The organism is Tenacibaculum sp. SDUM215027 (assembly GCF_050566205.1).
Classification (GTDB): Bacteria; Bacteroidota; Bacteroidia; order Flavobacteriales; family Flavobacteriaceae; genus Polaribacter.
In genome coordinates this window covers 57,672-115,342 of record NZ_JBNXUE010000007.1, presented here as the reverse complement: position 1 = coordinate 115,342, position 57,671 = coordinate 57,672, and the positions used below count along the sequence as shown (strand labels likewise).

At 31.6% G+C, this 57,671-nt stretch carries 50 protein-coding genes (2 of these 50 cut by a window edge); 24 read left to right on the top strand and 26 right to left on the bottom strand.

Features of this window, described 5'->3' with window-relative positions:
• Together carB and rpmH are read right to left on the bottom strand one after the other, a co-directional pair.
• Positions 1-1,479, bottom strand: partial view of a carbamoyl-phosphate synthase large subunit gene (gene carB / locus ACQYZ7_RS15240; RefSeq protein ID WP_430730574.1) — the 5' portion only. 1,374 nt of this gene lie to the left of the window's left edge; the window shows 1,479 of its 2,853 coding nt (coding positions 1-1,479); its start codon is at positions 1,477-1,479; its stop codon lies beyond the left edge, outside the window.
• A 103-nt stretch (positions 1,480-1,582) separates the two neighbouring features.
• Positions 1,583-1,744 carry a 50S ribosomal protein L34 gene (rpmH, locus tag ACQYZ7_RS15235; protein WP_028891113.1) on the bottom strand — a complete coding sequence of 54 codons (162 nt, stop codon included), beginning with the start codon at positions 1,742-1,744 and terminating at the stop codon, positions 1,583-1,585.
• 229 nt (positions 1,745-1,973) lie between these two features.
• On the opposite strand from rpmH, the gene ACQYZ7_RS15230 reads away from it, so the two are divergent.
• From ACQYZ7_RS15230 to ACQYZ7_RS15220, 3 genes are all read left to right on the top strand, one after another.
• Positions 1,974-3,593: a CTP synthase gene (locus ACQYZ7_RS15230; RefSeq protein ID WP_115901469.1), complete on the top strand. Its 1,620-nt coding sequence runs from the start codon at positions 1,974-1,976 to the stop codon at positions 3,591-3,593.
• A gap of 193 nt (positions 3,594-3,786) precedes the next feature.
• Positions 3,787-5,661: a membrane protein insertase YidC gene (gene yidC, locus ACQYZ7_RS15225; protein WP_430730573.1), complete on the top strand. Its 1,875-nt coding sequence runs from the start codon at positions 3,787-3,789 to the stop codon at positions 5,659-5,661.
• 130 nt (positions 5,662-5,791) lie between these two features.
• A complete protein-coding gene (locus ACQYZ7_RS15220; RefSeq protein WP_430730572.1) occupies positions 5,792-8,263 on the top strand; it encodes a TonB-dependent receptor domain-containing protein in 2,472 nt (823 codons plus the stop codon).
• A 179-nt stretch (positions 8,264-8,442) separates the two neighbouring features.
• Here ACQYZ7_RS15220 and guaB read toward each other — a convergent pair whose 3' ends face one another.
• Entirely contained in the window at positions 8,443-9,918 is a 1,476-nt protein-coding gene (gene guaB, locus ACQYZ7_RS15215; protein ID WP_430730571.1) for an IMP dehydrogenase, read from the bottom strand.
• A gap of 259 nt (positions 9,919-10,177) precedes the next feature.
• Between guaB and ACQYZ7_RS15210 the strand changes: the two genes are divergently transcribed.
• The 3 genes from ACQYZ7_RS15210 (at position 10,178) to ACQYZ7_RS15200 (ending at position 11,917) form a co-directional block, all read left to right on the top strand.
• Positions 10,178-10,936 carry a hypothetical protein gene (locus ACQYZ7_RS15210; protein WP_430730570.1) on the top strand — a complete coding sequence of 253 codons (759 nt, stop codon included), beginning with the start codon at positions 10,178-10,180 and terminating at the stop codon, positions 10,934-10,936.
• 118 nt (positions 10,937-11,054) lie between these two features.
• Positions 11,055-11,642 (top strand): hypothetical protein, encoded by a 588-nt coding sequence (locus tag ACQYZ7_RS15205; RefSeq protein WP_430730569.1) that lies wholly within the window; start codon positions 11,055-11,057, stop codon positions 11,640-11,642.
• A gap of 5 nt (positions 11,643-11,647) precedes the next feature.
• Positions 11,648-11,917: a hypothetical protein gene (locus ACQYZ7_RS15200; RefSeq protein ID WP_408027642.1), complete on the top strand. Its 270-nt coding sequence runs from the start codon at positions 11,648-11,650 to the stop codon at positions 11,915-11,917.
• On the opposite strand, the gene ACQYZ7_RS15195 is transcribed toward ACQYZ7_RS15200, so the two are convergent.
• The 10 genes from ACQYZ7_RS15195 to ACQYZ7_RS15150 all read right to left on the bottom strand — a co-directional run bounded on the left by ACQYZ7_RS15195 (position 11,918) and on the right by ACQYZ7_RS15150 (position 24,759).
• Positions 11,918-12,661, bottom strand: a complete 744-nt coding sequence (locus ACQYZ7_RS15195) for a LytR/AlgR family response regulator transcription factor (RefSeq protein WP_430730568.1) — start codon at positions 12,659-12,661, stop codon at positions 11,918-11,920.
• A gap of 3 nt (positions 12,662-12,664) precedes the next feature.
• Positions 12,665-14,389, bottom strand: a complete 1,725-nt coding sequence (locus tag ACQYZ7_RS15190) for a tetratricopeptide repeat-containing sensor histidine kinase (protein WP_430730567.1) — start codon at positions 14,387-14,389, stop codon at positions 12,665-12,667.
• A gap of 5 nt (positions 14,390-14,394) precedes the next feature.
• Positions 14,395-14,883 (bottom strand): hypothetical protein, encoded by a 489-nt coding sequence (locus ACQYZ7_RS15185; protein WP_430730566.1) that lies wholly within the window; start codon positions 14,881-14,883, stop codon positions 14,395-14,397.
• 238 nt (positions 14,884-15,121) lie between these two features.
• Positions 15,122-17,614, bottom strand: coding sequence for a TonB-dependent receptor domain-containing protein (locus ACQYZ7_RS15180; protein WP_430730565.1), 2,493 nt, complete (start codon positions 17,612-17,614; stop codon positions 15,122-15,124).
• Entirely contained in the window at positions 17,589-18,956 is a 1,368-nt protein-coding gene (locus ACQYZ7_RS15175) for an HTTM domain-containing protein (RefSeq protein WP_430730564.1), read from the bottom strand. Before ACQYZ7_RS15175 ends, ACQYZ7_RS15180 begins: the two co-directional genes overlap by 26 nt.
• A complete protein-coding gene (locus tag ACQYZ7_RS15170) occupies positions 18,949-20,049 on the bottom strand; it encodes an imelysin family protein (RefSeq protein WP_430730563.1) in 1,101 nt (366 codons plus the stop codon). The genes ACQYZ7_RS15175 and ACQYZ7_RS15170 overlap by 8 nt, the downstream gene beginning before the upstream one ends.
• Positions 20,050-20,153: 104 nt before the next feature.
• A complete protein-coding gene (locus ACQYZ7_RS15165; RefSeq protein ID WP_430730562.1) occupies positions 20,154-21,341 on the bottom strand; it encodes a DUF4856 domain-containing protein in 1,188 nt (395 codons plus the stop codon).
• Between the two features lie 137 nt (positions 21,342-21,478).
• The gene (locus ACQYZ7_RS15160; RefSeq protein ID WP_430730561.1) at positions 21,479-23,038 is read right to left on the bottom strand and encodes a bifunctional metallophosphatase/5'-nucleotidase; all 1,560 of its coding nucleotides are present in this window, start codon (positions 23,036-23,038) and stop codon (positions 21,479-21,481) included.
• 36 nt (positions 23,039-23,074) lie between these two features.
• Positions 23,075-23,899 (bottom strand): hypothetical protein, encoded by an 825-nt coding sequence (locus tag ACQYZ7_RS15155; RefSeq protein WP_430730560.1) that lies wholly within the window; start codon positions 23,897-23,899, stop codon positions 23,075-23,077.
• Between the two features lie 2 nt (positions 23,900-23,901).
• Positions 23,902-24,759 (bottom strand): hydroxymethylglutaryl-CoA lyase, encoded by an 858-nt coding sequence (locus ACQYZ7_RS15150; RefSeq protein ID WP_430730559.1) that lies wholly within the window; start codon positions 24,757-24,759, stop codon positions 23,902-23,904.
• A gap of 201 nt (positions 24,760-24,960) precedes the next feature.
• On the opposite strand from ACQYZ7_RS15150, the gene ACQYZ7_RS15145 reads away from it, so the two are divergent.
• From ACQYZ7_RS15145 to ACQYZ7_RS15130, 4 genes are read left to right on the top strand one after another with little or no spacing between them, the layout of a single operon-like run.
• A complete protein-coding gene (locus tag ACQYZ7_RS15145; protein WP_430730558.1) occupies positions 24,961-25,536 on the top strand; it encodes an RNA polymerase sigma factor in 576 nt (191 codons plus the stop codon).
• Positions 25,526-26,056 (top strand): hypothetical protein, encoded by a 531-nt coding sequence (locus tag ACQYZ7_RS15140; RefSeq protein ID WP_430730557.1) that lies wholly within the window; start codon positions 25,526-25,528, stop codon positions 26,054-26,056. Before ACQYZ7_RS15145 ends, ACQYZ7_RS15140 begins: the two co-directional genes overlap by 11 nt.
• A complete protein-coding gene (locus ACQYZ7_RS15135; protein ID WP_430730556.1) occupies positions 26,043-27,113 on the top strand; it encodes a hypothetical protein in 1,071 nt (356 codons plus the stop codon). Before ACQYZ7_RS15140 ends, ACQYZ7_RS15135 begins: the two co-directional genes overlap by 14 nt.
• A 26-nt stretch (positions 27,114-27,139) precedes the next feature.
• Positions 27,140-27,868, top strand: a complete 729-nt coding sequence (locus ACQYZ7_RS15130; RefSeq protein ID WP_430730555.1) for a head GIN domain-containing protein — start codon at positions 27,140-27,142, stop codon at positions 27,866-27,868.
• A gap of 73 nt (positions 27,869-27,941) precedes the next feature.
• On the opposite strand, the gene ACQYZ7_RS15125 is transcribed toward ACQYZ7_RS15130, so the two are convergent.
• Positions 27,942-30,581, bottom strand: a complete 2,640-nt coding sequence (locus ACQYZ7_RS15125) for a valine--tRNA ligase (protein ID WP_430730554.1) — start codon at positions 30,579-30,581, stop codon at positions 27,942-27,944.
• Between the two features lie 188 nt (positions 30,582-30,769).
• Between ACQYZ7_RS15125 and ACQYZ7_RS15120 the strand changes: the two genes are divergently transcribed.
• Positions 30,770-31,174, top strand: a complete 405-nt coding sequence (locus tag ACQYZ7_RS15120; RefSeq protein WP_430730553.1) for a DUF1573 domain-containing protein — start codon at positions 30,770-30,772, stop codon at positions 31,172-31,174.
• 48 nt (positions 31,175-31,222) lie between these two features.
• Here the strand turns inward: ACQYZ7_RS15120 and ACQYZ7_RS15115 are convergent, their stop codons facing one another.
• Positions 31,223-32,563 (bottom strand): aspartyl protease family protein, encoded by a 1,341-nt coding sequence (locus tag ACQYZ7_RS15115; RefSeq protein ID WP_430730552.1) that lies wholly within the window; start codon positions 32,561-32,563, stop codon positions 31,223-31,225.
• Between the two features lie 157 nt (positions 32,564-32,720).
• Here ACQYZ7_RS15115 and ACQYZ7_RS15110 point away from each other — a divergent pair, with 157 nt between their 5' ends.
• Positions 32,721-33,911 carry a pyridoxal phosphate-dependent aminotransferase gene (locus ACQYZ7_RS15110; RefSeq protein WP_430730551.1) on the top strand — a complete coding sequence of 397 codons (1,191 nt, stop codon included), beginning with the start codon at positions 32,721-32,723 and terminating at the stop codon, positions 33,909-33,911.
• Positions 33,912-34,922, top strand: coding sequence for a UDP-N-acetylmuramate dehydrogenase (gene murB, locus ACQYZ7_RS15105; RefSeq protein ID WP_430730550.1), 1,011 nt, complete (start codon positions 33,912-33,914; stop codon positions 34,920-34,922).
• A 35-nt stretch (positions 34,923-34,957) separates the two neighbouring features.
• Here the strand turns inward: murB and aqpZ are convergent, their stop codons facing one another.
• Positions 34,958-35,644: an aquaporin Z gene (gene aqpZ / locus ACQYZ7_RS15100; protein ID WP_430730549.1), complete on the bottom strand. Its 687-nt coding sequence runs from the start codon at positions 35,642-35,644 to the stop codon at positions 34,958-34,960.
• A 135-nt stretch (positions 35,645-35,779) separates the two neighbouring features.
• Here aqpZ and ACQYZ7_RS15095 point away from each other — a divergent pair, with 135 nt between their 5' ends.
• From ACQYZ7_RS15095 to lipA, 4 genes are all read left to right on the top strand, one after another.
• Positions 35,780-35,983 (top strand): membrane or secreted protein, encoded by a 204-nt coding sequence (locus tag ACQYZ7_RS15095; protein ID WP_115901089.1) that lies wholly within the window; start codon positions 35,780-35,782, stop codon positions 35,981-35,983.
• A 228-nt stretch (positions 35,984-36,211) separates the two neighbouring features.
• The gene (locus ACQYZ7_RS15090) at positions 36,212-36,775 is read left to right on the top strand and encodes an RNA polymerase sigma factor (RefSeq protein ID WP_430730548.1); all 564 of its coding nucleotides are present in this window, start codon (positions 36,212-36,214) and stop codon (positions 36,773-36,775) included.
• Positions 36,776-36,957: 182 nt separating this feature from the next.
• Positions 36,958-38,178 carry an Nramp family divalent metal transporter gene (locus ACQYZ7_RS15085; RefSeq protein WP_430730547.1) on the top strand — a complete coding sequence of 407 codons (1,221 nt, stop codon included), beginning with the start codon at positions 36,958-36,960 and terminating at the stop codon, positions 38,176-38,178.
• Between the two features lie 38 nt (positions 38,179-38,216).
• On the top strand, positions 38,217-39,086 hold the full coding sequence (gene lipA, locus ACQYZ7_RS15080) for a lipoyl synthase (protein ID WP_430730546.1): 870 nt from the start codon (positions 38,217-38,219) through the stop codon (positions 39,084-39,086).
• 241 nt (positions 39,087-39,327) lie between these two features.
• Here the strand turns inward: lipA and ACQYZ7_RS15075 are convergent, their stop codons facing one another.
• Together ACQYZ7_RS15075 and ACQYZ7_RS15070 are read right to left on the bottom strand one after the other, a co-directional pair.
• Positions 39,328-40,686, bottom strand: a complete 1,359-nt coding sequence (locus ACQYZ7_RS15075; protein ID WP_430730545.1) for a pyridoxal-phosphate dependent enzyme — start codon at positions 40,684-40,686, stop codon at positions 39,328-39,330.
• Between the two features lie 22 nt (positions 40,687-40,708).
• Entirely contained in the window at positions 40,709-41,944 is a 1,236-nt protein-coding gene (locus tag ACQYZ7_RS15070) for an ABC transporter permease (protein ID WP_430730544.1), read from the bottom strand.
• Positions 41,945-42,081: 137 nt separating this feature from the next.
• On the opposite strand from ACQYZ7_RS15070, the gene ACQYZ7_RS15065 reads away from it, so the two are divergent.
• A complete protein-coding gene (locus ACQYZ7_RS15065; protein ID WP_430730543.1) occupies positions 42,082-43,335 on the top strand; it encodes an exo-beta-N-acetylmuramidase NamZ family protein in 1,254 nt (417 codons plus the stop codon).
• A gap of 95 nt (positions 43,336-43,430) precedes the next feature.
• Entirely contained in the window at positions 43,431-44,579 is a 1,149-nt protein-coding gene (locus ACQYZ7_RS15060; protein ID WP_430730542.1) for an erythromycin esterase family protein, read from the top strand.
• A gap of 125 nt (positions 44,580-44,704) precedes the next feature.
• Here the strand turns inward: ACQYZ7_RS15060 and ACQYZ7_RS15055 are convergent, their stop codons facing one another.
• Both ACQYZ7_RS15055 and ACQYZ7_RS15050 read right to left on the bottom strand, forming a co-directional pair.
• Positions 44,705-45,703, bottom strand: a complete 999-nt coding sequence (locus ACQYZ7_RS15055; RefSeq protein ID WP_430730541.1) for a PLP-dependent cysteine synthase family protein — start codon at positions 45,701-45,703, stop codon at positions 44,705-44,707.
• A 114-nt stretch (positions 45,704-45,817) separates the two neighbouring features.
• A complete protein-coding gene (locus tag ACQYZ7_RS15050; RefSeq protein ID WP_430730540.1) occupies positions 45,818-47,914 on the bottom strand; it encodes a S9 family peptidase in 2,097 nt (698 codons plus the stop codon).
• Between the two features lie 140 nt (positions 47,915-48,054).
• Between ACQYZ7_RS15050 and ACQYZ7_RS15045 the strand changes: the two genes are divergently transcribed.
• Genes ACQYZ7_RS15045 through ACQYZ7_RS15035 form a run of 3 tightly spaced genes read left to right on the top strand, consistent with a single transcriptional unit; the run spans position 48,055 to position 49,020 of the window.
• Positions 48,055-48,378, top strand: a complete 324-nt coding sequence (locus ACQYZ7_RS15045) for a YbaB/EbfC family nucleoid-associated protein (protein ID WP_430730539.1) — start codon at positions 48,055-48,057, stop codon at positions 48,376-48,378.
• A gap of 6 nt (positions 48,379-48,384) precedes the next feature.
• Positions 48,385-48,678: a DUF2752 domain-containing protein gene (locus ACQYZ7_RS15040; protein ID WP_430730538.1), complete on the top strand. Its 294-nt coding sequence runs from the start codon at positions 48,385-48,387 to the stop codon at positions 48,676-48,678.
• A 15-nt stretch (positions 48,679-48,693) separates the two neighbouring features.
• On the top strand, positions 48,694-49,020 hold the full coding sequence (locus tag ACQYZ7_RS15035; protein ID WP_430730537.1) for a CCC motif membrane protein: 327 nt from the start codon (positions 48,694-48,696) through the stop codon (positions 49,018-49,020).
• A gap of 47 nt (positions 49,021-49,067) precedes the next feature.
• On the opposite strand, the gene ACQYZ7_RS15030 is transcribed toward ACQYZ7_RS15035, so the two are convergent.
• The 6 genes from ACQYZ7_RS15030 to ACQYZ7_RS15005 form a co-directional block, all read right to left on the bottom strand.
• Positions 49,068-50,399 (bottom strand): DUF58 domain-containing protein, encoded by a 1,332-nt coding sequence (locus ACQYZ7_RS15030; RefSeq protein ID WP_430730618.1) that lies wholly within the window; start codon positions 50,397-50,399, stop codon positions 49,068-49,070.
• 2 nt (positions 50,400-50,401) lie between these two features.
• Complete coding sequence (locus tag ACQYZ7_RS15025; protein WP_430730536.1) at positions 50,402-51,406, bottom strand: AAA family ATPase; 1,005 nt, start codon at positions 51,404-51,406, stop codon at positions 50,402-50,404.
• Position 51,407: 1 nt separating this feature from the next.
• On the bottom strand, positions 51,408-52,643 hold the full coding sequence (locus ACQYZ7_RS15020) for a DUF4350 domain-containing protein (protein ID WP_430730535.1): 1,236 nt from the start codon (positions 52,641-52,643) through the stop codon (positions 51,408-51,410).
• Position 52,644: 1 nt separating this feature from the next.
• The gene (locus ACQYZ7_RS15015; protein WP_430730534.1) at positions 52,645-53,304 is read right to left on the bottom strand and encodes a DUF4129 domain-containing protein; all 660 of its coding nucleotides are present in this window, start codon (positions 53,302-53,304) and stop codon (positions 52,645-52,647) included.
• 79 nt (positions 53,305-53,383) lie between these two features.
• Positions 53,384-54,235: a hypothetical protein gene (locus tag ACQYZ7_RS15010; protein WP_430730533.1), complete on the bottom strand. Its 852-nt coding sequence runs from the start codon at positions 54,233-54,235 to the stop codon at positions 53,384-53,386.
• The gene (locus tag ACQYZ7_RS15005; protein ID WP_430730532.1) at positions 54,228-55,193 is read right to left on the bottom strand and encodes a stage II sporulation protein M; all 966 of its coding nucleotides are present in this window, start codon (positions 55,191-55,193) and stop codon (positions 54,228-54,230) included. Before ACQYZ7_RS15005 ends, ACQYZ7_RS15010 begins: the two co-directional genes overlap by 8 nt.
• Before the next feature lie 120 nt (positions 55,194-55,313).
• Here ACQYZ7_RS15005 and ACQYZ7_RS15000 point away from each other — a divergent pair, with 120 nt between their 5' ends.
• Positions 55,314-56,030: an RDD family protein gene (locus ACQYZ7_RS15000; RefSeq protein WP_430730531.1), complete on the top strand. Its 717-nt coding sequence runs from the start codon at positions 55,314-55,316 to the stop codon at positions 56,028-56,030.
• Positions 56,031-56,191: 161 nt separating this feature from the next.
• Positions 56,192-57,671: the beginning of an AAA domain-containing protein gene (locus ACQYZ7_RS14995; protein WP_430730530.1), read on the top strand. It continues 1,496 nt past the right edge of the window; only the first 1,480 of its 2,976 coding nucleotides appear in the window; the start codon lies at positions 56,192-56,194; its stop codon lies off the right edge, out of view.

The window sequence follows — 57,671 nt, the reverse complement described above, 5'->3', positions numbered from 1 at the left end:
CTGTTTAGCCTCCAATAAAAGTTCTCTATCAAGTGTATCAACAGTATATTTAGAAATTTCTTTCTCTAACTCATGTAGCTCTTCATATTGACGTAAGTACCACATATCAATCTTAGTTATTGAATGTATTTTACTTAACGGAATTCCCATTTGAATTGCGTCGTAAATAGCAAATACTCTATCCCAAGAAGCATATGTTAATTTCTCAATAACTTGGTTATAGTCCTTATATCCTTTACCGTCAGCTCCAATTCCATTACGTTTAATCTCTAACGATTGCGTTGCTTTATGTAACGCCTCTTGGAACGAACGTCCAATCCCCATTACTTCTCCAACCGCTTTCATTTGTAAACCTAACGTTCTATCAGAACCTTCAAACTTATCAAAGTTCCAACGAGGAATTTTTACAATTACATAATCTAATGTTGGTTCAAATAATGCTGAAGTTGACTTAGTAATTTGGTTATCTAACTCATCTAAAGTATAACCAGTAGCTAATTTAGCTGCAATTTTTGCAATTGGATATCCAGTTGCTTTTGATGCTAATGCTGATGAACGAGATACACGTGGGTTAATTTCAATCGCAATAATATCTTCTTTCTCGTCTGGTGAAACCGCAAATTGTACGTTACATCCTCCAGCAAACTCACCAATAGAACGCATCATTTTGATTGCCATATCACGCATTTTTTGGAACGTTTTGTCCGATAATGTCATGGCTGGAGCTACTGTAATAGAATCTCCTGTATGGATTCCCATTGGATCCATATTTTCAATAGAACAGATAATTACAACGTTATCGTTATCATCACGTAATAACTCTAACTCATATTCTTTCCATCCCATCATTGCTTTATCAATCATTACCTCATGAATTGGAGAAATCTCTAATCCTCTTGATAACGATTCTTCAAATTCTTTCTCATCATATACGATAGATGCTCCTGCTCCTCCTAATGTGAAAGAAGCTCTAATACATAATGGAAACCCGAACTCCTGCGCTATTTCTTTTCCTTTTAAAAATGACGTTGCAGTAGCTTGAGGTGCCATTGGCACGCCAATTTTTTCCATTAATAAGCGGAACTTATCTCTATCCTCTGTAATATTAATAGCATCAATATCTACTCCTATGATTTCAACATCAAAGTCTTTCCAAATTCCTTTTTCGTCAGCTTCAATACAAAGATTTAATGCAGTTTGCCCTCCCATAGTAGGTAAAACAGCATCAATTTGTGGGTGCTCTTTTAAGATTTGAACAATAGACTTCGTATTAAGCGGCAACAAGTATACATGATCAGCCATCGAAGGGTCTGTCATAATTGTTGCAGGATTCGAATTAATTAAGATAGTTTCAATACCATCTTCTCTCAAAGATCTTAACGCTTGAGATCCTGAATAATCAAATTCACATGCTTGACCAATAACAATTGGCCCAGATCCAATAATTAAAATCGATTTAAGGTCTTGTCTTTTAGGCATTTTAATTTGTGTTGTGTTGTGATGTAAAAATAAAAATTGTTTGGTTATAAAAAAAGGCGATACTTAACAGTAACGCCTTTAAAAAATTAACAATAGTTAATCATTATTTCTTTGGTCTAGATTCAGATGAAACAGACAATTTCTTTCTTCCTTTTGCTCTTCTTCTAGCTAATACTTTACGTCCATTAGCAGAAGCCATTCTTTCGCGGAAACCGTGTTTGTTTCTTCTTTTTCTCTTCGATGGTTGGTACGTTCTTTTACTCATTACAGTATATCTTAAATATCTTCTTTAAAAATGTTTTGCTTTTGTGAAATTCCGTCTGCTAAAAGCGTTGGCAAATATACAACAGTTTTTCAGTCTGACAAACCCTTGTTTTATTTTTTTTAAAAAAAAGTTTGTTTGGCAAACATACATAATTTTTCTGTACGTTTTTTATCTTTTTTATTTGTTCTAATTGCCAGACTTCTTACTTTTGCCCAAACCTAACAGCACCATGAATAACACAAAATACGTTTTTGTAACCGGAGGCGTAACTTCATCACTAGGGAAGGGAATTATAGCCGCTTCTTTAGCCAAATTATTACAAGAAAGAGGATACTCAGTAACCATTCAAAAATTAGATCCATATATTAATATAGATCCAGGAACATTAAACCCATACGAACATGGAGAATGTTATGTTACCGATGATGGGGCTGAAACCGATTTAGATTTAGGACACTACGAACGTTATTTAAACATTCCTACTTCACAAGCTAATAATGTTACTACAGGTAGAATTTATCAATCTGTAATAAATAAAGAGCGTAAAGGAGAGTTTTTAGGAAAAACTGTTCAAGTAATTCCTCATATTACCGATGAAATTAAGAACAGAATCCAAATCTTAGGAAATACAGGTGATTACGATATTGTAATTACTGAAATTGGAGGAACCGTTGGTGATATTGAATCATTACCATATATAGAAGCAGTTCGTCAATTACAGTGGGATTTAGGAGAGGATAATGCAATTGTTATCCACCTAACCTTAGTTCCTTACTTAGCAGCCGCTGGTGAATTAAAAACCAAGCCTACACAACACTCTGTGAAAACATTAATGCAAAGTGGTGTTAAACCTGATATTTTAGTATGTCGTTCAGAGCACGAAATTTCTGATGATATTAAACGTAAACTAGCGTTATTTTGCAATGTTAAAAAGCAAAATGTAATACAATCGTTAGATGCTGAGACTATTTATGATGTTCCTAACCTTATGTTTAAAGAAGGGTTGGATTATGTTGTATTAGATAAATTAAACTTATCTACACGTAAACAACCTAATTTAAAAACATGGAATAAGTTTTTAGAACGTCACAAAAACCCTACCTCTAGTATTGAAATTGGTTTAGTTGGAAAATATGTTGAATTGCACGACTCGTATAAATCAATTACAGAAGCCTTTATCCATGCAGGAGCAGCAGCTAGTAATAAAACAAAGGTTAACGTTCGTTGGATTCATTCTGAAGAATTAACACCTGAAAACGCTGCTAAGCAATTAGAAGGTTTAAACGGTGTATTAGTTGCACCTGGATTTGGTGACAGAGGAATTGAAGGTAAAATTGCAGCAGTACAATATGTACGTGAAAACAATATACCTTTCTTAGGTATTTGTTTAGGAATGCAAATGGCAGTTATTGAGTTTGCTAGAAATGTGTTAGGTCTTAAAGATGCAAACTCTACCGAAATGACCCCTAAAGTAGCACACCCAGTTATTAACTTAATGGAAGAGCAAAAAGATGTTACTGAAAAAGGTGGTACCATGCGTTTAGGAGCTTGGGACTGTCAATTAACACAAGATTCTAAAGTTTTTCAAGCTTATAAAGAAGAATTAATAAGTGAGCGTCACCGTCATAGATTTGAATATAACAACGATTATAAAGAACAATTAGAAAGTGCTGGTATGAAAACAGCAGGTGTTAACCCTAAAACTGGGTTAGTAGAAATTGTTGAAATCGATTCACACCCTTGGTTTGTTGGAGTTCAATATCATCCAGAATATAAGAGTACGGTGTTAAATCCACACCCTTTGTTTGTAGGTTTCATTAAAGCTGCTTTAAAACAATCAAAAAAATAAATTAAAAATCCTGTAACTAAAAATTGCAGGATTTTTTATTGACAAAAAAGTGGAACGCTGTTTGAACTACCATTACTAACGAAATTATTCATCGTAAAACCTCAAAAAAACTAGAGGGTTTTACTACCTTTGTCCGGTTTTTCAGCTTTCAAGAAAAACTTTAAATGACAAGTTGACATTTTAATATATATCAATGGAAAAAAAAAAATTTGATTTAAATTCCTTTATAGGAATGCTTTTATTAGGAGGAATTATGCTTTGGTGGATGAACACACAAAAGCCAGAAGAAACTCCTGAAGCTACTACCCAAACAGAGCAAACTACTGATGCTACAACCAACATTCAAAACAATTTAACAGATAACGTAGTTGTAAATGACTCGTTACAACAAATTGCTTTACAAAATAAGTTTGGTGCTTTTGCATATGGAGCTTCAAAAAGCCAAGAAGGAAACACAACACTAGAAAATGACGTTGTAAAGTTAACTATCGATAACAAAGGTGGTCAAATCATCGAAGCTTTAGTTAAGAACTACAAAACATACGATTCGTTACCGCTTTACTTAGTTAAAGACAATAACGCTTCCTTTAATATCAATTTCGGAACTACTGATAACCGAATTTTAAATACTAAAGATTTATTATTTACTCCTACTCTTACCAAAAATGGAGATACCCAAGTACTTTCTTTAAAATTAAAGGTTTCTGAAGCTAAATTTTTAGAGTACCGTTACGAAATGAAAAAAGGTGATTACCGAGTAGGTTTTGCTGTTCGTTCACAAGGGTTAAGTAATACCATTAATAGTTCTCAAGAAATTAATTTAGATTGGAGTTTAAAAGGTTTTAGACACGAAAAGAGTTTAAAAACCGAAAATATGTACTCTTACTATTATTATAAAGCTGACGATGAAGTAGATTACTTACAAATGAATGATGATGATGTTGTTAGTGATATTGACTGGATTGCTTATAAACAACACTTCTTCTCTACTATTTTATCATCTGATACACCATTTAGCAACGCAACTTTAAAATCTGTTGATTTTGCAGGTGAAGATAAAGATAGCGTATACACTAAAACTTATGGATTAAAAACTCCTTTGGCCTTAACTAATGGGGAATTAAATTATAATATGCAATGGTTCTATGGACCTACTGATTATAATTTATTAAAATCTTATGAAGGAACTAGTTTAGATGAAATTGCTGACTTAGGTTGGGGTATTTTTGGTTTCTTAAACCGTACTGTATTCTACCCTGTATTTAATATGTTAAAAGGGTTTATTGGTAACTTCGGATTAATCATCATTTTAATGACGATCGTAGTGCGTATTATAATGTCTCCAGTATTATATAAATCGTACTTATCAAGTGCTAAAATGAAGGTGATTCGTCCAGAAATGGAAGAAATAAACAAAAAGTATCCAGGTAAAGAAAACGCGATGAAGCGTCAACAAGAAATCATGGCAGTACAGCGAAAAGCTGGCGTAAGCATGATGTCTGGTTGTATACCAGCATTAATGCAAATGCCTGTATTCTTTGCTCTATTTAAGTTTTTTCCTACCAATATCGATTTCCGTCAAAAGAGTTTCTTATGGGCAAATGACTTATCTTCATACGATACTATTTTTAAATTACCTTTTAAAATTCCTTTCTATGGAGACCATGTAAGTTTATTCCCAATTTTAGCATCTATAGCTATTTTCTTCTACATGAAAATGAATCAGAGTCAACAAGCTAACATGCAAGCTCCTACTCAAGAAGGAATGCCTGACATGAGTAAAATGATGAAGTGGATGATTTACTTCTCTCCTATTATGATGTTGTTCTTCTTTAACAATTATGCTAGTGGTTTGAGTTTATACTACTTTATCTCTAACTTGTTAACTATTATAATTATGTTCGTTATTAAGAACTATGTTATTGATGAAGCTAAGATTCATGCTAAGATTGAAGAAAACAAAAAGAAGCCTGTTAAAAAGAGTAAGTTCCGTGAGCGTTTAGATTCTGCTATGAAACAAGCTCAAGAACAACAAGCTGCACAACAAAAAGCTAAAGGTAAAAAATAGTTTTTCAGTATATAATTTGATAGAAAAAGGATGCTAATATGCATCCTTTTTTTATTTAACATTCTTTTAACTAAAGCCCGTTAAACCTTTAGGGAAATTTGCGGTCAAACAAGCTTTATAAATCAACATAATGAAGAAAATTACATTACTTATTTTACTAATTAGTTTTACAGCTGTTGCACAGCGTACTACAAAAGGTATCGATTCTAAAATTACTCTAACTGGTAAAGTTTTAGAAACAAACTCTAAACAACCTTTAGAGTACGCAACTTTAGTATTAAAAAATGCTAACACACAACAAGTTATTGGAGGAGTTACCGATGCTAATGGAGGTTTCTCTATAGATGCTTCATCTGGTACATATGATATAAAAGTTGAATTTATAGGCTTTAAAACTAAAAGTTTAGGAAATCATACTCTAACAGAAAATAAAAGCTTAGGAACTATTCTACTTTCTGAAGATGCAGAAACGTTAGAAGAAGTTGAAATTATTGCTGAAAAGTCTACCGTTGAAATTCGTTTAGATAAAAAGATTTACAATGTTGGAAAAGATATGACCGTTAAAGGTGGTAATGCTTCTGATGTTTTAGACAATGTACCATCAGTAAATGTAGACGCTGAAGGGGCTGTAAGCTTACGTGGTAATGAAAACGTACGTATTTTAATTGACGGAAAACCTTCTGCTTTGGTAGGATTAACTGGTACGGATGCCTTAAGAAACCTTCCTGCTGATGCTATTGAAAAGGTAGAGGTTATTACTTCTCCATCTGCGCGTTACGATGCAGAAGGTACTGCGGGAATTTTAAATATTATTCTTCGAAAAGGTAAAATTACTGGTTTCAATGGTTCAGTAAACTTAACTGTTGGTAACCCTGATATGTTGAGAATTTCTCCCAACCTAAATTATAGAACAAAAAAACTTAATATTTTTTCAAACTTAGCATACTCTTACAGAAAAGGCCCTGGAAATTCAAATAGTTTTTTTACTAACTTTGATAAGGATGGTAATATTACTGATTATAGAGATGAAAATAGGGTTTTTGACAGAAAGAGTAATAACTACAACGGTTCGTTAGGTGTAGAATACTACATTAACAAAAAAAGCTCTGTTACAGGTAGTCTCTTCTATAGAAACTCAAAAGACAAAGATATTGCTACAAACAACACTACATTTTTTGATGTTAATAAAAATATAGATGATAGAGAAATTAGAATTGAAGATGAAAGGGAAAACGGCACCGACATACAATACTCTTTAAACTACACAAATAACATTGATGATAAAGGGCAAAAGTTAATTATTGACTTACAATATGGAGAAAGTGACGAATCTGAACCTGCAGATATTTTTGTAGATGGAGCCCTTTCTGAAATTAATTCACAAATTACAACTTCTAAAGATCGTCTTTTTCAAATGGATTATGTATTACCTATTGGAGAAAATAGTCAATTTGAGGCAGGACATAAGGTAACCTTACAAGATTTAAACTCAGATTTTAAAGTACGCGATGCTTTTGGAAACCCTTTTCCAAGAGACCTATCAAACGCTATTGAATTCAAGCAAAATATTTATGCTTTTTACTCTCAATATGGAAGTAAAATTGATAAATTCTCATACTTATTAGGATTAAGAGCTGAAATAACCGATATCGATTTAACAGTATTTACAACAGATCAATTTAAAGAGAAAAACTACACCGAGTGGTTTCCTACTGTTAACTTAGGGTATGAAATTAATGATGGAGAAAACATTTCTTTAGGGTATAGTAGAAGATTACGTAGACCACGTCACTGGTTTTTAAACCCTTTTGAAAGTCGTAGTTCTGCTACTAATGTATTTAGAGGAAACCCAGACTTAGATCCTACATTCACAAATTCATTAGATTTAGGGTATAACACTAGAATTAGTAAACTTAATCTAGGAGCTTCTTTATACTATCAATATTCTACAAATATTATTCAAGGGGTTTCAATCTTAGAGGAAAGAATTATTGGAGATGACACTACCCCCACCAATGTAACTGTAAGACAGCCTGTAAACTTAAATGATGAAAATCGTTATGGATTTGAGTTTACAACAAACTATAATCCAACAAAAAAAGTTAGATTATCAGCTTCTTTTAACTATTTCAAATTCAATACAGATGCTTTTACTTATGTATATACTGCCGCAAACGGAGATCAAGTTATCACTCCTTTAAAAGAAGTTAACAATAGTAGTTGGTTTGCTCGTTTTAATTCTCGTGTTACTCTTCCTTGGAAACTACAATGGCAAACACGCTTAATGTACCGTGGACCACAATCTAGCGCTCAGAGTGATAGGGAAGGTATGTTTATGGCTAATATTGCCTTAAGTAAAGACTTATTTAAAGAAAAAGCATCTTTAGTATTAAATGTTAGTGACTTATTCAACTCTCGTAAACGAGAAAGTACTACTTACTTATATGATGACAACGGACTTCTTAAAACAATAAATGATGGTTCTTTTCAATGGAGAGAACGTCAAATAACGCTAAGTTTTACCTACCGATTCAATCAAAATAAAAAACGTGAACGTCCTGAACGAAACGGTGAATTTGATGGAGGTGGCGAAGGATTTTAATTCTTAATTATATATAACAACTTAATAAAAAAGAGAACTGTATAATACAGTTCTCTTTTTTTGTTTGCGTTTAGAAGTTTAAAAAGTTACCATCCACATTACCTAAGAAAGAATAATATCCAAAAAACGCCGTTAATAATTAAATTAACGGCGTTTCTATTTTGAAATAACTTTATATTTTATCTTCTACTATAGTTAGGTGATTCTTTGGTAATAGCTACATCGTGTGGGTGACTTTCGTTAATTCCACTTGCAGTAATACGGATAAATCTCCCTGTATTTTTTAATGTTTCAATATCTTTTGCTCCACAGTATCCCATTCCTGCACGTAATCCACCTACAAACTGATGAATACTTTCTTGCAATTCTCCTTTGTAAGCAACACGACCTACAATTCCTTCTGGAACTAATTTTTTAATATCATCTTCTACATCTTGGAAATAACGATCTTTTGAACCTTGTTTCATCGCTTCAACTGATCCCATTCCTCTATACGATTTGAATTTTCTTCCTTCGTAAATAATAGTTTCTCCTGGTGATTCTTTTGTTCCTGCTAATAACGATCCTAACATTACACAATCTGCTCCTGCTGCAACAGCTTTAGGAATATCTCCTGTATAACGAATACCTCCATCAGCAATTACTGGAACTCCACTTCCTTTAATAGCAGCTGCTACTTCTAACACTGCCGAGAATTGTGGAAATCCTACACCAGCTACTACACGTGTTGTACAAATAGACCCTGGTCCTATTCCTACTTTTACCGCATCTGCTCCTGCTTCTACTAAATATTTAGCAGCTTCTGGTGTTGCTATATTTCCTACAACCACATCTAATTGTGGAAATTTTGCTTTTACTTCTTTTAACACTGAAACTACTCCTTGGGTATGTCCGTGAGCCGTATCAATAATCACAGCATCTACTCCTGCATTAACCAATGCTTCTGCTCTATCAACAGCATCGTGTGTTACTCCTAATGCAGCAGCTACACGTAAACGTCCAAAAGTATCTTTATTTGCTGTTGGCTTCTGTGTAAGTTTTGTGATATCTCTAAAGGTAATTAACCCTACTAGTTTATCATTATCATTAACAACTGGTAACTTTTCAATCTTATTTTCTTGTAAAATAACTTCAGCATCTTTTAACGAAGTTCCTTCTGCTACTGTTACTAAGTTTTCTGAAGTCATAACTTCAACAATAGGACGTTCGTTATTTTTTTCGAAACGTAAATCACGATTGGTTACAATTCCTACTAACTTTCCTCCTTCATCAACGATTGGAATTCCTCCTATTTTATGCTCACGCATTGCTTGTTTTGCATCTAAAACAATTGCGCTTAACGATAAAGTAATCGGATCGATTATCATTCCGCTTTCTGCACGTTTTACCTTACGAACTTCTTGAGCTTGCTGCTCAATTGTCATATTTTTATGTAACACTCCAATCCCTCCTTCTCTAGCAATAGCAATAGCTAAAGCTGATTCGGTTACAGTATCCATAGCGGCAGATACTATAGGAACATTGATTGTTATATTTCTAGTAAATTTTGTTTGGATTGAAACTTCTCTTGGAAGTACTTCTGAATAAGCAGGAACTAATAAAACGTCGTCATACGTTAATCCTTCACCTAATATTTTAGCTTGATGAGCTTGCATATGCAATCAATTTAGTGTGTTGTTAATTAATTGCATGCAAATATACTACAAATAATATAAAAACAACCTTTAAATTTAAGTTAAGTAATTCATTTTTCTTATACTTTTTACTTTGACTTTTGTTTCTTTTTTAACCTTCTATCAATAACGCTAATAATCAACTTTTATACGCTTAAGGTTTCTCTTCTGGTTGTCTTTTGAATCATTCTTAATTTTAGTATGTGTTTATCCCCATTCCAAATTCATAAAACTAAAATTAATGGAAACCAATACCCTTCTAAAAGACAGCAAGAAAGTTAGTAGTACGAATGGAGTTTATCCTAAGGTATCAAATGAATTAATTACTGAAATTAACAACATGCTATCATATGCTATTTACAACGGTATTGTTATAAACACTGAAGTGAACTCTTTGATTGAAAGCAAGAGTTTGAACGATTTAATTAACGCACATAATATTCTTGTTAAAAATATTGCTCCTGCTACACCTAAATCTATAGAGTATACGAAAGCACTTCGTGATGAGGGGCAAAATAAATCTATTTTCAGCAAGCTTCCTTTAGTAAGAAATCTTATTTTTTTAGCTCTTTTCTTCTTAGTCTTATTTATTGTTACTGCACTTTCTCCTCATGTTAATAACAACTCATTAGATAAAGGTTTAATGAATAATTCAGGATTGCCATTACTTTTAAACCTTTCTTATTTAGCATCCGTTGCTGGTTTAGGAGTTATTTTTTACTTATTGAAAAGAGTTAGCGACTCCATTAGAGAATCAACCATGGTTTCAGAAGAGTCTATTTCTTATTTAGCACAAATAGTACTTGGTATTATTGCTGGGCTTATTATGTCGGAAATTATTTCATTTTACACTAAAAGCCCTGAAGATATTAACCTTTTTAACAAAGGAGTTTTAGCTCTGATTGGAGGTTTTTCTTCAGAAGCTATTTTTAGCATACTACAGGGTATTATAGATAGAGTTAAATCCATTTTTATCATGCCTAAACTCAATAAAAAATAATTAAAGAAAATAAAGAGGTTGCGACGTTAAGTGATTATTAATAGAGCTTACAACGTACTAACCAAACTTAGCTCAATATCATAGCAACCTCTTTTTAACTTTAAAACTACCTACACTTATGAAGTACTTTTACGTATCTATTTTTTCTTTTTCTCTTTTTTCTTGTGCCAGTATTCCTAGTTCTACGGTTACACTAACCAAAGAAGTTATTAAAGAAGCTGATAATATGCATGCTTTAAATGTGTCTTTAATCAACAGACTTTTTGATGAGCGAAAGGAAAAAATAAACTTATTTATTGAAAATAAGTATACTCCTACACTACTAAAAAAGTATGAAGGTTTATTACCAGATTCTTTAGATTATAAAAAGGAATTACCAAACATTCTTAACAGTATTGTTCCTGTTATTAATCATAAAAAAGACTCGCTTCAAAGTGTATTAGATTCACAAAGACAAGATATTTTAAACCAGCTAAACTCTAATTATAGTGAGTATAATAAAGCTACTACTTCACTTCAAAACTTAGTTAACTCTGCAGTAAAAATAAAAACCACAGAAAGTGAGGCTTTGTCGGCAATAGATCAACTTACAGGTGATAAGGTTGATATAAAAAAGGTTGAGAATACTATAAACAATACTATTGATAAAACTGGTGATACTCTAAATAAATTGATAACCATTGAAAAAGTAATTACTGAAAAATAACAATTATGAATTCTATAGATTGGAACAATATAGCTAAAGAAGCTGCTTCACAAACTGATACTGAGTTTAACAAACAATTGGCTAGTTTAACTAATTTAAAACTTAGTGAAGTAGATGCTTTTATTAAGGAAAGTAAAATTACCAATGCTAACGCCATAAAAACACTTAAACTTATTGATGATGCTACTATTAGTAATAACGAAAAAGCCAAAGCTATTTCTAACATCGAAAATGGCTTTGGCTTTGTAATAAGTTTAGTTTCTAAAGTTGTATAACTATCTAAAAATTGTATTGTCTTTTATAAAGGCTGTTTTATAACGCTCACTAAAGAGAATTTTCTCTTCATTATCTAAAACAATAAGGTTATCTTCAAAGTAAATTTCTTTGATTTTCTTAACGTTTACCAAGTAATTTCTGTGTACCTGTCTAAAATCTGGATTAGACAGCATGTCTTTTAACTTGGTTAGCGATAACTTTATTAGGTAATTTCCTGAGTCGCAAATTATACTACAGTACTTTTCTTTTACTTCTACATAATTAATAGCAGCTACATCAACTTTTACTACGCTTCTTTTTTTCTTTATGAATAAAAAAGCTGGACTTAATACACCATTGTCTGATGCTAAACTAATACTGTTATTTTGCTGATAACACGACTCAATTGCCAATTCTAAAGAGAATAACAATTCTAGTTTGTTATATGGCTTTAAAAGATACACTAACGGATTGGTTAGTTTTGCTTCATCAAAAATTTCTCTTCCTTGCATACTTGTTAAGAATAAAAACGGTACGTTAATTCCTTCTTTATTCAAACGATGTGCTAACGAAATTCCGTCTGGTCTTCCGTTTATCATGATGTCTAAAATAATAACATCAAAAAAGCGGTTTCTAATCAGTTTTTCTGCTTCTACCGCATTTTTTGCTAATGATACTTCGTAATCATTATCTTCTAAAAAAGAAGAAAGTTCTAAAGCTTCCTCTCCTGAATCTTCTAACAATAATAATTGTAGTTTTTTCATAATTTATGCGCTTGCGTTGGGTAACAAAATTCGTATAGTTGTCCCCACTTCCAACTCACTATCTATGAGTAATTTTCCATTATTCTTTTTAATAAGTGTTTGACACAATAACATACCTAGCCCTACACCCTCAGATCTGTTAATTTTATCAATACTTAAATCTTCTAAACCTTTTATTTTTGCTAGTTTTTCTTTTGAAATTCCAAAACCTGTGTCTTTAATTTCAATCGTACTAAATTCTTCAGAATCGGTATAGGTTTTTATTGCTATTTTACCGTTTTCTCCTGTGTATTTTAGTGCATTATCTAACAAATTTCTCAATACTATTTTTAAGGACTCTTTATCTGCTTTTACCAAAATAGTGGCTTCTAACTTTGTAGTTAGTGCAATATTTTTAGCTTCTGCAATCTCTTCAAAGTTATAAACAGCCTGTTCCACCAACGGTTTTAAAGGATATTCTTCTGCTTTAAACGATAACTGATTGTTTTGCTCTAACGACCAATGCAATACATTGTTTAATAAGTGACTTGTGCTTTCTGTTAATGCAATAGCATTGTTGGTAGTTTCACTTACCGCATCGTATTCTTTGTTTTTTAACTGACGTTTTAGCTTTACGTGTTGTCGCTTAATTGTATTTATTGGCGAACGTAAATCATGAGACACTACAGAAAATAAATAGTCTTTCGTTTTGTTTGCAACGTTTAATTCCTCCTTTTGTTGGGTAATAAACCTATTTTTACTTCTTAACTCTCTATAAAAATAACCTAAAAATCCGAGAAAAACTAATAAACCCGAAGCTCCTATTACCAAACTCTTTTGCACTACTGCTTGACGCTTTAACTGCTCTTCTTGTAAAACGATTTCTTGTTGCTTTTGGGCTACGGCTAATTGTTTGTCTTTTTCTGTAAGCTCCCAAATTTTATCACGGTTCCAAATAGAATCTTTCCAATTACCATATTCCATATAATACTCTATACTTTTTTGGTAGTTTTTTCTATTCTTCTCAACAACCGCCATATTTCTCGTAGAATTTTGCTTCAATTCTAAATCAGAAAATAATTTTGCTAAATCATACGCCTCTATAAATAATGGAATCGCTTCATCATCTAAATACTGATTGTAATAGACATTTGCTAAATCCATTTTAGTCCTAATGATAACAGCGGTATCTTTCTCTTCTATCAAAGAAAGTTCTTTTGAAAAGTATTCTTTTGCTTTATTATAGTTTTTTTTATGAACATAACTTAAACCTAGGTTATGAAACGCTACTTTTCTAAATCTTGGCGTAGAAATTTTTATTATTTCTTCCCACTTTTTATAATGAAAAATAGCGCTATCGTACTTTTTCATTCCAAGATAAACCCTTCCTAAGGCAGCATATTTTAACTCTCTATATTGATGATTTTCTTCTGAAATTGAAAAAGCGTTTCTCAATGCTTTATTTAATAATTTCTTTCTAATCGCACTAACGCCTTGTATATAATTCAATATATTCTTTTCCTCTCTTCGTATCCCTTCACTTAAAGCCAAAGCCTTCGAACTATATACATAACAAGAATCATACTCCTTTTCTTTGTAAAAAGTAAAAGCTTTACAAAACAAACTTTTTCCTTTACTTATTTCACATAATTTATCTCCTCTTATAATTATATAAGACTTATTTTCAGGCTCACTTTTTAAAAAAAAAACAGAACCTAAAACTATAAAAAAAAATGTTATTCTATTCAAAATAATTATTCTGGATCAGCAGGCGTAGTTACAGTTCCTCTATCTGTTACTGGGTCATCATTTTCACTACGTACTAAAATCATATCTACAGATGGAGTTCCTTCATCTAATTGATAGGCAAACTGTACATAATATAAATCGTATTGGCTAGCTACTTCATCGCAATTAAATTCTACTCTAAAGTCTCTACAACTTACCGTATCGTATCCACCATCTTTGTTTAAGATTCTAGTTGGCGTAACTCCATAGTAATTTAAGTATACTTTATCTCCTTCTAATTGTAGCCCACTTATATTGTCTACTGGGTTTAATGTGTTGTCTGGTAAGTAAGCTAAAACCGTTACGATATTAGGAGTTTCACTGTTTCCAGATTCATCTCTAGACATGTTTACTAAAGGACCTGTAGGTACATTATCTGCACTAATATTTGTGTCAAACTTACTAAAGCTTTTTAATGTTAATGTAACTCCGTTAACGTTTACTGGGTTTCCCATGTTTTATAATTTAAATTTGGTTATTGGCTAAATTTACAATTATAAAAAGAAAAGAAAAAATAGTTTGTTACTATTTTATAGAGGTTATAGAGAAATTTGTCTTTTGTGAAATTTCTCATATTCCTATTGGGAAAGTAAATATTATTTACAGTAAGAGAAAACCGTTATAAACACGATGAAACTATGTGCTAATACCATGTAACTAAAAAAGGGAGAAAACTAAGTATCTCCCTTTATTTTAAATTTTGAACTGTAATGTTACATACCAATTTCTTGGAGATGATGGTATAATACCTGGTCCCGGATATCCTGTTGCCCTACGTGTAAAGTATTTTTCGTCTAACAGGTTGTTAACCCCTGTTTCTAGCTTCCATTTTTTATACGAATATGAAAAAGAAGCATCTACAATTGTATATGCTGGTATAGGACCTATTGTTCCGTAACTAGGATGTGTGCTATCTACTGTTGCATGTGTAGCATCGGTTTGTTGTTCTGACAAATGCGTTAACTGTAAACTACTTAAAAAGTTTTTATATCCAAACTTCACTCCTGTTTTTAAGTTTAGGTTCGGTATAAACTCTACTTGATTTCCTATTACTGATTTTTCTAATGAATCTGTATATTCTGATTGTGTTAACGCTAGGTTTACATAGGTATTTAGTACATAGTTTTGTGACAACTTAAATGCATTTGCCAAACTAACATCTGTAAAACCTTCAAAACCATAAATAAAAGCGTCTCCTACATTAGTTCTTAACCTATCTCCTGCATCGGGTCCGCTGCTTACCCAAAAAATTCCGATTCTTTTGTTGTAAAACAGTCCAAATCCGCTTAGATCATAGGTTACAATGTTCTTAATCTTTCCTCTTATTCCAATATCTGCTGTTCCTCCTTCTTCATCATCTATGTTTTCATCTACTTTAAAAGTAGGACTTACCGTACGGATGTCATTAAAGGTTACTGAGCGATAGTTTTGAGAGGCATTTGCATAAATCTCTAACTTTGTTGATGGTTTATAACTTGCACCAATACCAAATAAAGCAAAGCTTCTTTCTTTTGTTCTATCGTCTCTAAACGTATTAATTCCATTAGGTAACGGCTCTCCGTTTTGTAGGTCTTCATTATTCCATAATACTGTTTTATAATCACCATTACTTCCTGTTTTTATGTATTCTAATCTAAATCCAGGAGTTATTGAGAATTTATCTGATAGTTTAAAAATATGTTCTCCAAATAATGCTACGTTCGTATTTGGGAATTTAAAATTAGATGAGGCATAGGCATCTACATCTGCAAATGTAAAGTTTGCATCTACACCATTAGATCCTGCTCCTTGCTGTTCTGAATTATTTGCTTTGTAATATTTTACACCTAGTAAGTAAGTATTCTTTTGCCCCCTAAAATTATAGTTTGATAAAAAACGTATTTCTGTTCCCCAGTTTTTATATTGTCCGTTAATTAAATCTCTTGTAGCATAATTTCCATCTGCAAAAGGTTCATCTACATAGGTTATAGGACTTACATTACTTGATTTATAATTCCCTCTAAACCCTATGGCTTTTCTCGAAGCATTTAATCCAAATAAGTTAACACTTAGGCGTGTGTCTTCTGTAAAATTATGGTCTAGTTTTACCGCCCATAAATTCCAATTCACACGAAACCAATTTCTTGATCTGTTACTCTGAAAAGGATCTTCATTAAACATTCTATCATTTAACCCTCCTGCTTGTTTTGCTAAATAATTTAAATATGTTGCCTCTACTGTTAAAGTTGTTTTTTCTGATAGTTTATGATCTACATGACCATAAATATTTATTGAGTTAAATTCTGAATTTGGTCTAAAACCATCTCCTCGTTTATAATTTATGTAACCGTAATAACCTGTTTTATCAACTGTGCCTCCAACACTATTAAAAGAATTGAAAAGACCGAAAGATCCTGTAGATTGTCTTGTTATGAACTCAAATTCTTTACTCTTATTGGGTTCGTTAAATTTAAAATTTAACAACCCTCCAAATTGTGTTCCGTATTGTAATGATGCAGCTCCTCTTACAATTTGGATTTCTTGTAAGGCCTCTGCTGGTGGTGTGTAATAACTTTCTGGATACCCTAATACATCTGCACTAATGTCATAACCGTTTTGTCGTGTATTAAAGTTTGATGTTCTGTTAGGATCCAAGCCTCTACCTCCAATGTTTAACTGTAATCCAGCATCGTCATTTTCGTAAATATTGAGTCCAACTACTTGACTGTATATTTGGCGTGCGTTATTCGCCGCTTTATTTCCTACTGTTTGATCTAATAAAACTACTTCTGTTTTTTTTCCTTCATAAATAGCAGTTCCTTCCACTGCTTTTAATCTTTTTAAACTAAATACTTTTCTTAGCCTTTGATTGATGATTACTTCTGATAGTTCTTCGTCTAACTTTAAAAGAGTTATGTTTACTACTATATTTTTATTTCCAATAGTTAATACATCTTCTTTCATCTCGAAATTATAAGAAAAGAATACCAATGAATAGTTTCCTGATTGTAATGGTTTGGTTTTATAATTTCCTTGAGCGTCTGATGTTGCCAACTTTCCGCCTGAAGCGTCAAAAACTTCAACATTATTAATAGGGTTCCCTTTTTCATCAACTATTTTTCCTGAAATGGTATATTGTGCTACCGCTGTTTGCACAGCTAAAAATAAGATAAAAATAATACTACAGACCTTTAATTTTGATTTCATGGTTAAATGGTATAATCCAATTTTTGTGTTTAAAACTTTCTTTTTGTTGGTATAAATCTACTTTTGGATTTATAAATTGTGTGCTAAGTCGACCGTTTAATGTTACATAACTATCTACGTATACTTTAGGATTTTTCATTCCTTTCTTTTTGTAGGTATCTCCTAAAAAATGAGCAAATTCAAGTATAAAATCTGATTGAAAACTCATTTGTTTTTCTTGTAATGTTGTTAAATAGTCGCTATTGTCAATATATACTTGCTTTTTTGTTTCTTCATCAATTATTTTAAACTCTGCATAGCCCGCTTTTTCTGTTAACATAACACGCCAAGAAAAACGGTATCCTTCTTCTGTCCAAAATAATTCTCCAGGGTACAACAAATACCTAAAAGGAATAATGATTTGTAGTATAAAGAACAGTATTAAAAACTTTCTTGTTAATGTTAGTTTTTGGGTAGTTACCAAGGTTTTTCCTTGATCGAAATAATCCTTAGAAATTCTAAATATAGCTGCTATGATATTTAGTATTTTATGGTGCACTTTTGGATTGAAAAATATAATGGTTGAGACAATCATTATATAAGGAAACATTCCTATTGAAAATAGTATTCGTGTAAATACATGAAAAACAACTACTGTAACAAATGCTATGGTACGTGTTCGTTTATTTAATAATAAAAAAGGTACTGTTAAATCGTATATGGCTCCTGCCCAACTCATAGCAAAGTGAAACCATGTTTTAGACATTAAAAAACCTACTAATGGTAGATTATTTTGTACAGGTAACCATATGCATAATGGAGAGGCTCTAAACAACCAATCGGAATTTAGTTTTGCTAATCCTGCATAAAAATATACAATACCTAATAATAATTTTATAGCATCTATAGTCCAATTAGGTATTTTTTGATAAGCTATTTTTTCATTTTGTTTTGCATCTACAGAAAAATAAGCATTTGCTGGTAGAAAAATTAAAATGAATGCTACTAAACTTACAAAGTAATAATGGTTTAAGTAATAGCTTTTATCCATTAACTCTATGTAGGTAAAGCTTAAAAAAAACGTAATTGTCGCTGCTTTATATTTATAACCTAACATTATAAGTAAGGCAGCTATTGCACAAATAAAAAATAATAAATAGGTATAGTTACCTAATGGTTTTATATACTCAAATCCGTAGTAAGAAAAGAAAAACTTTGGGTTTATATATTGTTCTTCTATCCATCCGTTTAACCAAAAACGTAGTATGCTACAAAACATCATAAACCCAAAAAAAATACGAAATACTGCAAGTGGAGCAGCTTCCGTATTTTTTTTAAAATATTTTTGTACTGTATTAATCATTATCAGCGTCGCTCGAAGTATTTTTAATACTCATAGCACTCATCATATCTGGTTTAAAGTTTTTTAATACTGTTTGCATAGCTTCGTAAGTATTTAAAAACACATTTTTGTCATTTTGAATTTGATCTGTAAAGTCATTTTTTAATAAACTTGCTTTATCTTCTATTTTTGTAAAGTTTGTGTTTATTAAATCTGCTAAATCTTTTCTTTTTAGAAACTCAAGATACTGCTGTAAGCTTTTTCCTTTATTTCCATTATAACCTATTCCTTTATAAAAGTTTTTTGTTGCTGTTAACGCGGTTATAAATAATTCTTTAGAGATGTCTTTTTTATAAAAGCCTTCAACCAATGTAACATCTGGTATACCTGTTCTTGCTCCTGATGGATTTGCTATTTTAGGGTCTCTTAATTGTTTTTCAAAAAAAGCTATAACATAAAAGTTTACTAATTTATCTACACTACTTGATATAGAATATCCATCGTTTTCAATAAAAGTTTGCCTGTAACCTCCGTTCCAATCATCTTTAACTTGTTTAGATAAATTGTAAACTCTGTTACTTACATCTTTTAAATATTGTGTATACTTAGCTGCATTTTCTGCTGTTGTATAAAAAGTTACTGTTTCTTCATCAGTACCTTTCCCATTAAGTAAATAGTCTAAAGCAGGAAAACCTTGTACACTTATTAAATTAGGTGATTCTAAGTTATAAGTCCCCGACTTAGCATAATCATCTAATTGAGTAGCATTCGTTGGTATTGTATTCATATAACCAACCATGTTTATTTCTTGGGCTTTACCTACTTGGAATAACGAAATCTTTTGCCAAGTTATATAAGCATTTTTCCATGCAGTTCTTGCCTCAACTAAATTAGCTGTGTTTGCTGTTGTTGTAAATTTATTTATTGTTTCATTTAATAATTCTGTTTTCTCTACAAAATCATTATATCCAGGAATAATCATTTGATCAGCCCAAAAAGTCAACATTTCTTTTCTATTAAAATCATCTGGTGTTGATGTACTGGAATCATCATTACTACTTGGACTACAAGCAACAATTAAAGAGAGTACACATATGTATACGATTTTTTTCATCTTGTTTTAATTAATTTTTTATTAATCTAAATAAACACGCAAAAATAAAAAAAAATAGCCACGTAACTGTACATGGCTATTTTTAATTTATCTCATTTAATAGTTTAGTCATTTAAACTAACTACATCTTCTGTTGTAAAACCAAAGTAGGTTCCTAACCTAGATGCAATTTGATCTAATTGGTCATCTGTAATAGACCATAAACCATTATCAGCCTCTAACATTGTTATAGTACCTGCGATTTGATTTTTTTCAACTTGCTGTCCGTTAATTTCAACAAATCGTAGTGATTGTAAAAAACCATATGCTTCAGATAATGCATGTAAACTATTTGCATCTTTAGCTCCTTTTCCTTTTAATAGGTAATGTGCAGCCATCACCCCTATTACTTTAGATACTGATACTCTAATAGTTTCAGCTTGCTTTCTTGCTAGTTCATAATCATTAGCATCTACTGCTGCTCTTCCTAATTTGAATGCATTGTACACATCATCAAAAGTTCCTTTAAACTTACTATCGTTATCAACACTTTTAATATAAGAGTTCAAAAAACCTTTTCTGTCGTCTAAAGAATTAACTGGTTTTGCAGGATCTTCTTCTAAACCAAATAAATACCCATAAGCTTCATCCCAACCATGTTGTAAAGCTGTATAATTTTTGGTGGCATCTCCTTTATATGGTTTTCCAGCTTCATGATCTGCTTTATTAGCATCAATAAATTTTTGAGAAACATATTTGTTTATCATTTGATCTGCAATCACAGAACCTATTAATGTTTTAGCTACTGCTTGATTGTACTCAACTCCTTTAGCACTTACATAAACTGTTCTACTACCTGTAATTAGTTTTCCTGCTGTACCTGCGGCTGCATCTGTATTCCAATTAGCATATACTTCTGTGGCATGGTCTTCAATCCATCCATCCATTTTTAACCTTAACTCATCTGTTTCTACAGCATCTACGTTAGAGTTTGTAGCAGAAGCCACAGTACCTCTAAGTTTTTTCCCTGAAGTGTTTAATGATGCATCTTCAAAACCTGTACCCTCTTTAAACATTTCTTCTAACTGAGCCAGAGTTTTGGTATTAATTCCAAGCGCATCCTTTAACTCTTTAGCCATTTTTAAACGTGCTACTTGTCCTGAAAAACTAACGTTAGATTTATTATCTTTTCCATTAAAAGCATAGGTAGCTGGAGCTTCTACTGGTTGTTTTACATCATTGTCATTATCATCTGAACAAGATGTAAATACTAAAGCTGACACAGCTATCATAGAAAGGATTACTCTTTTCATTTTTATTTAGATTAAGTTTTAATTAATTTTATTCGGCAAATTTATATAAGAAATCTAACCTCACAAATCTTATTAAGACTTATTTTAAATAAATTTCAGCAATTTTAGTTATTTACATAACTAACAATACTTTAAAACTACTTTTGTTTAAGAAAATTAACAACAGCCTTACGTATATCGTGTGCTATTTCTTCCTTTTTTGGTGTATAAATATTTAAAACTCCTTCACTTTTATCTGAAAGTATTGGAATGTCAAGTCCTCTTAATAAGTAATCAGAGAAAGCAACAGTATAGGTTTCGTTTTCTTGAAGTTTACCATTTTTAAGTATCCATTCTCCGTTCGTTTTATTAGCATTAAATCGTTGTAAATAAGCTCCTGTCCCTGAAGATTCTACTCCAAAATCTAATACCTTTTTTAATAAACTTCCCTTAATTTTAACTTTTAAAATCTCACCTCCATATGGTAACACTCTAAAGATATCTACAGCATTTACGTCTCCAGCCAACACATCATCTATTCTTACAGATCCACCATTTACTAAAGCACAGTCTACTTCATTATTATAAGCTAAGCTCATTGATTCTGCAATAATTTCACCCATATTGGTTTGTACAACTCTAATTGTACTTTCTCTTGCATCTAAAGGTTCAGCTGCCTTGTATATTACTTCATAAGGATTCGATACTACTTCTTGAATTTTATCTTCTAAGACTGCTTGCCATTTATCTACAACTTCTTTTACATTCGCATCAAAAGGGATTGATTTATTAATTTCTTTTAATTCTGATTTAAAGTTAACTTTTTTTGTTTTAGGGTTGTATTCAAATCTATGAATATATGCTGTTTTTGCGTTAGCGTCTGCTTTTGCAACTGTAACCTCTCCTACTCTTGTGTAACTATTGGTGTGTTCATGCCCTCCCATTATTAGTGGCACATTTGGTAAAAGTTTTGCTATTTTTTTGTCTTGTGTAAGTGATGCATGAGTTAACCCTAATACAATGTCAACTTTATCTTTTATTTCGTTATATGAACGTTGTATCTCTTTGTACATATCTCCATAATGCACATAATTTCTTGGATTAGAAGGAATGCAAACACTTATAAACCCTACTTTTAAATTCGTTCCATCAGAATTCTTAAATTCTTTAATGAAAGAATCTTTTAAAGTTTCTTTTTTGCCATCAATGATTTTATAAAAATAAGAGTGTTTACCATCAGCGTTATGCAGCACATTGGCAGATATCCAATCAAACTTACTCTCATTCAAACGATTTTGTAAATGTGTATAACTTAAATCGAATTCATGATTTCCAAATGCTACAAGGTCAAAATTCATGGCATTCATGACTTCTACCATCTGTTTTCCTCTTACTCTATCTCCATTATACTTCATTGTTCCTAATAAAGAAGGTGATAAAAAATCTCCTGCCAATACTAACATTGTATTTTTATTTTCTTTTAGAAGTTGTTTATGTACCGTTTCAACTCTAGCCATTCCACCATACATTCCTCCCTGAATTGGAGCTATTTCATACACATCGTTTAGTTGTAGTAATGTAAAATAGGTTTTATCAGTATCTTTTTTAAACTGATACGTTGTTTCTGATGTAGTTGTATTGATTTTCTTTTTTGGAGAACCACAACTAACTAAAGTGCAAGTTATTAAAAGTAGTAATAGGGTTTTAAATTGCTTCATTTGGTTTTTTTTATAAGAAAACCAAATTTACAAATTCTAGTGAAGATATTGACGTGTGTTTTGTCTTATCATTTTTCGATATTCTACCAATTCTGGAAATTGGTAAAAGAAGTTTATTTTTTTATGCGCTATAGTTCTAGGCTTCTTTATTTTAGGTCTTAACACAAAAGCTGTCCAGCTTTCAACAATATCTTCTTCTGGACTTTCAGCAGCGTAATCTGTAAGGAACTCTGTTCGATTATTTAAGTATAAATCATACAGCTTTTCTACACAGTTTGCTTCGGTATAGTAATTTGCTTCAGTGTAACAATATTTTCGTTGAATAACATCCCAACGGTTTAATAGCCCTCCTTTCCAAAATATATTAACAAACCTATTGATATAACTATTTTTGTAGGCTTCTCCTTCAAGAGTTAAATACAACTCTCCTTCTTCTTGCTTCCTTTTTTCTGTAGGTCTTATTTGAGTCCTATTTAATGTTAGTAAGTGTCCGAACTCATGCACTAAAGTATACACAGACTCATGAAGCCTTCTTTTATCTTTAGTTTCAAAATTAACATCTCTAATATCAATTTCTAATTGCCATTTGTCATTTTTTGAACTCAATGCAACTAAAGCTCCTGTTTTTTCATCTACGCCATCCGTCATTAAAACAATACGTTTTATATATTTCTGAGTGAGTTCTTTTGGAAAAATCCTATTAAATTCACCCCAGTAATAGGCCGCTAACTCATCGCTTACTAACTCATTTTTAACCACTTTACTACCTTTCACATTCCATACTCCTATTCTCTCACTATCTGTAGATTGAGAAAAGGCTGAAATAAAGAAAAATAGAAAAATAATATTTAATTTCGTCATCTTTAAAAAACTTCTAGTGCCTTATTATAAGCACTTTCAAAACTCATTGGTTTAATATTGGTTGTTACTTTATTTGCTGTAAAATAAGACAATAACTTTTCTGTTGGCATATTACCTGTTAACTCATCTTTCGCCATTGGACAACCTCCATACCCTTTTATAGCTCCATCAAAACGTCGGCAACCTGCTTTAAAAGCACTGTCAACTTTTTCATGCCATTTAGCTGGTGTTGTATGTAAATGAGCTCCGAATTCTATTTGAGGATAACTAGGTATTAAGTTTGAAAATAAGTAGTCTATATCTTCAGGTGTTGAGCTTCCAATTGTGTCTGACAAAGATAAGATTTTAACACCAAACGCCGAAAGTTTTTCTGTCCATTCTCCAACTATTTCCACACTCCATGGATCTCCATAAGGATTTCCAAATCCCATTGACAAGTAAGCTACTACTTCTTTGTTTGTTCGGTTAGCAATAGCCAACACTTCTTTCAAAGTATCAATAGATTGTTCAATCGTTTTGTGCGTATTACGCATTTGAAAATTTTCTGATATTGAAAAAGGATACCCTAAATAATCAATCTCTTCAAACTGAGATGCATCATTTGCTCCACGTACATTTGCTACAATTGCTAAAAGTTTACTTTTAGTTGTTGATAAATCTAATTTCGATAAAACTTCAGCTGTATCTTTCATTTGTGGAATTGCCTTTGGCGATACAAAGCTTCCAAAATCAATCGTATCAAATCCCACTTTTAACAGTGAATTGATATATGTTGCCTTCGCCTCTGTGGGAATAAAATGGCTTTTAATTCCTTGCATTGCGTCCCTTGGACATTCAATAATTTTAACACTGTTAACCATTGTGCCAAATATACGTATTTTGATTCATTTTTTTACCTTGCGTTACTTGCTCTAATTCAACCAAAAAAAGAATACACAATTAATTAATTATCAACAAAATACCAAATAAAAAAGTTTAAATTCTGAAATTTTACTTTAAAAAATTTATTTTTATTAAAATAAACTGTCACAATTTAAAAGTTAATTTGTCTCTAGTATAGAATGATTTCATTGGAGTCGCAACAAACACATATCAACCAACTAATCGAACGCTGTAAGAAAAACGATAACTCTGCACAAATGCAGGTGTATGAAAGCTATTACAAAGCCATGTATAATACATCATATCGTATTTTAAAAGACGAATTCGAAGCAGAAGATTTAATTCAAGAAGCATTTTTAACTGCTTTTACGAAATTAGATACTTTTAAAGGTGAAGTTGCTTTTGGAGCTTGGTTAAAAAGAATTGTAATTAATAAGAGTTTAACCCAATTAAAGAAAGTTACTCGATATGATGAAGTAAGAATGGACGTGATTCCTAGCTATGAAGTTGAAGATATAGAGATAGATTATAGTTCACTAGAAGTTAAAAGAGTTATAAACTGTTTACAAAGCTTAAAGGATAATTACAGAATTGTATTGACTTTAAACCTAATTGAAGGCTATGATTATGAAGAAATCGCTCAAATACTAAATTATACTAATGAAAATGTACGAACAACAGTATCAAGAGCAAAAAAGAAGTTAAAACAAGTATTAACTACTAATACTAATAAAACACAAATATATGGAGGATAAACTGCATCAATTTTTTAAAGAGAATGATTTTGATGTTTTTGAGCCTCATCAAGGACATTTAAATCGATTTCAGCGCAAGCTAGAAGCTCCGAAAAAACCTAAAAAACCATCGTTTTTTTGGATGAGTATTGCAGCATCTGTAGTATTGGTTTTAGGTTTTTACCTTGGTAGCTACCAACAAAAAAACACATACGACTTAGCCGATATTTCACCTAAAATGGCAGAAGCTCAAAACTTTTTTGTTACAACCATAAATCAAGAACTAAAAGAGGTTGAACAATATAGAAATTTAGAAACTGAAACGGTTATTGAAGATTCTTTAAACGAAATTGAAGAACTAGAGGACCAATACAAAACCCTTGTAAAAGAATTATCTAAAAGAGAAAACAAACATCAAATTATCAGAGAAATGATACAAAATTATCAACAACGATTAGATGTCTTAGAAAAACTTCTTTTACGATTAGAATTACAACAAAACCCTACAAAATTAGAAATATTAGAAGATGAAATTATATAAACTACTTTTCCTACTCTTATTCATTCCTACACTTTTAGTAGCTAATGATAAAAAACACGAAAAAAGCAAAAATATACGTAAAACTTTTTCTGTTAACAAAAATGCTACCTTATACATTAACAATAAATACGGTAATGTAAACGTAACTACTTGGAATGAAAACAGAATAGAAATCAACGTAAAAATTACCGTAAAAGGGAGTGATTTATCTAACGTTGAACGTAAACTAAAAGCTATTGATGTTCGATTTGAGTCTACTCCTAGTTTAGTAGAAGCAAGAACTATTATTGAAAAAACAAAATCTAGCTGGTCATGGTGGGGCAGCAATAACACAAACTATAAGATTAATTACTTTGTTAAAATGCCAGTTACCAATAATGCCGATTTAAACAATAAGTACGGAAATATTGAATTAGACAAACTAGAAGGTAAGTCCAATATTAATTGTGATTATGGTAAAATACAAATTGACCAATTACTAAATGAAACTAATAACATTAATTTAGATTACTGTGGTACTTCTGAAATTAATTTTATGAAATCAGGAAACCTAAGTGTTGATTACTCTAAGTTAGCTATTATAAAGTCAGAAAACTTAAAAGTAAATGCCGACTATTCTACCATGAAAATAGGTACAGCAAACAATGTTGACTTTAATAGTGATTATGGAAGTATTTCTATAGATGACGCCTCAAATATTAATGGTAATTCTGATTATGCTAGTATAAAAATTGGAACTCTTAGAAAAAACTTAAAAATTGATACTGATTATGGTGGTGTCAGAGTTAGAAATATTGAAAAAGGTTTTGAAAGCATTGTTATTGATGGAAGTTATGCCGGTATTAAACTTGGTACCAGTAGTAATAACAACTTTAATTTTACTATTGATCTAGGTTATGCCGGGTTTGGATATCCTGATAACCATGTAAAAATGTTTAAAAGCATTAGTAAATCTTCTAAAAAATATTACGAAGGAACTTTTGGTAAAGACAACTCTAACTCTTCTATTACTATAAAATCTAGATACGGAGGCGTTTCTTTAAAATTAAATGATTAACCCAACAACTTACAAATTATACTACAATGAAAAAATTAGCAATCTTATTATTAACTCTTTTTTTTAGTTTCCAAACACAGGCACAAAGCTGGTGGAATTCAAAAAAAATTGAAGGTAACGGAAAAGTTATTACAGAAACTAGAAAGATTAGTTCTTTTGACAAAGTAAACGTTGGAGGTTCCTTTGATGTTTATTTAATTGATGGAACTGAAGGTAAAATAACCTTAGAAGGAGAAGAGAATATTTTAAAGTACATTGAAACTGAAGTTAAAAACGGAAAATTAAATGTGCACTTTAAACAAAATACCAATATTAAAGCTACAAAAAAACTAACAGTAACCATTCCTTTTGAAAAGATTGAAGCTGTTGCTTTGGGAGGATCTGGAAATGTAATTGCAAAAAAGCGCATAAAAGCTGATGAAGTTTCTTTTAGCTTAGGAGGCTCAGGAAACATTATAGCTAGTGTAGACGCTAATACAGTAAAAGCTTCTATAGGTGGTTCGGGGAACATTAAACTAAAAGGAAAAGGTGACAACTTAAAATGTTCTATTGGTGGTTCGGGAAATGTAAAAGCATATGACTTAAAAACAAGCTCTTTAAAAGCTAGCATTGCTGGCTCTGGCGATGTATCAGCCACTGTTAATAATAGAATTAAAGCTACAATAGTAGGCTCTGGGAGTATATATTATAAAGGAAAACCATCAGACATAGACAAGACAGCTCTAGGCTCAGGAAGTGTTATTGATAGAAATTAAAACACCTTAACTAACTACAAAAAAAATCCGCTGTAAATTTACAGCGGATTTTTTATTATCTAAATTTACTTTCTTATTGTAACGAAGCCAAACTAGCTTTAATCGTTTCAATTTTAGCTAAGGTATCTGATTCTTTTTTACGCTCTAAAGTGATTACTTGCTCTGGCGCATTGCTTACAAATCGTTCGTTAGACAACTTCTTTTGAATTCCTGTTAAGAAGCCTTCAGCACGTTTTAATTCTCCATTTAACTTCGTTATTTCAGCTTCTACATCAATGGTATCTAACGAAATTGGAACAAAGTATTCGTTTGATTTCACACGGAATGATGCTGCTCCTTCTACTTTATTAGTAACATAGTTAATTTCTGAAGCATTTGTTAACTTTTGAATTACTACATCAAACTCTTTAGTGAAGTTTTCGTTATTTACAATAGATAACTCTATCGCATCTTTAAACGAAATATTTTTATTTTTTCTAATTGTTCTAATTCCTGAAACCACACCTGTAGCAAACTCAAAATTTGTGATTAATTCTTCGTTTGTTTCTCCTACAGTTGGGTATTTTGCTATAATTAAAGCATCTTCTGGAGTTCTTTCTGTAATATGCTGCCAAATTTCCTCTGTTAAGAAAGGCATAAATGGATGCAATACTTTTAAATTATTCTCTAATACTTCTATTACAGCCTTGTATGTTTTTGCATCAATTGGTTGTTGGTATCCTGGTTTAACGATTTCTAATAACCATGAAGAAAAATCATCAGTAATTAACTTGTAAATAGCCATTAATGCATCCGATAAACGATACTTACTAAAGTGATCTTCTATTTCTAGTAATACTTTACTAAACTTCGCTTCGTACCAAGCTAGTCCTATTTTAGCAGTTTCTGGTTGGGCTAAACTTTCATCTACTTCCCATCCTTTAATTAAACGGAAAGTGTTCCAGATTTTGTTAGCGAAGCCTTTTCCTTGTTGACATAAATCTTCATCAAATAATAAATCGTTTCCAGCAGCAGCACTTAATAACAATCCAACACGAACTCCATCAGCACCAAAATCTTCTATTAATTTTAAGGCATTTGGTGAGTTTCCTAAGGATTTACTCATTTTTCTACGCTGCTTGTCTCGTACCAACCCTGTTAAATATACGTTTTCAAACGGACGTTGATCTTTGTATTCGTATCCAGCAATTATCATACGTGCTACCCAGAAAAATAAAATATCTGGTCCCGTTACTAAATCGTTTGTTGGATAGTAGTACTTGATTTCTTCATTCTCAGGATTACGGATTCCGTCGAAAACCGACATTGGCCATAACCAAGAAGAAAACCATGTATCTAAGGCATCTGGATCTTGTTTTAAGTCAGAAGCAGTTAACGATGCATTTCCTGTTTTTTCTTGAGCTAGTTTTACTGCATCTTCAATATTCTCAGCAACAACAAAGTCTTCTTTACCATCTCCAAAATAGAACGCAGGAATTTGTTGTCCCCACCATAATTGACGAGAAATATTCCAATCACGAATGTTTTCCATCCAGTGACGATAGGTATTTTCAAACTTTTTTGGAAATAACTTTACCTCTCTACCTTCTCCTAAAACAGCATCGATAGCTGGTTTTACTAAGTCTTCCATTTTTAAGAACCACTGATCAGATAATCTTGGTTCAATTACGGCTTTAGTTCTTTCAGAGGTTCCTACTTTATTGGTATGAACTTCCGTTTTTACTAAAAAACCTTTTTCTTCTAATTCTTTGGTAATTTCTTTTCGAACTACAAAACGATCTTTTCCTTCATAATGTAATCCGAATGAATTTAAACTAGCATCCTCATTAAAAATATCTATTACTTCTAATTTGTGCTTATCACCTAAAGCTTTATCATTTTCATCATGTGCAGGAGTTACTTTTAAACACCCAGTACCAAATTCAACATCTACATATTCGTCTTCAATAATTGGTATTTCTCTATTACATAAAGGTACAATTGCTTTTTTACCTTTTAAATGTGTAAAACGCTCATCATTTGGATTTATACAGATTGCAGTATCTCCTAAAATAGTTTCAGGGCGCGTTGTTGCAATGACAACTTTTTCGTCAGAACCAACAATATTGTACTGTAAATAGTATAAATTTCCTTGACGCTCTTCGTAAATCACTTCTTCATCAGAAAGCGTTGTTTTTGCTTCAGGATCCCAATTTACCATACGGTAACCACGATAAATCAATCCTTTGTTATACAAATCAACAAATACTTTAATCACTGATTCTGACAACGCAGGATCCATAGTAAATGCTGTACGTTCCCAATCGCACGAAGCTCCTAACTTTTTTAATTGGTCTAAAATGATTCCTCCATACTCGTTCTTCCATTCCCAAGCATGTGCTAAGAACTCTTCACGAGTTAAATCATTCTTATCAATTCCTTGTTCTTTTAACTTCGCTACCACTTTTGCTTCTGTAGCAATTGAGGCATGATCAGTACCTGGAACCCAACATGCATTTTTTCCTTGTAAACGGGCACGACGAATTAACACATCTTGAATCGTATTATTTAACATATGCCCCATATGTAATACCCCTGTGACGTTAGGTGGTGGTATAACAATTGTATAGGGTTCGCGTTCATCTACTTCTGAATGAAAGTAATTGTGCTTCATCCAGTAATCGTACCATTTTCCTTCTACTTCTTTAGAATTATATTTTGATGGAATATTCATATGTTATGTGTATCTTTATGGTTAATAATTTAACATTTTTTAACCTTTGGCATTGTTTTTGAAATTCGATTAGCAAAAATACAACTATCTATGAGGTACAGAAAATTAGAGGTTGTTTTTTTAGAACTTAAAGAAATAATACTAAATTTGTAGCGGCTAATATCCCTAAAAAATTAATTTTTAACATTATGAAAACAATTTTATCATTTATCGCTGTTTGCTTTATTACCTTAACAGTAAGCGCACAAGAATTTAAATTTGAATCTGAAACTATTGACTATGGAAAGATAGCTTATGGGTCTGAAGGAAAACGCGTATTTGAATTCACGAACGTAGGAGAATCTCCAATTATCATAAAAGATATTGTATCTCCTTGTGGATGTACAGTACCTACTAAACCTGAAGAACCAATTATGCCTGGTAAAAAAGGACAAATTGAGGTTTCTTATGACACGAAAAGACTAGGAGGTTTCTCTAAAACTTTAACTGTTATTTCAAATGCTAAAAACAAAAGAAAAAGAGTTAAAATTAAAGGATTCATTGTAAAAGATGCTACTCCTTCAAAAGAGAAAAGTACAGTAAGTGATAGTTAAGGACTTATCTTAATATAAAAAAAAGCTCAACTTAAGTTGAGCTTTTTTTTATATTCTTTGTTCTAACCTAAACATAAATTTTAATCGAACTCCTCCCCTCTCTATTTCCATCCTCATTTTCTTACCTGGCTTTGTATGAAATATTTCTATAATTTCATTTAAATGATATTCATGTGACGGTCTTCCATTAACCCTCTTAATAACATCACCTACTTGAAGCCCCGCTTTAAATGCAGGTGAGTTTTCTACTACTTTATCTATTTTATACTTAGGTTTGAAACGATAAAAGAAAGTGCTAACTAAAGAAATTACATTGTTTTTAGGAGTTTGATTATTCAAACTATAACTATCTTCAAACTTAGTTGCTCCTTTTTCTTTTATTAACTCTTGTCCATCATATACTATATGAAGACCACTCATATTGTAATAAAACCCTTTATTTAATGAAGCATTTTTTTTGAGTATTACTCTTTTATTGGGGTAATCAATCCAAATCTTAAAACGTTTCAAAATTCCTCCACCAATACTACCATTTCTTTCTTTAAATTGTCTTGCATTAAAAGTTGATGAAGAATCTAAGAAAGATACAGTCGGTTCCACTATTTTAAACTTACCCATAGAAATTTTTGGAACCCTACTTCGATTACCATAAATAGTACCACTGAAACCTTCACCAATTATATCTTTAAAAAACTTTTTAGGTGTTTTTAACTCTTCTTTTGTTCCTTCAAACAGCCAAACAGCGTCACTACCCCCAGTATCTATTAAAAGTTTTACAGGTAACATTCTGTTCGCTACTGTATCAACCTGTACTTTAACATTTATATATGGTTTGTTTCTATAAAATTGTAATGGAAAACTTTCACATTTATTACATACATTCAAATCATATGTTTTAGGATTGTAAAAATCAATCCGTTTACTTACATAGTTAATCTTAACTATAACGTCTTTTAATAAATCATACCCTATAATCCCATGAATGGTTGTCCCCATTTTAGCGGAAATATCAAATGCATCTTTCAAAATAACATATAGCCCTTGATTAGAACTAGTAATGTTTTTAATTCTAAAATTATTACCTCTAGAAAATAAAGCTTCTACTGGTTCCCCACTACCTAAACCTCTTATAAATACCTTTTTTACATTATTTAGGCCAATACTATCTTTAGAAGTCAAATTAAATAAGATTGTTCTATTTACACCTGTATCTAATATAAATGATAACTGATGCCCGTTAATTTCCAACGGAATGACTACTAAATTATTGATTAACTGAAATCTTATCGATTGCTTATCAGTTTCTTCCCCTAAAAACTGAAAATTTTGTTGAGTAAAAGCAGACACGCTAAAAAAAAGCGCAAAAAAATATAGTAATAATCTATTCAAAAGAACTTGTTTTATAGTTATATACTTAAAGATACAATCTTCATTTTAGAATTTCTTGTTTTTATGATTTTTTTAACCGTTTTTTTTCCAATAAACATTCTGATACTCTCAAATATATTTCGCAATTTTGCTTTTCAAACAACTAATTTATATTAAAATGCCATCAATTTCTAGTAAAGGAAATGCTATGCCTCAATCACCAATTCGTAAATTGGTTCCTTTTGCTGAGGCCGCTAAAAAAAATGGAACAAAAGTTTACCATTTAAACATTGGTCAACCTGATATTAAAACACCACAAGTTGCTTTAGATGCTGTAAAAAATAATACTATTGAAGTGTTATCATATGCTAGATCTGAAGGTTCAGAAGAATATAGAACCAAGTTAGCTAATTATTATGCTAAAAACGACATTCATGTAAATGCTAACAATATTATTGCTACTACTGGAGGATCTGAAGCTTTACTTTTTAGTATTGGTAGTATAACTGACCCAGGAGACGAGATAATCATCCCTGAGCCTTTTTATGCTAACTATAATGGTTTTTCTACTGCTTCAGGTGTAAAAGTAGTTCCTGTTATTTCTAAAATTGAAGATAATTTTGCCTTACCTGCAATTGAAGATTTTGAGAAATTAATCACTCCAAAAACCAAAGCAATTTTAATCTGTAACCCAGGAAATCCAACCGGATACCTATATAGTAAGGAGGAAATTGAAAAACTAAAACAAATTGTATTAAAACATGATTTGTTTTTAATCGCTGATGAAGTGTATCGTGAATTTACGTACGGTGGAGAAAAACACAATTCAGTAATGACTTTAGAAGGCTTAGGGCAAAATGCTATTATGATTGATTCTGTTTCTAAACGCTACAGCATGTGTGGCGCAAGAATTGGTTGCATTGTTTCTAGAAACGAAGAATTCATTAATACTGCTCTTAAATTTGCACAAGCACGTTTAAGTCCGCCAACATATGCTCTAATTGCTAGTGAAGCAGCTTTAGATACTCCTCAAAGTTATTTTGATGAAGTTATTGAAGAGTATGAGGATCGTAGAAATACATTAATTACTGAATTACAGAAAATCGATGGAGTAAAAGTTGCGAACCCTAAAGGAGCTTTTTACTGTGTAGCTGAATTACCGGTTAAAGATACTGACGATTTTGCACAATGGATTTTAGAAGAATTCAATGATAATAACGAAACGGTAATGGTAGCCCCTGCAAGTGGATTCTACTCTACCGAAGGTGAAGGAAAGAATCAAGTTCGTATTGCCTATGTTTTAAACAAAGCTGATTTAAAACGTTCGGTTGAAATATTAAAAAGTGCCTTAGAAAAATATAATAGTTAATTGAATATTCAAGAAAACATATCTTTAAAAGAGTACAACACGTTTGGCATTAATGTAAATGCCAAACGTTTTGTTTCTATTACTTCTGTATACCAACTACAACAACTTTTAAAAGAAGAAAAAGACATTTTTTTAATTTCTGGTGGTAGTAACATGTTACTTACTAAAGATATTGAAACCCTAGTTGTACATATTGATATTAAAGGAATTTCTATCGATAGAGAAAATCATAACGATATCCGCATAACTGTAAATGCTGGTGAAAACTGGCATGAGTTCGTCTTATGGTGTGTTTCTCAAAACTACGGTGGATTGGAAAACTTATCTTTAATTCCTGGGAATGTAGGTACCTGCCCAATCCAGAACATTGGAGCTTATGGTGTTGAAGTAAAAGACACTATAACAAAAGTAGAAGCGATTGAAATTGAAACAGGAAAGCTAATTTCTTTTGCTGCGGAAGAATGTAAATTTGGATATAGAAATTCTATTTTTAAGAATGAAGCTAAAGGAAAGTACATACTAACTTCTGTTAGTTTTCAGTTGACAAAAAACAATCATAAACTTAATACTTCTTACGGAGCTATAGAATCTGAGTTGTCTTCAAAAGGAATTACAAATCCGACGATTAAAGATATTTCTGATGCTGTTATTGTCATTCGTCAGTCAAAATTACCTGATCCAAAAGAAATTGGTAATAGCGGAAGTTTCTTTAAAAATCCAGTGATTCCTAAAAAACACTTTGAAAAGCTTAAAGAAAAACACGCTAATATTCCTTCGTATGTAATTTCAGACACTGAAGTTAAAGTGCCAGCTGGTTGGTTAATTGAACAAAGTGGATTTAAAGGAAAGAATTTTGGTAATTACGGGGTTCATGAAAAACAAGCCTTAGTTTTAGTTAACTATGGTAATGCTACAGGGAAAGAAATTTACGAATTAGCACAAAAAATTCAGCAGACTATTAAAGATAAATTTGATATAAAACTTGAGATAGAAGTCAATATTATTAAATAAAAAAGGAGCACGTATTGTGCTCCTTTTTTATTTCTCTATTCTTTATCAAACAAAACTTTATAAATAAAACCTCCTACAACTGCTCCTGCAATCGGTGCTACCCAAAATAGCCATACTTGTGACAAATAACCTCCACCAGCAAATAATGCTTGACTCATAGAGCGAGCTGGATTCACAGAAGTATTGGTAATCGGAATACTTATTAAATGAATTAGAGTTAACCCTAAACCAATTGCAATTGGAGCAAAACCTTTAGGTGCATTTTTATGAATACTTCCTAAAATTATTAACAAGAAAAACATAGTTAATAAAAACTCCGCTATAAAAGCTGCTGTTAAGTTATATCCTCCAGGAGACAACTCTCCATAACCGTTTGCTGCAAAACCTCCTAGCGATTCAAATCCTCTATTATTTGTTACTATTACATACAAACAAGTAGCTGCCAAAACAGCACCAACTAATTGAGAAATGATATAAGGAAGTACCTCCTTTGCTGTATGATTTCCTCCTACCCATAAACCTATAGTAACGGCAGGATTAAAATGCCCCCCAGAAATATGTCCAACAGCATACGCCATTGTTAACACTGTTAAACCAAAAGCCAGTGCAACGCCTGCAAAACCAATTCCTAACTCTGGAAAACCCGCTGCAAAAATAGCACTACCACAACCTCCAAAAACTAACCAAAATGTCCCGAAAAATTCGGCAAAATATTTTTTCATATTCATAATTTTAAATTAATTGATTATTATCTATGACACTTAAACAAATAAAAGTCACACTGTTATAAATCTACAATAATTTAATTCTAAAAGAAAACGTGAAGTTTGTATCTTTGCAATACAAAACAATACATCATGAAATTAATTTTTGTTACCATAGGATTATTAGCGTTAGCATTTGCTGGAATTGCCATTAAAATTTGGGCAAAAAAAGACGGAGAGTTTGCTGGTACTTGTGCTAGCCAAAACCCGATGTTAAACGAAAGTGGTGAAGCTTGTGGATTTTGTGGTAAAACCCCAGATCAGTTCGATACATGTAGTGAGCCTGAGCATAATTAAGCATAACACTTCTCAACTAACCTTTTACTTTCTTTACAATACATACTCCTACTCTACGCTCCTTATGTAGCTATGGCTGTACAGATAGTGTATTAACTTATTTTAACATATCTCTCTTGGAAAATCAACATAAGAAAGTTTTGTTTTATTGCTACCATTCCTTGATATTTGTTTAGTATTGCTGCAAATTAGTATCTTTATATCAAATCAAATTTCGAAACCTAAGCATTGGAAATAAATCAAGAAAAAGTACTTCACCACATTCAACAGGCAAAAAACGGAAATCAAATATCTTTTAATTATTTATTAGATACTTTTTGGGGAACAGTATACGCTTTTCAGTTAAAAAAAACCAAGAATGATAATGATGCTGAAGATATTACCATTCAAACTTTTTCTAAAGCTTTTGATAGAATTGAAACTTTTGATGAAAACTATCAGTTTAAAACTTGGTTGATTACAATTTCTAAAAATGTATATATCGATTCTCTTCGAAAGAAAAAATCTACCATATACACACAAACAACCGAAGAACAAGAAAAAGAAGTCTATGCTGTTGTTGATGATGCTCCTTCACCTGAAGACAAAATTATTACCGAACAAAACTTAGCAAAACTTCTAAAAGACATCAAAAAATTGAAACCTAAGTATCAAGAAATCATAAATCTTCGTTACTTTCAAGAGTTAAGCTATAAGGAAATCTCTGAGCAGATAGAAGAACCTATGAATAATGTAAAGGTGAAGTTACTTCGTGCAAAAAAATTATTAGCTGAAATAATAAAGAAATCATAAATTGCAAAACCATAAAAATCAAAACCTTATGATTTTACAGTTTCATGAAAGAGGAAAAAACTTACACAAAAAGGAGCTTTATAAAGAATTTCAACAAAAAAGAGTAAGGAAAAAGTATCTAATAACTTTGTTTGAAAAGTTAAAAAATAGTAACTACTTAAACTTTTAAGCTCTCTTTTTTTATGAAAAAATCTCTCTTAAACCTATTAGGTCCTGGAATATTATTTGCTGGTGCTGCTATAGGTGTTTCTCATTTAGTACAATCAACCAGAGCTGGCGCCGACTTTGGATTTGGCTTACTTTGGGCACTACTGCTAGTACATATTATTAAATACCCATTTTTTCAGTTTGGTCCTCGGTATGCTACTGCAACTGGCGAAACGCTGTTAGATGGATATAAAAAACTAGGAAAAGGAGTTTTAATAAGTTATTTTATCTTAAATATCGCTACCATGTTTACCATTCAAGCAGCTGTTACCATTGTTACAGCTAGTTTGGCTTCTAATCTTTTTGGTATTTCCTTTGATTTAGTTACTTGGTCAGTACTAATTATGTTCGTTAGTATTGTATTCTTAGGTATAGGAAAATACAAGTTTTTAGACAACCTAATGAAGTACATTATTGCTATTTTAACCATTAGTACCATAGTAGCAGTAAACATTGCTTTATTTAAAACTAATAAAGGCTTTAGCTTTCAACAAATAGTGCCTAGTGGAACTGCTCAGGTAACATTTTTAATTGCTTTTTTAGGATGGATGCCTGCTCCTTTAGATATTTCTATTTGGCATTCTTTGTGGTCGGTAGAAAAAAACAAAACTACTTTTGAAAAAATAAAACCCAAACAAGCTATTTTTGATTTTAACGTTGGATATATCGGAGCTTTATTTTTAGGAGTTTGTTTTGTTATGTTAGGGGCATTGGTTATGTATCAATCAGGAGAATCTTTCTCTAGTAAAGGAACTATTTTTGCCTCTCAACTCATCAACTTATATACTAAAAACTTAGGAGAATTTTCTTCAGTTTTTATTGGAGTAGCAGCTTTTACAACTATGTTTAGTACTACAATTACAACTTTAGATGCTTCTCCTAGAGCCATGGAAAAATCTTCTAACTTACTTTTCCCTAAAAAAAGAAAGTTAAACTATTGGTTTTGGTTAGTGTTACTAATGTTTGGAACCTCTGTTATTTTATACTATTTTTTAAGTGATATGGTTTTCCTTGTACGAATAGCCACTGTATTATCTTTTTTAACAGCTCCTTTTTATGCAATCCTAAACTATATCTTAATCACTGGTAAGCATACACCAAAAAAACACAGACCAGGTATCGGCTTACGTATTTTAAGCCTTGTTGGTATCGTTTTTTTATTCGGATTTAGTATTTGGTTTTTACTTAGTTTATAAATCTTTTCTTTGTAAATTTGCAGTTCAATTTTTATGGAATGGCAAACGAAACTGTAGCAACACCAGAAAGAACGAAAAAACCAAAATGGTTACGTGTAAAATTACCTGTAGGAAAAAAATACACTGAACTAAGAGGGCTTGTTGATAAATATAAACTGAACACCATTTGTACCAGTGGAAGCTGCCCTAACATGGGAGAATGCTGGGGAGAAGGTACAGCTACCTTTATGATTTTAGGTAATACTTGTACACGTTCTTGTGGATTTTGTGGTGTTAAGACTGGACGTCCTGATACTGTAGAATGGGATGAACCTGAAAAAGTAGCTCGCTCAATAAAAATAATGGATATTAAGCATGCGGTAATTACTTCGGTTGACCGTGATGACTTGAAAGATGGAGGTTCTATTATTTGGTCTGAAACAGTACAAGCTATCCGTAGAGCTAATCCAAATACGACTTTAGAAACTCTAATTCCAGATTTTCAAGGAAACGAAAAGTTAATAGACCGTATCATTGAAGTGGCTCCTGAAGTAGTTTCTCATAATATGGAAACTGTACGTCGTTTAACTCGTGAGGTTCGTATTCAAGCGAAATACGATCGTAGTTTAGGTGTTTTAAAATACTTAAAAGATAACGGAATGCGTACCAAATCGGGAATTATGCTTGGTTTAGGAGAAACAGAAGACGAAGTAATACAAACCATGAAAGATTTACGTGGTGTTGGATTAGATGTTATAACTATTGGTCAATATTTACAGCCTAGTAAAAAGCATTTACCTGTTAAGGAATTCATAACACCTGACCAGTTCAAGAAATACGAAACATTGGGGTTAGAAATGGGCTTTATGTACGTGGAAAGTGGAGCTTTAGTACGTTCTTCATATAAAGCACATAAACACGCTAGCTAACCTTAAATTAAAATATTCTTAACTTTTTAACGGTTTAACGTTAAAAAAATGTCAAATAATTAAATTTTAAATAAAGTACGCCTTTTTATTTATAATTTTGGCACAGATATTGGAAACAACAATACCGTAAGCAAGTAACATTGTTTTCATTGTGTAAATTATTTGAATTAGTTGATTAACAAAGAAGCCCGCTCAATTGAGCGGGCTTCTTGTTTTATAATTGTATTATAAATAAACTTACTTAAATAGCTCTAATTATATCATATTTAGTTATAATATGATGTTTCCCATTTTCTAAATCAACTAAAACTGCTTGATTTTCTTTATTAATTAACTTCGAAACCTCGTCAATAGAAGCTGATTTTTTAACTATTGGGTATCCTTTACCCATTATATCTTTAATAGGCTTTTCTGCTATATTTTTATCTTCTAAGTAACTATGTAATAATGCTGATTCATCTACAGAACCTACAAAACCATTTACATCTCTTACTGGAATTTGTGATATTTTAAATGTACGCATTCTTTCGATAGCATGCGATACTAATTCTTCTGTTTGAACAGTTACTAATGGTTTATCTATATGATCTTTAATTAAGTCTTCTGCTGTAGTAATTTCTTCATCTAAGAAACCTCTATCACGCATCCAATCGTCATTAAACATTTTTCCTACATAACGACTTCCATGATCATGGAATAATACTACCACTACATCATCTGGTTTGAACTCATCTTTTAACTGTAACAATCCTTTGATTGCTGATCCTGCTGAGTTCCCAACAAAAATACCTTCTTCTTTCGCTATTTTACGTGTATAAATAGCAGCATCTTTATCGGTTACTTTCGTAAATCCATCAATTAAAGAGAAATCAACATTCTTTGGTAAAATATCTTCTCCAATTCCTTCAGTAATATATGGGTAGATTTCATTCTCATCAAAAATACCTGTTTCGTGATACTTTTTAAAAACCGAACCATACGTATCAACTCCCCAAATTTTAATATTTGGATTCTTTTCTTTTAAAAACTTCGCGGTACCAGATACAGTTCCTCCTGTTCCTACTCCAACTACAAAATGTGTAATCTTACCATCGGTTTGTTCCCAAATTTCTGGTCCTGTTTGCTCATAATGTGCTTGTGCATTTGACGGATTGTCATATTGGTTTACATACCAAGAATTTGGTGTTTCTTCACCTAAACGCTTAGAAACCGAATAGTATGAACGAGCATCATCTGGCTCTACATTTGTAGGACAAACAACTACCTCTGCTCCTACTGCACGTAGGATATCCATTTTCTCTTTAGATTGTTTATCTGAAATTACAAAAATACACTTGTACCCTTTTACAATAGCCGCTAATGCTAATCCCATTCCTGTATTTCCTGAGGTTCCTTCAATAATAGTACCTCCTGGTTTTAAACGACCATCTGCTTCGGCATCTTCAATCATTTTAAGTGCCATACGGTCTTTTACAGAGTTTCCTGGATTAAACGTTTCTACTTTAGCTAACACCAAAGCATCTACTTCTTTTGTTACTGAGTTTAACTGAACTAAAGGTGTGTTACCAATAGTTTCTAATATATTTTTTGCGTACTTCATATCTTATTAATGTTATGCAAAACTAAGCAAATCGAATGGATTTTGAAGGGCGGATTTTTGTGATGATGTATGAAGGTATAATCAACATTAAAAAACACAGTGCTAGCGTACCTATATTTAACAATAAAATTGCCAATAAATTAATATCAACAGGCATTGTTGACACATAATAGGTTTCAGGATCTAAACTTATTAACTTCATATATTTCTGAATTAAAAGAATACTAAGCCCTATAAGATTTCCCCAGAACAGTCCTTTCAAAATTAAGTAAGAAGCATTGTATAAAAATATTTTTCGAATACTCCAATTTACACTTCCCAGTGCTTTGAGTATCCCTACCATTTGTACACGTTCTAAAATAAGCACTAACAACGCTGTTACCATGTTTATTCCTGCAACCAATACCATAATTCCGATAATAAACCATACGTTATTGTCGAGTAATTTTAACCACTCAAAAATAGCAGGGTAATTATTTACAATCGTAATACTATTTAAAGTCGCTCCTATACTTGTATAAACTTCATCTCCTTTTTCTTTGAGTTTATCATAATCATCAATCAATACTTCAAAACCTCCTACCTCGTTATCTTGCCAACGATTAATTTTTTGTACTTCTCTTAAATCCCCCAACAACATAATCTTATCAAACTGTTCAAAACCTGTGTTGTATATACCTACAATAATTGGTTTTCTAGATTTGAACTTCAAACTACTATTTTCTGCTCCAAACCACGTTTGAATCGTGTCGTTGAGTTTAAAATTTAATCGATTTGCTATAGATTCAGAAATTAGAATTTCTCGGTTTCTCTCTTGAGTAAAATCTGGTAAGCGACCTTCTACTAAACACTCGTTAAAAAAAGTAAAATCGTAATCGGCTGAAACGCCTTTAAAAATAATCCCTTCAAAATCTGTTGGAGTTCTTATAATTCCCCCCACATTGGCAAAAGGTTGCACTTTTTTTATGCCATCAATATTTTTAAACTCAGGATAAAATTCTTGATTAATATCAACTGGAACTGTAGAAACATCCGAATTGTTATTATCGTAATTTACAATTTGAATATGTCCTTTAAAGCCCGTCATTTTATCACGTACCTTCTTCTGAAACCCTGAGGTAATTGACACTGCTATTAACATAATAGCTACACCCAAAGCAATAGCAATAGTGGCAATGGTAATAATTGGTGATGAAATACTGCTTTTATACTGTTTTCCAGCAATAATTCGTTTTGCTATGAATAGTTCGAAATTCAAATGGTTGTATTTTTTACAAAACCAAAAGTAACTAATTCTTGTGTAAAGAAAGAGAAGATTATCTAGGTTTTAATTCTTGAACTTTTTTTATTCTTAAAAAATAGAAATCTGTACCTTTATCTTTTAATTTTTTATAGATGAAGCTTTCTTTTAATTCCGTTTTTTTACTTTTTTTAGTATTCAGTTTTCAATTTTCTTCTTGTGCACAACAACAAAAAAAATCTACCACTAAAGAAGCTATAAAACAAGAAGAACCAAAAACTATTAAAACAGGAGCTGATAGAACCGACCAATATCTTCCTCTTTTAAAAAATAAAAACATAGCCATTGTTGCAAATCAGACTTCGGCTTTACAAGTATTACAACGATCGGAAGTTGCACCAAATGTAATGGGATCTAAACAGGTAACGCATCATTTAGTTGATTACTTACATAACTATGAAGGTATTAACATACAAAAAGTCTTTGCTCCTGAGCATGGTTTTCGAGGAAAAGCGGATGCTGGTGAAGCCATAGCAGATGGAAAAGATGTAAAAACTGGAATTCCAATTATTTCTTTATACGGAAAAAACAAAAAACCTTCTCCTGAGCAACTCAAAGGAATTGATGTGGTAGTTTTTGACATTCAAGATGTAGGCGCTCGTTTTTACACCTATATTTCAACCTTACATTATGTAATGGAGGCTTGTGCAGAGGCAAACATCCCTGTGATTTTACTTGACAGACCAAACCCTAACGGACATTATATTGACGGACCAATGTTGGAACCTGAACATAAAAGTTTTGTAGGAATGCACCCTGTACCTGTCGTATATGGAATGACAATTGGAGAATACGGACAAATGATAAACGGAGAAAAATGGTTAGCTAATGGTGTTCAGTGTGACTTAACCTTAATTCCATTAGAAAATTATACGCATCAATCAACATATAGTTTACCAATAAAACCATCGCCTAATTTACCGAATGATATTTCAATAAACTTATATCCTAGTTTGTGTTTTTTTGAAGGAACAAACGTATCTGCTGGAAGAGGAACCAACAAACAGTTTCAGGTGTATGGTTCACCATTTTTAGAAAAAAGTAGTTTTAATTTTACTCCAAAATCCAATGAAGGAGCTAAACACCCTAAACACAAAGAAAAAATGTGCTTTGGAGAAGATTTAAGCGCTTCCAAACGTTTAGTTAACCTAGACCTTAGTTGGTTATTAAAAGCGTATCAACAATCTCCTAAAACTGAATTTTTCAATGCTTTTTTCACTAAACTAGCAGGAACTCAAAAACTACAACAACAAATCGAACAAGGACTTTCGGAAGAGGAAATTAAAACAAGCTGGCAACAAGATTTAGAAAGTTTTAAAATTACTAGAGCTAAATATTTGATGTACTAGTAATTCAACCCAACCACTAACCTATTCTTAATAAGTTAGTTACCAAACGATACCCATCATTAAAATAAAGAATATTATAACTATTGGCAACAATAATGAGAAAAGCTCTTTTATTATTAATAGTATTTTTTCTAAATCAAATTGTCTTTTCTCAAGTCGAAAAAGAGATTTACGAATTAAATTCAATAAGTAACTTGCTAACTAATGAAGTTAAAATTGTCATTAACCATAATGTTAGTAAAAAACAAACAGTATTTCTAGGAGAAGCCGTTCATTATAGTGGTTCTGATTTTCTTGCTAAAACTGAATTTGTAAAATTTTTGGTGACTGAACATGGTTACAAAGACATCGCTTTTGAGAGTGATTTTTTTGCTCTATTATTTGACCACGACAAACAAAACTTATATACAATGTGGAGTAAATCTAATCAATGTAAGGAGCTTTTCGATTTCCTTGAAAAGAATAAAGTGACTATTTGGGGGTTTGATAACAAATTACATTCAACATATTCATATCAAAATTTAACAAAAAAACTACTTGAAATTCTTAAAGAAGGAGGAATAGAATTAAACACAGAATTTATTAGGCTTATTAAGTTAATTATAAAGAATCAATATAACAGTAGAAAGAAATTATCTCAAAAACAAGTTGAATATTTAAAAAAATACGTTTCTAAACTTCAAGTAAATGAATTAATTAAAACAAACAAACTTTGGAATCAAATTTTAAAAAGTGTTGAAAGTGCTATTGAACTTTATACTGTAAAGGACAATTCCTCAGATAAGAATAGAGTTCCAATAAGGGATAAACAAATGGCTGAAAACCTTGACTTTTTAGTTAAAACTAACCCTAATAAAAAGTTTATTGTCTGGCTTGCTAATGGACATATGTCAAAATTTAATAGCAAATTAATGAGTAAACAAACTATGGGTTTTAAATTTAGAGAATTAAATCCAAATAATTCTTATCATATTGCTTTTGGTTCAATAAAACTACCTGAAAGAAAGGAAAAAGACATCCTAAAAGCTAGAAAAAAAAGTAATAATATATTATCTCTTTTACCTTCCTTAAAAAACAACTATTTTCTTGACTCAAAAAAAATAACATCAAAAAACATAGAGTTAAAAAATAAAATTTTTAATGATATGTATATTTTTAATTTACCAAGTAACAAGACAAAGTTACTAAATCACTTTGACGCTCTTATTTTTATAGCTAAAGGGGAAGAAGTAACATACGAATAATAATTACAACTCCAAATATACGTGTAAAATCAATTGATGATTATGCAATCTTACCTATGAAGATCTACGAGGATTCTCTATTCAATTTGTATCCACTAAGTGAAGATAATAAATATCGAAAAAAATTAACTTAAAAACCCCTGCTCTTTCATCCAGTTATTAGAATAAATCTTATTCATATAACGAGAACCGTGGTCTGGTAAAATTACCACCACCACACTATTATCATCAAAAAATCCGTTATCTGCATATTGTTGTGTAGCTTGTAGGGCTGCTCCTGAAGTGTATCCTGCGAAAATCCCTTCTGTTTTCACCAATTCCCTCGCTTTTAAAGCTGCCTCTTTGTCGGATACTTTTTCGTAAACGTCTACCACATCAAAATCGGTAGAGGTTGGGATTAAGTTTTTACCTAATCCTTCAATTTTATACGGACTGATTTCGTTCGCATCAAACTCACCAGTTTCGTGATATTTTTTAATTACAGACCCCATTGCATCTACCCCAAGGATCTGAATATCTGGATTTTGCTCTTTTAAATATCTAGCTGTTCCGGAAATCGTTCCTCCTGTTCCGCTTGCTGCAACTACGTGGGTTACTTTTCCGTCGGTTTGTTTCCAAATTTCTGGTCCTGTACTCTTGTAATGTGCTTCAATATTTAATTCATTAAAATACTGATTGATATAAATAGATCCTGGATTTTCTCTGTGCAATCGTTTGGCTACTTCGTAATACGAACGAGGATCGTCAGGAGTAACATTTGCAGGACATACATGCACCTCTGCTCCCATCGATTTTAGCATGTCTATTTTATCTTGAGAAGACTTATCGCTTACTGCTAAAATACATTTGTATCCTTTTACAATACTTATCATTGCTAATGAAAAACCTGTATTACCAGAAGTTGTTTCAACAATAATATCTCCTTCTTTTACTATCCCTTTTTGTTCTGCTGTTTCTATGATATGCAATGCAATTCTATCTTTAGCAGAGTGCCCTGGGTTAAATGCTTCAACTTTTGCATAGTATGTACCCGGTAAGTCTTGGGTAATTCGGTGCAATTGAATCATGGGGGTTTGACCTACTAAATCTATTATTGAATTGGTTATACCTTGATGTCTCTCCATTATAGTTTTTAAATAAGAAAAAGTGTCATTACGAAAAACAGACACGAAAAATCTGTTGAGATTGTTCGTTACTTTCGCAATGACACTTACACTCAATCGAGCGCAAAAATATAATTATTTTTTTAACTTACCTTCTAACATCAAAAAGAACGTATATTCTTCTGCAGTTTCTTTTAATGCATTGAATCTTCCAGAAGCTCCTCCGTGTCCAGCTTCCATATTCGTATGTAAGAATAACATATTGTTATCAGTCTTTAATTCACGTAGTTTCGCAACCCATTTTGCAGGTTCCCAATACTGTACTTGACTATCATGTAAACCAGTAGTAACTAACATATTTGGGTATGATTTTGCTTCTACTTGATCGTATGGAGAGTACGATTTAATATAATCGTAATATTCTTTATCATTCGGATTACCCCATTCATCATATTCTCCTGTTGTTAACGGAATACTATCATCTAACATGGTAGAAATCACATCAACAAAAGGTACTGAAGCTATTATCCCGTTATATAACTCAGGATTCATATTAATTATAGCTCCCATTAATAAACCTCCTGCAGAACCTCCCATAGCATATAAATGTTCTGGTGAAGTGTAACCCTTATCAATTAAATATTTAGAACAATCAATAAAATCGGTAAATGTATTTTTCTTATTCAGCATTTTACCATCTTCATACCACTCACGCCCTAAATATTGACTTCCTCTAATGTGAGCTAATGCATATACAAATCCGCGATCTAACAAACTTAAACGCGTTGTTGAGAACCCGTCACTGATTGTATATCCGTAAGAACCATATGCGTATTGTAATATCGGTGTGTTTTTATCAAGCTTTGTATCTTTATGATGTACGATTGATAACGCTACTTTTTTACCATCACGCGCTGGTACCCAAATACGTTTGCTTACATAATTGTTCTTATCAAACTTTCCTCCTAATACTTCTTGTTCTTTTTTGATTTCTTTTGATCTATCTTTCATATTGAAATCAATAACTGAGCTTGGGGTAGTCATTGAATTATATGAATAACGGATTACTTCAGTATCAAATTCAGGATTTCCATATACACCTGCTGAATAGGTTTCTTCATCAAAAGGTAAATAGTAATCTTCAGTTCCGTCCCATTTCTTGATACGAATTTTATTCAATCCTTCATTTCTTTCTTCTAAAACTAAATAATCCTTAAAAATTGAGAAGTCTTCAAATAAGGTATCTTCTCTATGTGGAATTACATCTACCCAATTTTCTTTTCCTGGTTTGTTTTCAGGAGTTTTCATTAACTTAAAGTTGGTTGCTCCGTCTTTATTGGTTTTAATATAAAAATGATCTCCGTAGTGTGCTACTTCATATTCCAAATCACGCTCACGAGGTTGAATTACATGTAATTCTCCATCAGGGTTATTTGCCTCTAACACATGGTATTCCGTAGAAACTGTGCTATAAGAACCTATTATAATATATTTTTTTGATTTTGATTTAGTAACAAAAGCTCCAAACGTATCATCTTTTTCTTCATACACTAATTCATCTAAAGAAGCATCAGAACCTAAGGTATGTTTATAAATCTTTGATGAACGTAAGGTTACAGGATCTTTTTTAGCATAAAACAATGTTTTATTATCATTTGCCCAAACCGAACCTCCAGTGGTATTCTCAATAATATCTTTATAAATTTTACCTGTTTCTAAATTTTTAATTCTGATAAAATATTGACGACGACTCACAGTATCTGTAGCAAAAGCAACTAACTTATTATCAGTTGAAACCGTTAAACCTCCTAACTGAAAATAATCATATCCTTTTGCTTCTTTATTCACATTGAACATGATTTCCTCCTCAGCCTCTAGGTTTTCCTTCTTACGACTATAAATTGGGTATTGTTGTCCTTTTTCATAACGAGTTATATAAAAATATCCGTCCTTTTTATACGGTACTGACTCATCATCCTCTTTTATACGCCCCTTCATTTCTTGAAATAATTCTTCTTGAAACTCTTTTGTTTCTTTCGTTATTTCATCATAATAAGCATTTTCTGCGTTTAGGTAATCGTGTACTTTCTGGGTTTGTTCATCTTTAATTTTAGCATTTTTTTGAGCATCGGTTAAACGCATCCAAAAGTAATCATCGGTACGAACATCTCCATGTTTCTCTAACTTAGTCGGTTGCTTTTCAGCAACTGGGGCTTTGATATCTTTATTCATTTCTTGTTTTTTGCAAGAACCAAAAATAAGACTAAAAAACAAAGCCGGTAGCATTATTTTTTTCATTTTTTAAGTTGGTTTATATTTCTTGTGAAAATACTATTTTTGTTGTTAAGTAAATCATAAAAAACTGTACAACAATGTTCGGAGATATTTCTGGAATGATGGGTAAATTACAAGAAGCCCAACAAAAAGTAGAAGAAACAAAAAAGCGATTGGACACCGTTTTAATAGATGAAGCAATTGCTGATGGAAAAGTAAAAATTACTGTGACTGCTAATCGTGAAGTAAAAGCTATTACTGTTGATGAATCTTTATTAGAAGATAAGGAAGAGTTAGAAGATTACTTAATCTTAACCCTAAATAAAGCATTGAAACGTGCTGGTGAAATTAATGAGCAAGAATTAGCTATTGCTGCCAAAAGCGGAATGCCTAATATTCCTGGAATGGACATGTTTAAATAATATCTTATGTTTTTACAACTAGAAGATTATATGTTACCTTGCTTAAACAAACAACTCTTTGGAGTCGATTGTTTAGGTTGTGGTATACAGCGCGCTTTAAGTCTAATTTTTCAAGGAGAACTTGTAGCTGCCTTTAAAATGTATCCAGCTATATATACCTTACTAATCTTGGCTATTCTTGTTGGTTTTAACTTCTTCTACAAAGTAAAATATGCACAAAAAATAATCAGTATATTAGCTGTAGTTAACATAATTATTATTGTTACTAGTTATGTTATAAAAATGAATCATTTAATTTAAATTTTAGTAAATACTATGGAAAAACAAAAACTACCAAATTCTACTACAGCTTTAGTATTAGGCATTTGTTCTATTGTAACGTGCTGTTGCTATGGAGTTATTGGATTACCTCTTGGAATTATTGCTTTAGTTTTAGGTAACAAAGCTATTAAATTGGATAATGAAAATCCTGATATGTATGAGGGAGTAAAAAATGCCAATACAGGTAAAATACTAGGTATCGTTGGTATCATATTAAACGTTATTTTTATTGCTTACATTGTTTGGATCATCTCAATGATTGGAATGGAAGCGTTAGGAAATCCAGAGTTATTACAAGAAAGACTACAAGAACTACAATAGTTCAATCGATGATATAAATAAAAAAGCGGCCAAATGGTCGCTTTTTTTTATATCATTCCTTTAGCTTTAAACTCTAAGTATTTATTAATAACATTTACGGATAAGTGCTGTGGCTTGGTTAAAATAGCATGCACTGCATTTTTCTCTAGTTCTTTTATCATCAAACGTTTTTCGTAAGCATATTTCTCTGCAATGGTTTTGTGATATACACTTTGCAAGTCTTCTGCATTTTCAGTGATTAAAGTATCTAATTCAGTGTTTTCAAAGAAAACAGTTACTAATAAATGCTTTTTAGCTATCGCTTTTAAATATGGTAATTGCCTTTTTAACGCCGATATATGCTCAAAATTGGTATATAAAATCAACAAACTACGTTGATTTATTTTTCTTTTGATATTCGCATACAATAGCGCAAAATTAGCATCTAAAAAGTCGGTTGTAATATTATACAACTCTTCGTTAATGACCGATAAGTTTGTTTTTTTGTTACTGGCAGCTACTATCTTTTCAACCTTTTTGGAAAAGGTAAGCATCCCTGCTTTATCGTTTTTTAATAAGGCTATGTTTGAAAAAGCTAAGGTTGAATTAATTGCATAGTCTAATAACTTCAACCCTTCAAAAGGCATTTTCATAACACGACCTAAATCAATAATAGAATAAATAGGTTGGGATTTTTCATCTTGGTATTGATTCACCATTAACTCTGCTCTTTTAGCAGTTGCTTTCCAGTTTATAGTACGTACATCGTCACCAGGAATGTAGTTTTTAATCTGTTCAAACTCCATAGTATGCCCAATACGTCGAATTTTCTTCATACCAAATTCCGTTAGGTTATTATGCATTGCCAAAAACTCGTACTTTTTCATCTGTATGTACGACGGATATACTTTCACACTTTCTTCTGCAGAAAACGAATAACGTTTAGAAAATATCTGTAAAAAAGAAGATACAAACACATTTACTCTTCCAAATTTGTACTCTCCTCTTTCAACAGGCCTTACATTATATGTATAAGTAGACTTCTCTCCTGACTGTAATGACGTTGCATGCTCAAAATCTCTTTTTTGAAATTGCGGTGGTAATTCATCAATCAATGAAATAAAAACTTGGAATGGATAGTTATTTTCAAGTGTAATAGCTATTTCATTGTCATCTGAATTTGATAATTTTTCTGATACAATTCTTCTGGCTGAAAATCCGTTTTTAAATCGATATAAAATGAGCACATCAATACACATCGCTATCACAAATAGCCATACTAACATCCATGTTGCAGAATAGAGCGCAGGAATCCAAAACGACAGTAAAAATAAAGCCGAAATTACGCTTATGTAGATAAAAAAGCGATTGTGTACGTATAACGATTTAAAGAATTGAATCACTATCTTGGAACTTCTACAGATTGTACAATCATTTCAATCACCTTATCAGCAGTCATTCCTTCCATTTCGCGTTCAGGAGTTAACATAATTCTATGACGTAATACTGGATAAATACTCTTTTTTACATCTTCTGGAATTACAAAATCACGTCCGTTAATCGCTGCAAATGCTTTAGATGCCATTAACACAGCAATACTTGCTCTTGGCGAACCTCCTAAATACAAATGTGCATTGTTACGCGTATTTGAAATGAGTTGCGCAATGTATTTGATAATTTTTTCCTCTACTAATACCTCAAAAACTTTGCTTCTATATTCTAACAATTCAGCTTCAGTTAATACTGCTTCCACTTGAGTTTGTGGTAAGGCTCCTTTACGCTCGTTATGAGCTGTGATAATTTGTATTTCTTCATCTAAATTTGGATACCCAACATTTATTTTGAATAAGAAACGGTCTAATTGTGCTTCTGGTAAAGCATACGTTCCCTCCTGTTCTATTGGATTTTGAGTTGCTAATACCATAAATGGAGGGCTCATAGTATATTGAGTTCCATCCATCGTAATTTGTTTTTCTTCCATCACCTCAAACAACGCTGCTTGTGTTTTTGCAGGCGCTCTGTTAATCTCATCAATCAATACAATGTTTGAGAAAATAGGTCCTTTTTTAAACTCGAAATCAGATGTTTTCATGTTTAGTACCGAAGTTCCTAATACATCCGAAGGCATTAAGTCTGGTGTAAACTGAATTCGGCTAAAATCAGTTGCTATGGTTTTTGCCAATAACTTTGCTGTTACCGTTTTAGCAACTCCTGGTACACCTTCTATCAATACATGACCATCTGCTAGTAAAGAAACTAACAACAACTCCATAAATTCTTCTTGCCCAACTATTACTTTTCCTAACTGTTCTTTAATTTTAATCACAGCTTCTTTTAATTTCGACAAGTCTACTCTACTTGAAAATAGTTCGTTCGTGTTTTCTGTTGGATTGTTTTCTGTTTGCATCCTACTCTTTTTTATATGCTTTAAAATTTTCAATAGCTTTATTTAGGGCTACTAAATCTTCTTCGGTTATACTTAATTTTGTTTGTATTTGCTGTATCCTTTTAAATAAAGCAACTACTTTTTCTTCTGAATTACCACTTCGGTTAGCAAGATTCTTATAAAATCGCTCGTCTATTTTTAAGGTTGACAATCGGTATTTGATTCTGATATACTCTAAAAAATAATTGATTTTATGTTCTGCTATATTTTTATGATCTGATTTTTCGTAATACATATTGGCTATGGTACGTGTAAAAGCCAATGTTTGATTTTTTAATGGGGTAATTACAGGAATTAAGCGCTGATTACGTTTTCCTTTAAAAATAATAAAGAACAGCACTCCTATCAATCCTATATAGTATGCCCATTTTAACGATTTGGTTGACAGGATATAATGCATCGGTGAGGTTATTCTACTTTTCCCTGTTTTGTAATAGGTATCCCATAAAATAGCCTTGCTACTGTTAGAACTAACTCCTGCTTCTTCTTTATCCGGGCTATTTAGATACGACAATACATTAGCTACATACTCATAATTATCAGCTAACAGCATGTTATAATTCGTAAAAGCTTGTGGAAAGGTATGTAAATAAAAGTTTCCTTCCCCGTGTTTTACTTTGATAAAGTTTGGCTTTTTACTGATGATGGAATCTTTTTCATTTCGTATCACTATCTCTCCTAAAATAGTCGTGTTCAGTGTATCAACTTCAGAGAAATGTAATTTTGAAAAGTCTCTATCAAAATGATACTCTTTTTCTCCAAAAATTGGATTGCTCATTTTTTGATAAGCCTTTTCCTCGAATGCAGAAGTAGTTAAATAGCTTGTTTCCGTTTGTAGTGTATCAATATGAACTCCGTTAGTAGCAATAAAAACATCATTTCCTCTATCAACAAAATCTAAGAGTTCATTCAATTCGTCTTTATCAAAATTCACTTTATTATCAAGAAAAAAATACGTTCCGTTATTCTTGGTATCCTTTAAATACAAGTATGGATTTTGATAAACATCCTTTACTTTACTTTTTGGGAATAAACTCGGAATTTCTTTGTGCAACACATACGTTCCGTACGGAATTTTATGTTTCGCAGCATAACTTGGATACCAATTGATTTCTTTAGGCTTTACAGACTCGACATAGAAAATCCCGAGCACTATAAGCACTAATAAACCAATGTATATTTTAAGTTTTTTATCCAAATTAATAAATTTTAGCTAGGGTGTTTTTAAAATTACTCTCTGCTTGTATGAATTTTTCTTCATCTATTGAAAACTCACCATACCACACATAATCGTATAAATAAGTTAGCTTTTTAAAATCGCTATACAATTGTTTTTTAGATGATAATTCTTTTATATAATCTTCGTTTGTTTTTTCTTGTTGCCAAGAAATAAACTCTTTATCTGACAAACTTTTCAATAATAGCAAGTAGTAATAACGTATAGCTAATTGATAATTTCTTACAGAAATTGCTTCTTGTATTAACTTTGGTAAGTCTTTGTCTTTAATTAACTCTTCTTCCTCCGATAAGTGCACAATAGGCTTAACTTTTTTACCATCAATAATATTACGCGCATTTACTTTTAAAAAGAATTTTATAATAAAAAACAATACCAAACCTGCAATTACATAAGGTAAAATCTTTAACACAACACGTAAAAACCCTACTGCTGGTGTAATATCATCAAAAATATAAGAGAGAATTTTTATAACGGTTCGTTTTAACCAATCCCATATTTTTTCTAAAATAGTAGGTTCTCTTTTTTCTACGATGTATATAAATTCATCTTTTTGCTTGTACTCCTCTATTTTTTGAGTATCAAACTTTTTTTGTTCAATAATAGTATCATCATACTGCATCTCTCTTTTTTCTTCCTGAGAAAAAAGAGAGATTGAACAAATAAAAAACGCTATGTAAAAAAGAAACTGCTTCAAAAGATTATTGTCCTATACTATCAATTCTTTCAATAGTTCCTGTAAGATTTTTTCTTTCGTTAATATCGAAATATAAAAGTACGTTGGTTATTAAAGTAATTGAATAAAATAGTAGTTGACCTGCTATTGAAATAACATTTAAAATTAAATAAATAGGGTCGCTAAAGAAACCAAAAATCTGTGCTGGATCATCACTCCCAGAGCCAATCCCCATACTTATAATTTGATATATCATTGCTGGAATTTGAAATACATATCCTAGAATACTTACTAAAATAGATACAACGAAAACCACTCCAAAAGTCTCCCAGAAATACCCACTGACAAAATAAAAGCATTTACTTACAGCTCCTGAAGCTGTTTCATTTTCAAATACCAATATTGAAGCACCTAAAGATAGCACTGGCCAAGTATAAAACACTGGTAAAAAACATAGCATTATACTTGCAGTTAATATCAAACCTGCCAAAATTCCAAAGCCCGTAAACGACCAAAATTTAGCTTTTGTATTAGCTACAACATCATCTTGCCTTACTACACCTTTATTATCTATATATGATTTAATGTAATACATACCTGCTAAATTGATAAAAACAATAGCTACTAAATAAGCTATTATCATAATAAACACTGCTCCCATCATTCCTGCAACTGCACTTGCATCTTCACTAATTATTGACGACATAGACATCATGTAATAAATCATAGAAGCCACCGCTATAACAATTGGTATTACAGATACCTTTAGTATGGTTAAAAAGAACGGTTTCCCTTCTAATCTTATAAATTTAAAAGCATCTGAAATAATACTACCTAAATCTCTTTCTCTTTTAAACTCTATATATTCTTTATGCATTGGTTTGTTGATTTTTATAAACTTTAACTGGGTAAATGACGTAATAAAATATGATTAATGCTAATGAGGTACCGATAATTAAGATCGCTAACCAATCGGGCATTTCAGTATGTCTGGTTACAAAACCTTCTAAAAATCCTGCAACTATAAAAAAAGGAATGGTACTTACCATTATTTTTAATCCGTCTTTCATACTTCTTTTAAAAGACTCTAATCGAGAATAAGTTTTTGGAAATAATAATCCGTTACCCAACACCAATCCTGCACATCCAGCAATAATTATTACAGATATTTCTATAGTTCCGTGAATCCAAATAGTTCTTGACGATTCCCAAAACAAGCCTTTATCATAAAAAAAGTACAAAAATGAACCTAACATAATTCCGTTTTGCATCATAATGTATAGTGTTCCTACCGAAAATAATATTCCAAAAACAAAGGCATACATTGCAACTCGTATATTATTGATGGTAATTCCAATAAACATATCCACTTCATTAGCCTTTTTATAAACAGCCATTGGGTCGCCATTTTCAATATTTTCCAAGGTCATGTTTACATAACCGTCTCCTAAAATAAGGCGGACAAAATCAATATCAGTTGCAGCTGAAAAAGCTCCACAAATTGAGAAAAAAGCAAATACTAAAAACGCAATCAATAATTGTTTTTGGTAGCTATAAAACATCAAAGGAAATTCCGTTTTAAAAAAACTAACAAACCTGTTTTTACTTTCTTTTTTAGTTTTATATATTTTTTGATGAGCTGCCGATGCTATCGAGTTTAAATATATCACCGTATTTCCGTTCGGGTAAAAGGTTTTAGCGTAACTTAAATCATCAGTTAACTCCACATATAAATCAGATAGTTTATCTGGTGAAATAACTGTTTTATTATATAGCGCATCTTCAAAAAGCTGCCACTTTTCTTTATTTTTATTTACAAAAGCAGCTTCTCTCATGTATTTAAAAAATTAAAGCATGTTTGTTGAGAAGTTTCTCTAATCATAGAATATTTTTATCTTCGCTAAACTAAAAAAAGTTGCATAAATATCAACAAAAAAAAAGTGAAAAACTAATTAATGGATAATTTTCAAATAGAAACAGCTCAAAACATTGCTATTAGTCAAAATGTAGCACATGTTACTACTCGTATCGGTTCATATTTAATTGATGCGTTATTTATTGTTGGGTATTACATTATCATTGCCATTATAATAGGAATGTTAGACGTTCCTATGAGTATGGAATATATGAGCCTATTTGTTTTATTAGGGCTTCCTGTATTCTTTTATAGCTTACTATTTGAAATTTTAATGAACGGACAAACGCCTGGTAAATACTTCAATCAAATAAGAGTGGTTAAATTAGATGGTTCTAAACCCACTTTTGGAAGTTATTTAATTAGATGGTTACTACGTTTTGTTGATTTCACTTTGGCTAGTGGCTCTGTTGCTGTTCTTACCATTTTATTAAACGGAAAAGGGCAACGTTTAGGAGATATTGCTGCGGGAACTACTGTAATATCTGAAAAGAAAAGAATTACTTTAAAAGATACCATTGCTAGTGATGTGATTGATAACTACACACCTACTTATTCACAAGTTACTCTATTGAATGATAACGATATTCATACCATTACAAGGGTATATAGAGATGCCATGAAGAAAAGAAATCATAAAGTAATTTTAAAACTACATACAAAAGTTATTGAGTTAACAGGAATTACCACCGAGCAAAAACCTGCTCAATTTATAGATACTGTGATTAAAGATTATCATTACTACGCAAGGCAGTAGTTTTTCTTCTTTTTATTTTATTGATAATTAACCTACTACTCTAAGAGTCTTTATTTCGTTAATAAAAAGCCAATAAAAACTATTTTTCCATACGCTGAATATAGTATTTTCGCACCCTTTCTTACAGGAAAAAATCACATTTCAAGGGCACGAGAACAACTATGAACGACGAAAAAAACTGGTTACAATATTATAAAAACAGCTTATCTGATAGTGAAAACTTAGCTATCGACATTAGTAAAATTAAAAACCTTTTTCATCAAAAATCATCCGATTTAAGTAACGCACTCATCAACTCTAAACAAGCAAATCAACTATTAGATGTTGAAGAACGTAGAATTAATCGATTAAAAGGAATCACAAAAAAAGACAATCCTAAATGGCACAAGGTAGAAGAAACCAAAATATTGATTGCGCCTTTTCATTTAGTATATCAAACCGACAATACAAAATTTAAACAACGTCCCATACACCCTTTTTGGATTAGTGCTATTGTAAATCGTTCAGGGCAATTGTCAGCACCAAAAGATGGATTTCCTTTAATCGTTCGTAACTATCTAACTCCTATGGCAGATACTAAGAACGATTTTATCTTTTCTTCTATCGACACCGTTTTAGAAGCAAAAGAGTTAGCTTCTCCCGATTTTGAAAATAGCGAAGACCCTGTGCCTTGGGATGAATACTGGAACTATATTAACGAAGTATTTTCTGCGATAACTTTTAGCAACCTATATCGTTATCAAGTAGAACGCTATACCACACAATATGAGCTTACTTATTTTGCATTAAGCTCAAAAATTTCAACAGCAAAAAGTATTTTATTTTTATACGAAAACCTACTTAAAAATACAGATGAGTTACCCGTACTCTCTAAAATCATCAACCCATATACTAGAGAACGACAAAAAGCCATTACCGATAACGGATTTTTAGTGTATAACCATTTGCATTTAGGGCAAATGTCAAATAAATTTCCACTTTCTGTTAGTCAGCGTAAAACATTATTATCCTATTTAGTTGCCGAAGAAAATGCGGTTACCGCTGTAAACGGACCTCCAGGAACTGGAAAAACTACACTTTTGCAAAGTTTAGTAGCTACTGAGTTTGTGAAAGCAGCAATCAACGGTGAAGAAGCTCCTATAATTTTAGCATGCTCTAACAATAACCAAGCAGTAACGAATATTATTGATAGTTTTATTAATTCTGAAAGCACTATGGAAGAATTAGCCAACCGGTGGATTCCTGATTTTAACGGATATGCTACCTATCTTCCTTCCAGTTCAAAAAGTGAGAAAAAACTGGCCAATATCAATTATTTAAAAGGAAACTTATTTGGTCATGAAGGAACCTTATGTAATCTAGAAAACGAAAAATACATTTCAGAAGCTGAATATTACTTTTTAACCAATTACTGTAATTACTTTAATACCCAAACAAATTCACTTGACGATGTTTGCAATCATCTACAAGAAGAAATTATAGGTATTCAAAATATTTTAGCTGATGGTGTTGATTTCTCAAGAAACTATATTAATGCGGTAAACTATATTAACAGCATACTCGTACACGAAGAAGATTTCATCGAAAAAAGCACGTTTAAAATCTCCAAACTACAAGAATGGAGAACTGTTTTAAACGATT

Bases quoted from the DNA above. Each gene is read 5' to 3' on its own strand.
- ACQYZ7_RS15155 (WP_430730560.1), bottom strand. From the start codon at position 23,899: ATGACGAAATTAAATATTATTTTTCTATTTTTCTTTATTTCAGCCTTT.
- ACQYZ7_RS15125 (WP_430730554.1), bottom strand. From the start codon at position 30,581: ATGAATATTCCATCAAAATATAATTCTAAAGAAGTAGAAGGAAAATGG.
- ACQYZ7_RS15135 (WP_430730556.1), top strand. From the start codon at position 26,043: ATGAAATTATATAAACTACTTTTCCTACTCTTATTCATTCCTACACTT.
- rpmH (WP_028891113.1), bottom strand. From the start codon at position 1,744: ATGAGTAAAAGAACGTACCAACCATCGAAGAGAAAAAGAAGAAACAAA.
- ACQYZ7_RS15010 (WP_430730533.1), bottom strand. From the start codon at position 54,235: ATGCATAAAGAATATATAGAGTTTAAAAGAGAAAGAGATTTAGGTAGT.
- ACQYZ7_RS15065 (WP_430730543.1), top strand. From the start codon at position 42,082: ATGAAGCTTTCTTTTAATTCCGTTTTTTTACTTTTTTTAGTATTCAGT.
- ACQYZ7_RS15180 (WP_430730565.1), bottom strand. From the start codon at position 17,614: ATGAAATCAAAATTAAAGGTCTGTAGTATTATTTTTATCTTATTTTTA.
- ACQYZ7_RS15095 (WP_115901089.1), top strand. From the start codon at position 35,780: ATGAAATTAATTTTTGTTACCATAGGATTATTAGCGTTAGCATTTGCT.
- ACQYZ7_RS15040 (WP_430730538.1), top strand. From the start codon at position 48,385: ATGTTTTTACAACTAGAAGATTATATGTTACCTTGCTTAAACAAACAA.
- guaB (WP_430730571.1), bottom strand. From the start codon at position 9,918: ATGCAAGCTCATCAAGCTAAAATATTAGGTGAAGGATTAACGTATGAC.
- ACQYZ7_RS15035 (WP_430730537.1), top strand. From the start codon at position 48,694: ATGGAAAAACAAAAACTACCAAATTCTACTACAGCTTTAGTATTAGGC.
- ACQYZ7_RS15025 (WP_430730536.1), bottom strand. From the start codon at position 51,406: ATGCAAACAGAAAACAATCCAACAGAAAACACGAACGAACTATTTTCA.
- ACQYZ7_RS15015 (WP_430730534.1), bottom strand. From the start codon at position 53,304: ATGCAGTATGATGATACTATTATTGAACAAAAAAAGTTTGATACTCAA.
- ACQYZ7_RS15055 (WP_430730541.1), bottom strand. From the start codon at position 45,703: ATGGAGAGACATCAAGGTATAACCAATTCAATAATAGATTTAGTAGGT.
- ACQYZ7_RS15185 (WP_430730566.1), bottom strand. From the start codon at position 14,883: ATGGGAAACCCAGTAAACGTTAACGGAGTTACATTAACATTAAAAAGC.
- ACQYZ7_RS15205 (WP_430730569.1), top strand. From the start codon at position 11,055: ATGAAGTACTTTTACGTATCTATTTTTTCTTTTTCTCTTTTTTCTTGT.
- ACQYZ7_RS15210 (WP_430730570.1), top strand. From the start codon at position 10,178: ATGGAAACCAATACCCTTCTAAAAGACAGCAAGAAAGTTAGTAGTACG.
- aqpZ (WP_430730549.1), bottom strand. From the start codon at position 35,644: ATGAAAAAATATTTTGCCGAATTTTTCGGGACATTTTGGTTAGTTTTT.
- lipA (WP_430730546.1), top strand. From the start codon at position 38,217: ATGGCAAACGAAACTGTAGCAACACCAGAAAGAACGAAAAAACCAAAA.
- ACQYZ7_RS15050 (WP_430730540.1), bottom strand. From the start codon at position 47,914: ATGAATAAAGATATCAAAGCCCCAGTTGCTGAAAAGCAACCGACTAAG.
- ACQYZ7_RS15060 (WP_430730542.1), top strand. From the start codon at position 43,431: ATGAGAAAAGCTCTTTTATTATTAATAGTATTTTTTCTAAATCAAATT.
- ACQYZ7_RS15130 (WP_430730555.1), top strand. From the start codon at position 27,140: ATGAAAAAATTAGCAATCTTATTATTAACTCTTTTTTTTAGTTTCCAA.
- ACQYZ7_RS15160 (WP_430730561.1), bottom strand. From the start codon at position 23,038: ATGAAGCAATTTAAAACCCTATTACTACTTTTAATAACTTGCACTTTA.
- ACQYZ7_RS15165 (WP_430730562.1), bottom strand. From the start codon at position 21,341: ATGAAAAGAGTAATCCTTTCTATGATAGCTGTGTCAGCTTTAGTATTT.
- ACQYZ7_RS15170 (WP_430730563.1), bottom strand. From the start codon at position 20,049: ATGAAAAAAATCGTATACATATGTGTACTCTCTTTAATTGTTGCTTGT.
- ACQYZ7_RS15075 (WP_430730545.1), bottom strand. From the start codon at position 40,686: ATGAAGTACGCAAAAAATATATTAGAAACTATTGGTAACACACCTTTA.
- yidC (WP_430730573.1), top strand. From the start codon at position 3,787: ATGGAAAAAAAAAAATTTGATTTAAATTCCTTTATAGGAATGCTTTTA.
- ACQYZ7_RS15140 (WP_430730557.1), top strand. From the start codon at position 25,526: ATGGAGGATAAACTGCATCAATTTTTTAAAGAGAATGATTTTGATGTT.
- ACQYZ7_RS15195 (WP_430730568.1), bottom strand. From the start codon at position 12,661: ATGAAAAAACTACAATTATTATTGTTAGAAGATTCAGGAGAGGAAGCT.
- ACQYZ7_RS15150 (WP_430730559.1), bottom strand. From the start codon at position 24,759: ATGGTTAACAGTGTTAAAATTATTGAATGTCCAAGGGACGCAATGCAA.
- ACQYZ7_RS15220 (WP_430730572.1), top strand. From the start codon at position 5,792: ATGAAGAAAATTACATTACTTATTTTACTAATTAGTTTTACAGCTGTT.
- ACQYZ7_RS15005 (WP_430730532.1), bottom strand. From the start codon at position 55,193: ATGAGAGAAGCTGCTTTTGTAAATAAAAATAAAGAAAAGTGGCAGCTT.
- ACQYZ7_RS15045 (WP_430730539.1), top strand. From the start codon at position 48,055: ATGTTCGGAGATATTTCTGGAATGATGGGTAAATTACAAGAAGCCCAA.
- ACQYZ7_RS15145 (WP_430730558.1), top strand. From the start codon at position 24,961: ATGATTTCATTGGAGTCGCAACAAACACATATCAACCAACTAATCGAA.
- ACQYZ7_RS15200 (WP_408027642.1), top strand. From the start codon at position 11,648: ATGAATTCTATAGATTGGAACAATATAGCTAAAGAAGCTGCTTCACAA.
- ACQYZ7_RS15230 (WP_115901469.1), top strand. From the start codon at position 1,974: ATGAATAACACAAAATACGTTTTTGTAACCGGAGGCGTAACTTCATCA.
- ACQYZ7_RS15085 (WP_430730547.1), top strand. From the start codon at position 36,958: ATGAAAAAATCTCTCTTAAACCTATTAGGTCCTGGAATATTATTTGCT.
- ACQYZ7_RS15175 (WP_430730564.1), bottom strand. From the start codon at position 18,956: ATGATTAATACAGTACAAAAATATTTTAAAAAAAATACGGAAGCTGCT.
- ACQYZ7_RS15110 (WP_430730551.1), top strand. From the start codon at position 32,721: ATGCCATCAATTTCTAGTAAAGGAAATGCTATGCCTCAATCACCAATT.
- ACQYZ7_RS15120 (WP_430730553.1), top strand. From the start codon at position 30,770: ATGAAAACAATTTTATCATTTATCGCTGTTTGCTTTATTACCTTAACA.
- ACQYZ7_RS15000 (WP_430730531.1), top strand. From the start codon at position 55,314: ATGGATAATTTTCAAATAGAAACAGCTCAAAACATTGCTATTAGTCAA.